Here is a 57,413-nt window from a genome sequence, read left to right on the forward strand (position 1 = left end):
TGGAGAAATATCTCACTACCCCCCGTCACATCGAGGTGCAGGTCTTCGCCGACAGCCACGGCAATTGCGTCTATCTCCACGAGCGCGACTGCTCCATCCAGCGCCGCCATCAGAAGGTGGTGGAGGAGGCCCCCGCCCCCGGCATGACGCCGGAGCGTCGTGCGGCCATGGGCAAGGCGGCGGTGGATGCCGCCAAGGCCGTGGGCTATCGCGGCGCCGGCACGGTGGAGTTCATCGCCGAGGGCGAGCATTTCTACTTCATGGAGATGAACACCCGCCTCCAGGTGGAGCATCCGGTGACGGAGGCCATCACCGGGCAGGACCTCGTGCAATGGCAGCTCCGCGTCGCGCAGGGCGAGACCCTGCCGCTGACGCAGGAGGAGATCCCGCTTGAGGGCCACGCCATCGAGGTGCGGCTCTATGCGGAAGACCCGGAGCGGGACTTCCTGCCCCAGGTCGGCCGGCTGGACCATCTTCAGCTGCCGTCCCACCTCGACCACACGCGGGTGGATACCGGCGTGCGGGCGGGCGATACGGTCTCCATCCATTATGACCCGATGATCGCCAAGATCATCGTCTCCGGCGCTGACCGCCTCGAGGCAGTGCGGCGGCTGGAGGCGGCGCTGGCCGCCACCGAGGTCGTCGGGCTCGCCACCAACCGGGTGTTCCTGAAAGCCATCGCCGCCCATCCCGCCTTCGCGGCGGCGGAGCTGGACACCAATTTCATCGCCCGCCATCAGGACGTGCTGCTCCCCGGCCCGGCACCGGTGGACGACACCGTGCTCGCGCTCGCCGCCCTCTTCATCCTGAAGGAGGAGGCGCGCCAGTCCGCCGAGACGGTGGATGCCGCCGATCCCTGGTCGCCCTGGGGCCTCGCGCCCGGCTGGCGGCTCAACCGCGACGCCCATGTGGACCTGACCTTTGCGGACAGGGAACGCCGCATCGACATCCGCGCCCATTTCCGCCCCCACGGCTTTGTCCTCGCTTTGCCGGGCGGCGACGTGGCGGTGGAGGGCGATGCGGAGGCGGATGGCAGCCTGCGCGTGCGGCTCGATGGAGTGGCGCTGTCGGCGCGAGTGATCCGCACCGGCAACCGCCTCACCGTGTTCGTGCGCGGCGGAGAATATGCGGTGGACTTCATCGACCCGCGCCTCGCCTCGCAGGCCGCCACCGGTACTGCCGGCCGGCTCGTCGCGCCCATGCCCGGCACCATCATCCGCATCGCGGTGGAGGAAGGGCAGGAGGTGACCAAGGGCGCCGCCCTCGTCGTTGTGGAAGCCATGAAGATGGAGCATACCGTCGCCGCGCCCCGCGACGGCAAGGTCAAGGCGCTGAAATTCGCCGTCGGCGACCTCGTGGACGAGGGCGCCGAGCTTCTGGTTCTGGAGGACGCCTGATGGCCCGCCCCGCATCCGTCCGTATCGTCGAGGTCGGCCCCCGCGACGGGCTCCAGAACGAGCCCGGCATCGTGCCCCTCGACGCCAAGGTGGCGCTCATCGACGCCCTGGCCGACGCCGGGCTGAGGATGATCGAGGCCGGCTCGTTCGTCTCGCCCAAGTGGGTGCCGCAGATGGCCGACACCGCCGAGGTGCTGGGCTCCATCGATCGCCGGCCCGGCGTGCGCTACACCGTTCTGGCGCCAAACCTGAAGGGGCTGGAGCTGGCGCTCGCCTGCGGCATCGAGGAGGTGGCGGTGTTTACCGCGGCCTCGGAGGCGTTCACGCAGAAGAATATCAACTGCACCATCGCCGAGAGCCTGGAGCGCTTCACCCCGCTCATCGATCTCGCCCGCGCCCGCGGCGTCGCGGTGCGCGGCTATGTGAGCTGCGCGCTGGGCTGCCCGTATCAGGGCGAGGTGCCGGTGGCGAAGGTGGTGGAGGTGTCGGAAGCCCTCACCGCCATGGGCTGCTACGAGGTGTCGGTGAGCGACACCATCGGCGTCGGTACTCCGGACAAGGCGCAGGCGGTGACCGGGGCTGTCGCCGACCGCATCGGGCTGGAGCGCACCGCCATCCATTTCCACGACACCTACGGGCAGGCGCTGGCCAATGTGCTGGCCTGTCTCGACATCGGCGTGTCGTCCGTGGATTCGGCGGTGGCCGGGCTCGGTGGCTGTCCCTATGCCAAGGGGGCGTCGGGCAATCTCGCCACCGAGGATCTGGTCTACATGCTGAATGGCCTCGGCATCGAGACCGGCGTTGATCTCGATCGCCTCGCGGCGGCCGGGCGGGCCATCACCGCGGCGCTCGGCCGAGCGCCGGCTTCCAAGGTGGCGCAAGCGCTGGCTGCGACATGTGCGTGAGGCCGTGTGCGTTAGGCCCTGCTGAAGCGGGGCCGGTGGCGTTGGTTCCCCTTATCCCGTAACCTTAATGGCAGTTGAAGGGGCGGCTCCGTTGCCTTGGCCAGATGCAGCCCCTAACTGTCGAAGGTAAATCCGGCGCAGGGTCTGCCGGTCAGTCCGGGGTCGCGCTCATGTCTGCGTCGAGTGCCGCTTTGACCGTTTCAGGCCGCACCGTGCGGCGCCTCGCGGTGATGTCCGCGCTCGCCGTTCTCGCCGCCCCCATCGCCGCGACCCCTGCGGCTGCGCAGGAGCTGACGCGCCTCTATGCGCCGAAGCCGCCCACCGGCTCGGCCTATGTGCGGGTGGTGGACCTTTCCGCGAGCGGCGCACCCATCGGCATCGGGACGGCGCCGGCCGCGCCCATCCCCGCCGGCGACACCGCCACCATCTACCGCATCGTGAAGGGCGGCGCGCCGCTTTCGGTCAGCCTTGCCGGCAGGCCGGCCGAAGGGAGCATCATGCCGGCGGCCGATGCCTTCTCCACCGTCATCGTGCCGGCCTCGGGGCCCGCAGTGGTCATCACCGATCCCACCGAGGGCCGTAACGATCTGAAGGCGCAGCTGCGCGTCTACAATCTGGTGCCCGGCTGCGCCGCGAGCGTGACGGTGGCGGACGGCGGCCCCGTCGTGTTCGAGGGCGTCGCCACCAACGACACCCGCCAGCGCGCCATCAACCCCATCGAGGCGGTGCTGGCCGCCACCTGCGGCGCCGCGGTGTCGCAGCCGCTGAAGCTGCCGCCGCTCAAGGCCGGCGACCACTACAGCCTGTTCCTGCTGCCCGGCGCGAACGGGCCGAAGCTCGCCGGCCAGCGCGACGAGACCGAGCCCTATCGCGGTCCGGGCAACTGATCCGGCCCCATGGTCTTCGCCTCCGACAGCTTCCTGTTCCTGTTCCTGCCGGTCTTCCTCATCGTCTATGCGCTGACGCCGGGCCTCGCGCGCAACGTCGTCATCCTCGCCTTTTCCTGGCTGTTCTATGCCTGGTGGCGCGCGGACTTCCTCCCCCTCATCGTCTCCATCGCCATCTGGTCGTGGGCGACCGGGCTTTGGATTTCCCGCGCGGAGGGGAGGGCCCGGGGATGGGCGCTGTTCATCGGCATCGTCTGGCCGCTCGCGTCCCTCGTCTGGTTCAAGTACGCCAACATGCTGGTGCATTCGGCCGAGGTGCTCACCGCCTCGGTCTGGGGCTGGCCGGACGTGCTTTTGCCCATCGGGCTTTCGTTCTTTGTCTTCGGGGCCATCTCCTATTCCACGGACGTGTTCCGCGGGACGGTGAAGGCCGAGCCCTCGTTCGTGAACTATGCCACCTACCAGTCCATGTTCGGCCACCTCGTGGCCGGCCCGGTGGTGCGCTACGAATGGGTGGCGCAGCGCCTGAAGGAGCGCACCTTCCACCGGGCCGAGTTCATGTTCGGCGTCGAGCGCTTCATGCTCGGCTTCGCCCAGAAGGTGCTGATCGCCGATACGCTCGCTCCCATGGTGGATGCGGGCTATGCCATCGCCCATCCCACCACGGTGGACGTGCTGCTGGCCGTTACCGGCTACACGCTCCAGCTCTATTTCGATTTCTCCGGCTACAGCGCCATGGCCATCGGCCTCGGCCTCATGGTGGGCCTTAAGTTCCCGGAGAATTTCGACAATCCCTATCTCTCCACCTCGCTGGCGGAGTTCTGGCGGCGCTGGCACATCTCGCTGTCGAGCTGGCTGCGGGACTATCTCTATATCCCGCTCGGCGGCAATCGCGGGTCCACGGGCCGCGTGTCCGCGAACCTTCTCATCACCATGGGGCTCGGGGGCCTGTGGCATGGGGCCAGCTGGACCTTTCTCATCTGGGGCCTGTGGCACGGCTTCGGTCTCATGGTGGGGCGCGTGTGGAAGAATCTCGGCCTGCCGGGGACCGGCGCATGGCTCGGCCACGTCCTCACGCTCGCCTTCGTCATGGTCGGCTGGGCATTGTTCCGGGCGCAGAGCTGGGCCGAGGCGGGGGTGATCTTCTCCGGCCTGACCGGGAGCAACGGCGTCGCGCTGAGCCCGTCCATGGGCGCGGCCATCCGCCCGGTGGAAATCGCGACTCTCGTACTCGGCATCGGCCTGATCTACCTGCCGAAGCTTCTACGCATCGATCCGTCCGCGCCCAATCCCGGCCACTGGCTCAGGGCCTGGGCGGCGCTGCCTCTGTTCCTGTTCGCCGTGCTGGTGCTGCAGGGCCGGATGGTGGTGCCCTTCCTCTATTTCCAGTTCTGAGGGGGGACGATGCCGCATCTCGCCCGCGCCCTCGCGACCCTCGCCTTCCTGGCGCTGATGCTGACCGGCCTCGGCTTCGTCGCCGTGCATCTCAGGGGTGAGGAGGCGCGCACCGCGCTCGCGGCAGCGGCGACCCGCGAGAATGTGCTGGATGGCCGCTTCACCGCCGTGCTCGACAAGCAGATCACCGCCGCCTTGCCCCAGCTGACAGGGCTTGAGGATGTGGTCTCCGGCCTCGCCTACAAGGTGCTGGGGGATGCCGGCGATCTCGTGCGCGCCGGCTGCCCCGGCTGGCTGTTCTACCGCGAGGAGCTGATCGAGACGCGGGGCGCACGAGCCAATTTCGAAACCCGGCTGAAGATCGCGGCGAAGATCCGGGATGCGTTCGCGGCGCGAAACCTCGCCCTCGTGGTGCTCCCCGTTCCGGACAAGGCGTTGCTGGCGGCGGAGCATCTGTGCGGCGCCCCCGTCTCCGGCGAGGCGCGCTGGCGGTCGCAGGCGTGGTGGGCGCAGAGCGGTGCGCTCGGGCTCGATCAGGTGGAGATCGCGCCCGGCTTTCCCGGCGCGGACGGCTTCCTGCGCACGGACACCCATTGGAACGTCGCCGGCGCCAAGCTCGCCGCCGGGCGGGTAGGGGATGCGGTGCGCAGGCGCATCGGTCCGGGCACGCAGAAGATCACCCTTTCGCAAAGCCCACCCAAGGCGCGCGTGGGCGACCTCATGCGTCTCGCGGGGCTGGAGCGCACGTACAGCTGGTCCGGCCCGCAGCCGGACGAGGAGCCGGAAGTGTCAGCCGCCATCGCCCGCACCGGCGGGTTGCTGGACGACGTGCCGGGACCGCAGGTGGTGCTCGCCGGCTCCTCCTTCTCCCGAAATTCCGGCTTCCTCGAATATCTTCAGGCCGCCTCCGGCACCGAGGTCGCGCAGAGGAGCCGCGACGGCTCCGGCTTTGCCGGCCAGCTTCTCGAACTTCTGATGGACGAGCCGCAGATTCTGGCTGAAACCCGCCTCGTGGTGTGGGAATTCCCCATGCGAGCCCTCACCCGGCCGCTGACGGATGTCGAGCGCCGCTTTCTGGGAGATGCGAAATGATGAAGGTCGCCGGCGCTGGACGCGCATTCACCCGCCGCGGCTTCCTGGCGACGAGCATGCTGGGCGGCCTGCTGGCGGCGGGCATCGCCGGCCTGTCCACCCCAGCGGCGGCGCAGAACAGCGGTATCATTTCCGGCAAGGACGGCTGGCTGTTTCCGGGCTGGGAGAGCATCTCCGTCCTCGACCGCTCGGGCATTACCGCCAACGTCATGCTGATGCAGGAGACGAAGGCGGCGCTTGCCGCCCGCAACGTGACGCTGATGGTCATGGTGGTTCCCATGAAGGCGCCCTTCTACAGGGAGAAGCTGCCGGACGGGACGACGCTCTCGGCCGACGTCGCCGGCCAGTATGACTTCATCCTCGACCAGCTGAGGAAGGCTGGCATCGACACGGTGGACCTGCGCCCGGCGATGAAATCGGTGCAGACCGGCAAGCAGACCAGCTTCTACCGCGCCGACTACCATTGGACCGCCTGGGCATCCGAGGCGGCGGCGGACGCGGTGGCGCAGGCCATCAAGGCGAAGGTGGGCAAGCTCGCCGGCAGCCCGCCCGGCGACAAGCTCGGCGAATGGGTCACGCAGCGCCATCTCGGCGATCTTGCCCAGCGCTTTCTCACGCCGGACCAGCAGAAGCAGATTGGACCGGACCTCTACACCGTCCGCACGCCGGCACCGGCCAAGGCCTCGCTGGTGGATTCCGCGCCAGCGCCGGTCCACATCATCGGCAACAGCTTCGTGCAGCCCTATCTCGGGTTTCCGCAGAAGCTCTCCAACGCCCTCGACCGGCCGGTGTCGCTGACCTGGAATCCGGGGAATGTCGGCCCCTGGGCGACCTTCCTGCAATATGTGGGATCTCCGGACTTCGCGAAGAGCCCGCCGCAGGTGCTGCTCTGGCAGTTCAACGAGGGGCCGTTCCACAGCGGCCCGCAGGCGACCGACCAATGGGACGTCCCCTCCATCATGCCCCCCCAGACCTGGCGGGAGCGGATGCTGGCGGCGATCCGCAGATAGGGTTCGGTTAATAAACCCTGCAGAAGTGTTAACGGCGCCCGGAGGCAATCTTCTCGGGCGCCGTTTTTGTTTACGATCGGGTAACGTCTGGGGCGGCGAAGTAAAAAATTCGTTTACGCGGGCGAATATTATCGGGTCTCGTTAAGGTTAACTGTGGTTTAAGTAGTCGGTGCCATGGTGAGGCCATGAGCACCGCGATTCATTTCCGCACCTGCCTTGCCCCCACCCTCGACCGGGATCGGAAGAGGCTTTCGCGCGGCATCGCGCTCAGCCTCGTGCTGGCGACCTCGGCCGCCGCGCTGACGCTCGCGGCGACCCCCGCCGGGGCCCAGACCCAGCCAGCGCCGCAGGCGCAGCAACCGCCGCAGGCCCAGCCGGCGCCCCAGGCCACGCGAACGCCGGAGCTGACGGGGGCGGCGTGGGTGGCGGCTGATCGCGCCTATGCCGCGCAGCGGGAGAAAAGATACGCGGATGTCGTGACCTATGCCCGCGAGGCGCTGAAGCTGCGCCCCGACGTGGCGCGGCTCTGGCTCTTGCTGATGGATGCGCTGGACGCCCAGGGCAAGACTGCCGAGGCGGTGGTGGTGGGCAACGAGGCGATCGCCGCCGGCATCACCGATCAGGCGCTCACGGCCCGTGTCCGCTCCCAGAGCCGCGTGCTGGCGCAGGAACCGTCCGTCGCCGCCAACAAGGCGCTGGAGGCCCAGAACCCGAAGGCCGCCATCGAGCAGGCGCGCAAGGCCATCGCGCTGGTGCCGGACGATCTCAGCTATCGCGTGCTCCTCATCTACACGCTGCTGGCCGACGGCCAGCTGGACGCGGCCGACAAGGCGGCGAGCGAAGCCATCCAGGTCGATCCCCAGTCTTTCCTGCCGCGCACCCTGCGCGGCTATGTCCGCATGCGCCTCGGCAAGGTGGCGGAGGCAGAACAGGATTTCGACGCCGCCCTGAAGGATGAGGTGCTCTCCGGGCCGACCGCCCGCGACGCGCGCGTGGTGATGGCCGACGCCGCCATTGCCGCGAACCACCCCCAGCGGGCGCTCAAGCTTCTGGAATCGGTCGAGCCCGATGCGGCGGTCCAGGCGCGGCTGCGGGTCGCCCGCGCGCAGGAGCGCAACCCGAAGACCGTTCCCGCCAATGCGGCCCAGACCCTGCCGGTGCCGTTCCAGAAGTGCATCGACACGCCCTATGGCCCCTCCTGTAGCCTCATCCCCGCCACCACGCCGCCCGGCGGGGGCGTGAGCGACACGCCCGGCTACGACGCCGCGCTCGAAGCCTTCGGTGCCTATCGCGAGGGCAACGACAATCTGTCCGAGGCCCGCATCCGTGAGGCGCTGAAGGAAAACCCCGGCAATGCCCAGTGGCGCCGGCTGCTGATCGATTCGCTCGATCGCTCGAAGAAGTACAAGGAGCTGGATGTCGTCCTGCGCGAGGCCATCAGCCAAGGCGACAACGATCCGGCCCTGATCGCGCTCCGCGCGGCCAACGACAAGCGCCTCGCCGAGCCCATGGCCGTGCAGGCCATCAAGGACATCGGCCGCGGCAAGGCCGCGAGCGCCGTCACCTCCGCCCGGCAGGCGGTGGAGCGGGCGCCCGACGCCCTCATCTTCCGCATCGTGCTCATCAATGCGCTGATGGCGGCGAACCAGTTCAAGGACGCCGAGACGGCCGCCACCGGCGCGGTCGCGGACAATCCCAACGAGCCGCTGCCGCACATCCTGCGCGCCTGGCTGCTGCAGAAGACCGGCCAGCGCGAGGAAGCGGCGCGGGAATTCGACACCGTTCTCAACAGCAACCTCCTCACCGACCTGGAGGAGCTGAACTACCGGCTGATCGCGGCGAACGCGGCTATGGCGGACGGCAAGCCCGAGGAGGCGCTGAAGGCGCTCGAACCCCTCGACGCGGCCAAGAACAAGGAGGTCGGCGTCCTGCGCAAGCAGGCGGAGGCCCAGGCCAAGGCGCCGAACGCCGCCAAGCCCGCGCTTCAGCAGCCGGCCGTACTGTGCCAGCCGACGAGCTATGGCGTCATCTGCTCGGTGTTCGCCAATCCGCAGATGCAGGCGCCGGGCGTGGCCGGTCTCAATCCGGGCGCGCCGGGCTATGCGGCGGCCACCGCCGCCTATGCCGCATTCGCCCGGAAGGACTACGGGACCGCCATCACCGAGGCGCGCCGCGCGGTGGATGCCGACCCCGGCAATCGCAATTACCAGACGCTGCTGCTCAACGCCTTGTCCTCCGCCGGCCGCTACGGCGAGGCCGAGGCGGTCGCCAGCCGGCTGCTGGCGGCGAGCCCGCGCGATGCCACCCTGCTGGTGCAGCGGGCCAATCTGCGCCTGCAGGCGAAGGATTTCTCCGGAGCCGTCGCCGACTACAAGGCGGCGCTCGGCTCGCCCAACCTGCCGCCGGCCCAGGTGCGCATCGTGCGCCTTGGTCTCGCCGACGCCGCGCTGAACGCCAAGCAGCCGGAGGTCGCCATCTGGGCCCTCCAGCCCTACGCCAACGAGGACAGCTACGAAGTTCAGGCCCGCCTCGGCTTCGCCTCCCTCGCGCTCGAGGACAAGGAGGGCGCGCTCAATGCCTTCACCCGCGCGGCGGCGCGGGCGCGCACGCCGCAGGAGCGCATGGCGATGCTCACCGCCCGCGTCAGCGTGCTCACGCAGCTCGGCCGCAAGGACGAGGCGCGCGCGCTGTTCCAGCAGGCCTACAACAGCGGCGCCCTGCGCGGCATGAAGCCGGTGGACCTCGCGGTTCTGGCCAGCCAGGCGGGAGAGGACGAGCTTGCCTACGAATACTTCTCCGAAGCCAACAGCCGCTGGCGGCTGCGCGGCACCAATTTGATCAATGCCGCCTACAATGCGCGCCGCACCTATCACAACGCCGAGGCGGTCGATTACTTCAAGTCCGCCATCGACGAGGCGCGGGAGGGCAAGCTCCAGCTCGATCCGCAATATCTGTTCGGTCTGAGGCGCGAGGTCGCCGAGCTGACGCGCACCTGGGGCGCCTACGCCTCGGTGAGCTACGGCCCGGTGGGCGTGGCGCCCGGTTCGTTCCTGGTTCCGCAAACGTCCAACGGCGCCAACAACACGCTGGGCGCGGGCGGTGAAATCTACTGGCGCCCCCCCGGCATCGGCTATCGCGACGGTTCGATCTTCGAACTGTTCGTGCGCGGCTTCGGCACGCTCTATTCCGACGCCGGCGGGGCCACGGGCTTCGACACCATCCAGGGCTCGGTGGGTGCGCGCTGGAAGCCCTTCTCGACCGAGAACCTGGTGTTCGAGATTTCCTATCTCTTCCCGGTTGGCCAGTTCTCGCGCAACGACATGCTGCTGCGCACCGCCTATTCGAAGGCGGAGGGCACGGATCTTCGGGTCGACGTGGACAACTGGCGGGCCTGGCAGATCTATGCCGACTACAATTACTTCGTGAGCCAGCCGCAGACGATCGCCACCTTCGAGGGGCGCTATGGCCACGCCTTCCGGATGGACGCGATCTCCGACCATCTGGTGTTGTGGCCCTATCTCGCCATCGGCGGTGGCTACGACACCGGCTATGCGACGCCGTTCGCCATGGGCATCGGCCCGGGTCTCACCGCCCGCTACTGGTTCAATGAGGACGAATACACGGCGCCGCGCTCGTATCTCGACTTCACGCTCCAGTATCGCTTCAAGCTTGCGGGCGACGATCGCGCCCAGGGCATTTTCGCCGGCGCCTTCCTCTCCTACTGAGCCGGAAGACGCAGCAAGGGTGTTGGGAAACAAGGGCTTGCGCCACATCAAGGCGCAAGCTCCCGAGGGGCGGCATGGTCGGGGCATGACCTGCCCCGATACGAACACCCTCCTCGCCCGCTACGGGCAGCCGGTGCCACGCTACACCAGCTACCCCACCGCCCCCCATTTCTCGCCCGAGGTCGATGCCGCGACCTACGCAGGCTGGCTGAAGGCGCTGCGGCCGGACGGAACGGTCTCGGTCTATATCCACGTGCCGTTCTGCGCCGAGCTGTGCCTGTATTGCGGCTGCCAGACCGCCGTGGCACGCAGCCGCACGCCGGTGAAGGCTTATGCCGACCGGCTGGTGGACGAGATCGGCCTCGTCGCCCGCCATCTTCCGGGGCGGATGACGCTTACCCATCTGCATTTCGGCGGCGGCACGCCCACCATGCTGGCGGACGAGGACTTTGCCGCGATTATGCTGGCGCTGCGGGATGTCTTCGCCTTCGCGGACGATGCCGAAATCGCCATCGAGATCGATCCGCGGGTGATGGATGCGGACAAGGTGGCGGTGCTCGCCCGGGAGGGCTTCAACCGCGCCAGCCTCGGCGTGCAGGATTTCGACCCGAAGGTGCAGGAGGCCATCGGCCGTCACCAGTCGCTGGAGGAGACGCAACAGGTCGCGGACGCGCTCCGGGCGGCCGGCATCGGCGCGCTGAACCTCGATCTCATGTATGGACTGCCGCATCAGGATCAGGCCTCCGTGCGCCGCACGGCGGAGGCGGCGCTGGCGCTCGATCCCGACCGCATCGCCGTGTTCGGCTATGCGCATGTGCCGTGGATGAAGAAGCATCAGGCCCTCATCCCCGAACAGGCCCTGCCCGGCGCGGCCGAGCGCCTCGCCCAGGCCGAGCTGGTCGCCGATATCCTGGCGGGGCACGGCTACCGGGCGGTGGGGCTCGACCATTTCGCCAAGGCGGAAGACCCCATGGCGCGGCGCGCGGCCGACGGCTCGCTCAAGCGCAATTTCCAGGGCTACACCACGGATGACGCCCCGGTGCTGATCGGCTTCGGCGCCTCGGCCATCGGCGCGCTGCCGCAAGGCTATGTGCAGAATCTCTCCGCCACGCCCCAGTGGCACAAGGCGGTGGAGGGCGGCGCGCTGCCCATCGCGCGGGGCATCGCGGTGAGCGACGAGGACCGGCTGCGCCGCCATGTCATCGAGCGGCTCATGTGCGACCTCGCCGTCGATCTCGATGCCGCCTGTGGGAGCCTCGGCTTCCCGCCGGACACGTTCGCGCACGAGATGGCGGCGCTGGAGCCCCTGATCGCCGACGGGCTGGCGGTGCGGCGTGGTGGCGTGGTGGAAGTGCCGGAGGCGGCGCGGCCGTTCACCCGGGTGGTGTGCGCCGTGTTCGACGCCCGCCTTTCCGCCAGCCGGGCGGCAGCGCCGGAGAAGAAGCGGCACGCGGCCGCAGTCTAGAGCACGCGCCGATCAGCGTGCAACGCGAGCTGATCGGATAACGCGTTCTCTATCCATAAGTGAGAGGGCGATTCACCGATCAAATTGAATCAATTTGATCGGATCGCGCTCGAGCTGCCGCGTCCCCGGCTGCGATGTCAGCAGACCGGCGCTTCCGGAATCCGACCGACCTCACCTCTTGACGCAAAAGAAAAGGCCCGCCGGGGCCGGTGGGCCGGGAGCGGGCCAAGGGGGAACGCTGCTGATCGGAGAGGATGCAGCGTGCCGGGGGAAGAACTCAGGAGTTCAGGCGCTTCAGGGTCGCGCCATCGCGCAGCACCACCCGGCGCGAGGACGGCAGGGCGATGGCGGAAATCTCTTCCAGATGGGTCAGGGTCCGCGACACGGTCTCGATGGTGAGGCCGAGGAAATCGGCGATGTCCTGCCGCGACATGGGCAGCGTGACTTCGGTCCCGTTCGGACCCTGGCCGGCGCCGGCGCGCTCGGCCATGTCCAGGAGGAAGGTGGCGACCCGTTCCTGGGCGGTCTTGCGGCCCAGGACGAGAAGATGATTCTGCGCGCGGCCAAGCTCGGCGGCGGTCAGCGCCCACAAGGCGTGGGCGAGCTCGGTATCGTCGGAGGCGCGGGAAAAGAGGATCGAGCGCTTGACCCGGACGATCTTGCATTCGCTCACCGCCTCGGCGGAGAAGCGGTGACGGCCGGTCATTTCCCAGCCGAACACGTCGCCGGGCAGGCAGAAAGTCTCGATCTGGCGCCGGCCGTCGCCGAGCAGCTTGCAGATGCGCACCGCGCCGGACAGGACGATGTAGAGGTTTTCGGCCGGCTGATCCTCGCCGAAAATCTCCGCGTTGCGGGCGTAGCTCGCAACCACTCCGAGGCGCGCGACCACTTCGGTGGGGGTTCGCGTGTTAGCCTCCTCGGTCCAGCGATGGGCGGGCCGTGCGGAAGACAGGGGCGCTGCGTAGGACTTGCTGTCATACGTCCGGGACTGGGCGTAGGGCTTGTGGGCGATCGCTGCTGCGGGGCTCGGCATCGGTTGACCCTTCCATCGGTGTTGGGAAAGGGATAACCGGCGGAACGCACGGGAAAAATTCGGATCGAACACTTAAGTCGGTCCCCTTAGGTACTATTACGTAGCGGCCGGAGGTCGCATAAACTGGCCCAAAGAATTCAAGTGGTGGGGGGATGTGCCTTTGACGCGCGGGCGGAAGGAAATGCTTGGCGATGCCGCGCGCGGCGCCGGCGCCGGGCTCGTGGCGCTGCTGCTGTGCCGCGTCGCCGGCCTGCAACCGCTCGGCGGAAACGCGCTCCTGCTCCAGCTCGCGGTCATCATCCTCGTGTCCGGGCGTGGGCTCTTCGCCGGCGGCGCGGCGGTGGCCGTCGCCTTTGCCGGCGGCATCGCGTTGCGCGGTCTTTCCGGCATCGACGCCCGGGTGGACCTCGCGGCACCGGCGCTGTTCCTGGCCGTGGGGCTCGGCATCGCGGTGCTCGGCGAGCGGCTGCGCCGCACCCGCCTCGCTGCCGTCGCGCGCGACCGCGACCTGCTGGCGCGCGAGGCGCACCTCTCTTCCATTCTCGACACCGTGCCGGACGCCATGGTGGTGATCGACGAGCGCGGCATCATGCGCTCCTTCTCCACGGCGGCGGAGCGCCTGTTCGGCTACACCGCGGCCGAGGCGGTGGGGCAGAATGTCTCGGTGCTCATGCCCTCGCCCCATCGCGAAGGGCACGACGGCTACATCACGCGCTATCTGACCACGGGCGAGCGCCGGATCATCGGCATCGGGCGGGTGGTGGTGGGCGAGCGCAAGGACGGCACCACCTTTCCCATGGAGCTGGCGGTGGGCGAGATGCGCTCCACTTCGGAGCGATTCTTCACCGGCTTCATCCGCGACCTGACCGAGCGGCAGCAGACCGAGGCACGCCTGCAGGAGCTTCAGGCCGAGCTTGTGCACATCTCCCGCCTCACGGCCATGGGCGAGATGGCCTCGACGCTGGCCCACGAGCTGAACCAGCCGCTCTCGGCCATCGCCAACTACATCAAGGGCTCGCGTCGCCTTCTCGACAGCGGGACGGTGCAGGTGGAGGTGTTGCAGGGGGCGCTGGAGAAAGCCGGCGAGCAGGCCCTGCGCGCCGGCCAGATCATTCGCCGCCTCCGGGATTTCGTGTCCCGCGGGGAAAGCGAGCGGCGGGTGGAGAGCCTCGCCAAGCTGGTGGAGGAGGCGAGCGCCCTGGCCCTGGTCGGAGCCAAGGAGCATGGTATTCAGGTGCGTTTCCTCTATGATCCCAAGTGCGATCTCGTCCTGGCTGACAAGGTTCAAGTCCAGCAGGTGCTGCTGAACTTGATGCGCAACGCCCTGGAGGCAATGATGGAGACGCCGCGCCGCCAGCTTCTGGTCCGGACCGAGGCGGTAGAGGACGATATGGTGATGGTCAGCGTCTCGGACACCGGGCACGGCATCTCCGCCGAAATGGGGGCGCAGCTGTTCACGCCGTTCGTCACCACCAAGCGGCACGGCATGGGCGTGGGGCTGTCGATTTCCCGCACCATCATCGAGGCGCACGGCGGCCGCATCTGGGCCGAGCCCAATCCCGGCGGCGGCGCCGTATTCCGATTCACCCTCCGCGCCGTGGGCGATGCGGAGGCGGTGCATGATTGAGCAGGAGACAGCGGTGATCCACGTCATCGACGACGACGATGCGGTGCGCGAATCCCTCGCCTTCCTGCTCTCGACCGCCGGCCACGTGGTTCACGAGCACGCATCCGCCCGGCTGTTCGTGGAGGCGGGGCTGCCCGGCGCGGACCCCTCCGCGAGCTGCATCATCACCGACGTGCGCATGCCGGACATGACAGGCATCGATCTGCTTCAGCACCTTAAGGAGAAGGGCTCCAGCGTCCCGGTCATCGTCGTCACCGGCCATGGCGACGTGCCGCTGGCGGTGGAGGCGATGAAGCTTGGCGCCGCCGATTTCCTGGAAAAGCCGTTTGACGACGTGGCCATCCTCGACACGGTGAAATCCGCGCTGGACCGCCGCCAGAAGACCAACCAGCACGACGCCATGCGCGGGCAGGTGGTGGACCGCATCTCCGGCCTTTCCCAGCGCGAGCGGCAGGTGCTGGAATGTCTGGTTGCCGGACAGGCCAACAAGACCATCGCCTACGAGCTTGGGATCAGCCCCCGAACGGTGGAGGTCTACCGCGCCAACGTGATGACCAAGATGAAGGCGCAGAGCCTGTCAGAGCTGGTGCGCATGGCGCTGCTCGCCGGCATCGCGCCGCGTCAGGCGTGATCGGGCTACCGTTCCGCGCGCTCTGGCGAGCTTGGCCCGAATCGTCTTGATCTAGCGCAAGGCCCCTCGACCCCCTCCCAAAGTAGATTGTAACCCGGCGACCACGCGGACCCGCGAGCGGGTCGTGGGAGATGTTTTGGGATGATGGCGTTGGAAGAGCCGCCCGCGTTCGTCGTCCACATCGTCGACGATGACCCGGCGGTCTGCAATTCACTGAAATTCGCCCTGGAAGTGGACGGCTTCAACGTGCAGACCTATGCGCGCTCGGAGGAAGTGCTCGCGGCCGACCTGTCCTGCGGTGGTTGCATGATTGTGGACTACAATCTTCCCGGCATCAACGGCCTCGACCTCCTGCGGGAGCTGGACCGGCGGCACGTTCATCTCCCGGCCTTCCTCATCACCAGCAATCCGGCGCTTCATGTGCGTCGGCGCGCCACCGACCAGGGGGTCGCCATCATCGAGAAGCCGCTCCTTGGCAACCAACTAGCCGAGGCGGTGCGCGACAGCTTCGACCGCTCGCGCCCCTGCTGACGATTTCACCTTTCCCGGACGCTTCGTATTCCCTAGCGTTATCGACGGACAGCGGGCCGGCCTGACTCCGTGCCCGAAGCATCGAGGCCGCCATGACCACGCGCAATCTCGACGCCCTCTTCCACCCCCGCGCCATCGCCCTCGTGGGCGCCAGCAACCGCACCGGCACCGTCGGCGCGCTGGCCGCGCGCAACCTGTTCGAGGCGGGGTTCGAGGGACCGATCCTCTCCGTGAACCCGAAGGAGCGGGCGATCCGCTCTTCGCTCAATTACGCCTCGGTGGCGGACCTGCCGATCCCGGTGGACCTCGCCGTCGTCGCCGCGCCGCCGGACCAGGTGCCGGGGGTGATCTCCCAGCTCGGCGAGAAGGGTTGCCGTGCCGCCGTGGTGCTGCCCGCCGGCTACGGGCCGGGCGAGCAGTTCGAGGGGGCGGAGCAGCGCCAAGCGCTGCTGGATGCGGCGCGCCCGCATCTCTTGCGCATCATCGGGCCCAACGGCCTCGGCTTCATCTCCACCCGCGCCCACATCAACGCCAGCATCGCCCACCTGATGCCGGCCAAGGGCGATGTCGCCTTCGTCAGCCAGTCCGACACCATGACGGCGGCCGTGCTGGACTGGGCGCATGCCCGCGGTATCGGCTTCTCCCATGTGGCGGCGCTGGGCGAGAAGGCGGACGTGGATTTCGGCGACCTGCTCGACTATCTCGCCCTCGACAACACCACTCGCGCGATCCTGCTCTATGTCGAGAGCATCGCCGATGCCCGCAAATTCATGTCGGCCGGGCGCATCGCGGCGCGCGCCAAGCCGGTCATCGTCATCAAGGCCGGGCGCAGCGTGGCCGGGGCGCAGGCTGCCTTGTCCCACACCGGCGTGCTTGCCGGCAGTGATCTCGTGTTCGATGCCGCCCTGCGGCGCGCCGGCATGCTGCGCGTCCACGAGATGCGCGAACTGTTCGAGGCGGTGACGACGCTCTCCGCCGGCATCCGCCTGGCCGGCGAGCGGCTCGCCATCCTCACCAATGGCGGTGGGGCCGGCGTCGTGGCGGTGGATGCGCTGGAGGGCAGCGCCGGCCGGCTCGGCACCCTCCTGCCGGGGACGGTCGAGGCGCTGGACAAAGCCCTGCCGCGCACCTGGTCCCGCTCCAATCCGGTGGATATCCAGGCCGATGCGGACGGGGCGCGCTACGGCGCCGCCCTCAAGGCGCTTCTGGCCGACAAGGGCTCCGACGCGGTGCTGGTGCTGCACGCGCCGAACGCGCTATCCGACAGCAGTGCCGCCGCCGAGGGGGTGATGGCCGTGCTGGAAACGCGCCCCCGTGCCCCCGTGCTCACCTGCTGGCTCGGCGAGAGCGCGGCCGCCAATGCCCGCCGCCGCTTCGCCGGCCGCCGCATCCCGACCTACGACACGCCGGACGAGGCGGTGCGCGCGTTCGGCCATCTGGTGGCCTACCAGCGCAACCAGACCCTTCTCATGGAAACCCCGCCCGCGCGCTCCTTCGACGAGCCGGACCGTCCCGCCGCCCGCCGGCTGGTGGAGGGGGTTCTCGCCGCCGGACGCTCCGCCCTCACCGAGGTGGAGGCGAAGGCAGTGCTCGCCGCCTACGACATCCCGGTGGTGGACACCCGCATCGCCACGACCCCGGAGGAAGCGGGCCGCCTCGCCGCGGAGATCGGCTTCCCGGTGGTGGTGAAGGTGCTGTCGCACGATCTCACGCACAAGTCCGACGTGGGCGGCGTGCGGCTCGACCTGCGCACCTGCGCCGCAGTCGAGGACGCGTGCAGGGCCATCATCGCCTCGGTGGCGGAGAAGCGCCCCGGCGCCCGCATCGCGGGCTTCACGGTGCAGGCGATGATCCGCCGGCCCAATGCCCAGGAGCTGATCGCCGGCATCGGCTATGACGAGACCTTCGGCCCGGTGGTTCTGTTCGGGCAGGGCGGCACGGCGGTGGAGGTCATCGGCGACCGGGCGGTGGCTCTGCCGCCGCTCAATGGTGTGTTGGCGCGCGAGATGATCGAGCGTACCCGCGTGGCCAAGCTGCTCGCCGGCTATCGCGACCATCCCCCGGCGGACATGAACGCGGTCGCCTGTACGCTGGTGAAGGTGGCCGAACTGCTGGCGGACCTGCCGCAGATCGCCGAGCTGGACATCAACCCGCTGCTTGCCGACGAGCACGGGGTCCTCGCCCTCGATGCCCGCATCGTCGTGCATCCGACGCGGGTGGAGGGCACCCGCCGCTTCGCCATCAAGCCCTATCCCTCCGACATGTCGAAGAGGCTGGACCTGACGGACGGTTCGACGGTGGCCCTGCGGCCGATCCGGCCGGAGGACGAGCCGGGCCTCGTGGATGTGGTGCATCGCTCCGATCCGCAGGACGTGCGGATGCGCTTCCTCGGCTCGGTGAAGGACTTCCCGCACCTGATGGCGGCGCGCCTCTCGCAGATCGACTACGACCGCGAGATGGCCTTCGTGGCGCAGGAGGACAATGGGGACATCTGCGGCGTGGTGCGCATCATCGCCGATCCGGACAACGACGCCGCCGAATACGCGATCATGGTTCGGTCGGATTTCAAGGGCAAGGGCCTGGGCTTCCAGCTGATGAGCGAGATTCTCGCCCATGCGCGGAAGCGGGGACTGAGGCAGGTGTTCGGCGACGTGATGCGCGAGAACGGTCCGATGCTGCGCCTCGCCGAGGACCTCGGCTTCAAGGTGACGCCGGGCAGCGAGGATCCCTCCGTGATGCGGGTGGTGCTCAATCTCGACATGCCGTCGGCTGTTGGTGCCAGTGTACCGTTGGAGGTTTGACGGCTGTGACCGTTCCGGCGATATCCCTATTGCCACCCGTTCAGGCAAGGCCCACGATACCGTTGGTTTCCGAATTCGGACAACCGGCGACGTCGAGCGCCGGAAGGGTTCGGGGGAGGAGAAGATGCGCCGGAGGCCGCCCGGCCACCAGTCTGGTGGCAAGGAACGGGAACGCCGTCGCCATGATCTGCATGAGTGAATCGTGAGCGATGCCAATGAAGTAGCGCGAGGGCCCTGGCAATCGGAGTATCTTGCGCTGCATGATCCCGTCACCAGCCTGCCGAACCGCCTTCTCATGATGGAGTTCCTGTCCGGCGCGCTCAGCTCGCCGCAGGAAGGCAGGCGGACGCTTGCCGTGTTCGCGCTCGACATCGACAATTTCCGCCAGCTGAACGACATGTACGGCCTGGCCTCCGGTGATCTGATCCTCGCCGAGACCGCCCGCCGGTTGCGCCGCTGCGTGCGCGACAACGACCTCGTTGCCCGCGTGGGCGCCGACGAGTTCGTGCTGGTGGCCACGGGTCTCGCCGACACGAAGGCTGTGGACGGGCTTCAGCGCCGTCTGCAGGCCGCGCTGAGCGTTCCTGTTGCCCTGCCGTCCGGCGCCGTCGCCTATCCGCAGGCCGACATGGGCATCGCCCTCGCGCCGCTGGATGCGCAGGAACCCGACCGTCTGGTGCACTGCGCCGAGCTTGCTCTCAACCGGGCGAAGGACGAGGGGCCGGGCGCCTGCTGCTATTTCGCCGCCGACATGAACGACGAGATGGCCGGGCGCCGGACGCTGGAAGGCGACCTCCGGCGCGCCATCGTGTCGGACGAGTTCGTGCTGCTGTTCCAGCCGCGCTGCGACGCGCGCACGCTGGAACTGCTGGGCGTCGAGGCCCTGATCCGCTGGGATCATCCCCAGCTCGGCCGGCTCGCGCCGGACGAGTTCGTGCCGATCGCCGAGAAGAGCGGGCTGGTGATTCCGCTCGGCGAATGGGTGCTGCGCAAGGCCTGCGACACCATCTCCCGCCTGCCGGAGCTGAATGTCTCGGTGAACGTCTCGGTGGTGCAGTTCCGCAACGGCGAACTGGTCGGCACCGTGGAATCCGCGCTCCGGGCCACCAGCCTGCCGGCCCACCGGCTGGAGCTGGAGATCACCGAGAGCGTGCTCATCGAGAATACGGACAAGGCCCTCGACATCCTCGAGGGGCTCAAGAAGCTGGGTGTTCGCCTGTCCATGGACGACTTCGGCACCGGCTATTCGTCGCTCGGCTATCTGCGCACCTTCCCCTTCGATGCCCTGAAGATCGATCGCCGTTTCGTCGGCGACCTCGACCAGAGCAAAGGCGCGCTCGCCATCGTGCAGGCCATCCTCGGCCTCGGCCGGGCGCTCGGCATGCAGGTGGTGGCGGAAGGGGTGGAGACGGAGACGCAGCTCGCCGTCCTCAAGGCCGATTCCTGCGACGAGGTGCAGGGCTTCTATCTCGGCCGCCCCATGACCGAGGAGGCGCTGCGCGCCTATATCGCCGAGCGGCGCCTCGCGAGCTGAGGGCTCAAGCTCTTTCCCCGCCGTCGCCGTCCGGCCGTTGCGAACACGCGCAGAACGGCGGGCGAATTCCGGTCAGTCGAGCCATGGCGCCGGTCGATCCAGCGCGATCAGCGCGGCCGGATCGACCCGAGGACGGACGACAGCCGCCTCAGGGCCGCGCACCAGCACTTCGGGCACGAGCGCGCGGGTGTTGTAGGTGCCGGACTGGACGGCGCCATAGGCGCCCGCCGTCATCACCGCGAGGAGGTCGCCAGGCTGCACCTCCGGCAGCGGCCGGTCGAGGGCGAGGAAATCGCCGGTCTCGCACACCGGCCCGACCACGTCGGCCACCACCAGCGCCGCGTCGGCCGCAGGCTCGGTCACGGGCAGGATGTCGTGGTGGGCCTCGTAAAGCGTGGGGCGGATGAGGTCGTTCATGGCAGCGTCCACCACCACGAAGGTCTTGCCCTCGCCCTTCTTCACATAGATCACCCGGGTGACGAGGATGCCCGCGTTGGCCACCAGCATGCGGCCCATCTCGAACACCAGCGGCAGCTTGATGTCGCCGAGCGCCCGGCCCACCACCTCGGCATAGGCGGCGGGGGAGGGGGGGATGGGGTCGGAAGCCGCGTAAGGCACGCCGAGGCCGCCGCCGAGGTCCATGTGGTGCAGCCTGTGGCCGGCGGCCATCAGGTCGCGCGCCAGCTCGGCCAGCAGCGTCACCGCATTCTCGAACGGCGCCATGTCGGTGATCTGGCTGCCGATGTGCATGTCCACGCCGGTGATGGCGAGGCCGGGCAGGCGGGCGGCGTAGTCATACACCTCCCGGGCGCGGGAGATGGGGATGCCGAACTTGGTGGCCGACTTGCCGGTGGAGATCTTCTTGTGGGTCTTCGCGTCCACGTCCGGATTGACGCGGATGGAGACCGGCGCCTTCACGCCCTTCGAGACCGCGACCTGCGACAAGGCGTCAAGCTCCGGCTCGCTCTCCACGTTGAAGCACAGGATGCCGGCATCGAGCGCCTGCGCCATCTCCTCGCGCGTCTTGCCGACGCCGGAGAAGACGATGCGCTGTCCGGGCACGCCGGCGGCGCGCGCGCGCATCAGCTCACCGGCGGAAACGATGTCCGCCCCCGCGCCGAGCCGGCCGAGGGTGGAGATGACCGACTGGTTGGAATTGGCCTTCAGTGCGTAGCACAGCAGCACGTCGCGGCCGGCGAACGCCTCCATGAACACGCGGTAGTGCCGCTCCAGCGTGGCGGTGGCATAGCAATAGAAGGGCGTGCCCACCTCGGCGGCGAGCCGGGTCAGGTCCACGTCCTCGGCATGGAGGCGGCCGTTGCGATAATCGAAATGGTGCATCGGGGCGGCTTGTCGAAGGCTCGTTCCGCGCGCCGGCCGGGGGCGGCGCCGTCAGGCGTGCGCGGGTGGGCGAGGAAGGGTTGCTGTGTGGAAGGGCCGTTCGGCCCGGCCTTCCGGCCTGCGGGTCAGAGCAGGCCGTCGATGAGGAGCGGCTGGTCGGGGCGATCGATGCCCTGCAGCAGCTTCTGGGAGCTGTTGGTGCCGGTGGTCTTCTTCTTCTCCCAGGAGGCGTGCGGAACGGCGCTCTCGTTGAATTCCGCTGCGGTCTTGGGGGCCGTGTAGGAGGTGTTCGCATCGCCCGAAGCCGCTGCCGTGGTGGCCGGCTTCGGCGGGGGGGCGGCGGCATGGGCGCCGGGCGGGGGCTCCAGCGGACCCTTCACCCCGCACGCCGCGAGGGCGAGGGTGCCGCAGAGGGCCATAAGGGTCGCAAGGGATCGCATCTTCGTCCGTGCCATTGGCATCAATGTTGGCGACACTATAGCCCGCGCTGCGGCAAAGGCGAGCCCCCGGCGCAGCGGGGGCTTCCTCCGGCCGGCATCAGGCCGCGTCCGGGGCGGCCCCGAGGCGCTTCAGCCAGCGCCGCGCCTGAGCGCGCACCCGCTGCGGCGCGGTGCCGCCATAGCTGGTGCGGCTGCGCACCGAGCGCACCACGGACAGTACGGAGAACACGTCGCCGGTGATGCGCTTGTCCACCGCCTGCATCTCTTCGAGCGACACCTTGTGCAGCGCAATGCCGCGGTCCGAGGCCAGAGCCACGATGCGTCCCGTGATGTGGTGCGCCTCGCGGAACGGGATGTTCAGCGCCCGCACCAGCCAGTCGGCGAGGTCGGTGGCGGTGGAATAGCCCTGGCCGGCGGCGGCGGCCATGCGCTTCTCGTCGGGCACCATGTCGCGGACCATGCCGGCGGAGGCGGCGATCACCAAGGAGAGGGCGGAGAAGGCATCGAACGCGCCTTCCTTGTCCTCCTGCATGTCCTTGGCATAGGCCAAAGGCAGGCCCTTCATCACCACGAGGATGCCGGTGAGCGCGCCGATAATGCGCCCGGCCTTGGCGCGCACCAGCTCGGCGGCATCGGGGTTGCGCTTCTGCGGCATGATGGACGAGCCGGTAGTGAAGGCATCCGACAGCTTCACCAGCGCGAAGGACGGCGAGGTCCAGATCACCACCTCCTCGGCAAAACGCGAGAGGTGGATGGCGCAGATGGACGCCGCCGAGAGCGTCTCCATCACGAAGTCGCGGTCGGAGACGGCATCGAGCGAATTGGCGGTGGGCCGGTCGAAGCCGAGCGCGGCGGCGGTCGCCTCCCGGTCGATGGGGAAGGAGGTGCCGGCCAGCGCCGCCGAGCCCAGCGGGCATTCATTGAGGCGCTTCCTCGCATCGGCGAGGCGGCTGCGGTCGCGTGCCACCATTTCCACATAGGCCATCAGATGGTGGCCGAAGGTCACCGGCTGGGCGGTCTGCAGATGGGTGAAGCCGGGCATGACGGTCGCGGCGTGTTCAAGCGCCTTCTCCGCCAGCGCGCGCTGGAGGTCGGCCAATTGCGCATCGAGGGCGTCCACCGTGTCGCGCACGTAGAGGCGGAAGTCGGTGGCCACCTGGTCGTTGCGCGAGCGGGCGGTATGGAGGCGCCCCGCCGGGGCGCCGATGAGTTCGGCGAGGCGCGATTCCACGTTCATGTGGATGTCCTCCAGCTCGCGCCGGAAGGAGAACTTGCCCGCCTCGATCTCTGACAGGATCGTGTCTAGACCCTTGGTGATCTTCTGGGCATCTTTCGCCGCCACGATGCCCTGGGCGGCCAGCATGGCCGCGTGCGCCTTGGAACCGGCGATATCCTGCGCATAAAGACGCTGGTCGAAGCCGATGGAGGCGTTGATCTCCTCCATGATGGCGTCGGGGGCAGTGCTGAAGCGCCCGCCCCACATCTTGTTGCTCATGACGGACCCTCCGGTGATGACGAATGCCGACGACAGCCGCGCGACAGACCCTCAGAACACGGCAACCGGCCCCGCGCCGGGCGCGCCGGTGGCGAGGCGCTCTTCCGCGGTGAGGACGATCGGCGTGGTCGCGCTGGCGACGCTCGCAGGCGCCGTGGCCGGCGCGCTCGCCCTATACGGGATGAACCGCCTTCCCGGCAATGCACCGCAGGGCCAGAGCGTCGCGAACGTACCGGCGGCGGCCCCGTCGGCTGGTGCCGCAGACCCCGCCTGCGCCGGAACCGTGGAGCGGGTCCGGGCCTTCGCGCCCCTCGCGAAGGGCGAGCTGGCCGCGCTGGCGCTGGCCACCGAGCCGCGCCGCCTGCCGCCCCTCACCTTCGCCGATGCTTCCGGCAAGCCGGTGACGCTGGCCGACTTCAAGGGCCGCGTGGTGCTACTCAATCTCTGGGCCACCTGGTGCGTGCCCTGCCGCAAGGAGATGCCGGCTCTCGACCATCTGGAGAAGCGCCTCGGCGGGCCTGACTTCGCCGTGGTGGCGGTCAATCTGGATACGCGCGACCCCGACAAGCCGAAGGCCTTCCTCTCAGAGATCGGCGTCAACAGCCTCGCTTTCTATGCCGATCCCGCCACCAAGACATTCCAGGCCCTGCGCGGGGTGGGGCGCGGCTTCGGCCTGCCCACCACCCTCCTGATCGACCGCAACGGCTGCGAGATGGCCTATCTCGCCGGCCCGGCGGAATGGGGCGGTGCCGATGCCGAGGCGCTGGTGAAAGCCGCCATCGGGGCCGGCCGCGCCGATGCCGGTGCCGCCCGATAGGCTGGAGCGGGGGCGGATTAGGATACCTATTTCCGGGCGCCCGGCCATTCCCAATCTGCTAAAATATCGACCCGCTTAAATCTCTTGCAACCTTCGGGCGGCACAGTAGCGCTGCAACCTGAGGGATGGGGAATCTCCGTGCGGGCGGCCCTCGGGTGCCGTGGTGCCGTTTACCTTCCTTTCACTCATGTTTCATTTGCGCGCCCGGAGCTGGTATATCTTGCTCTTGACAGCGTGTGCCTACACGCGAAGTCAAGATCGAATCATTGGTACAACCTTTGAAAATATTATCGATTTTCGGAACACGGCCCGAAGCGATCAAGATGGCGCCCCTGGTTCAGGCTTTGAACCGGGAACCGGCCGTGCAGTCGCTCGTCTGTGTGACCGGACAGCACCGGGAGATGCTGGACCAGGTTTTGCGCCTTTTCGACCTCTCGCCCGACTTCGATCTTGGCCTTATGTCTCACAATCAGGGGTTGAATGATCTGGCCGGTGGAGCGCTGACCGCCATCGACCGCGTGCTCGATGAGGTCAGGCCCGACCGCGTGCTCGTCCACGGGGACACGACGACCGCCATGGCCGCCGCACTCGCCGCCTTCCACCGGCGCATTCCGGTGGGACATGTGGAGGCGGGCCTGCGCACCTATCACCTCGGCCAGCCGTTCCCCGAGGAGATGAACCGCCGCATCGTCGATCTGTGCAGCGACCTCCTGTTCGCGCCCACCCCCGGCTCCCGCGACAACCTCCTGTCGGAGCAACTGGAGGGGCAGGTGTTCGTCACCGGAAACACGGTGATCGACGCCCTGCAGGCGATTCAGCACCGCCTCGACGCCGATCCCGGCCTGCGTGCCGCCCTCGACGCCGATTTGCCGCTGCTCGATCCGCGCCATCGCATCCTGCTTGTGACGGGGCACCGGCGGGAGAATTTCGGCGAGGGCTTCCGCACCATCTGCGAGGCCCTGGACCAGATCGCCGACCGCGGCGACGTGGAAATTATCTATCCCGTCCACCTCAATCCCAACGTCAAGGGTCCGGTGACGGCGGCGCTTGCCGGCCGGCCCAACGTGCATCTCGTGCCGCCGCTCGACTATTTGCCGTTCCAGCGGCTGATGCAGCGCAGCCATCTCGTGCTCACCGATTCCGGTGGCGTGCAGGAGGAGGCGCCCGCGCTGGGCAAGCCCGTCCTCGTCATGCGCGAGGTGACGGAACGCCCGGAGGCGGTCCATGCCGGCACGGTCCAGCTCGTCGGCACGGGACGCGCCGACATCGTCAACGCGGTGACCCGTCTTCTCGACGACCCGGCGGCCTATGCGGCCTATGCCGGGCGCATCAATCCCTACGGCGACGGGCATGCCTGCCGCCGGATCGTGGACTGCATCTGCGGGCGGCCGGTGCAGGAATTTTCCCCTCTGCCCTTCCCGCCTGCCGCGTCCGCCCCTCGGCGCCCCGCCGGCCTCGACGCCCTGCTCGTGAGAGACTGACATGCGACACGTTCCCTCCCTCATCGCCCGTGGCGGGGCCGCCCGGGGCCGCGCCGCGCGGCGGATTCCGACATTCGCCGCCGCGCTCGTATTGCCGGTGACCCTGCTTGCGGCCTGGCCGGCCGCGGCCCAGTCGCGCACGCCGGCACCCGTCGTCGCGCAGGCGCCTGCCGCGCAGATGCCGATCGTGCCGCAGCCGGTCCCGGCCTATGTGCCGCCGATGGATCCGATCCTCTCGGCGATCCAGGAGCGGGCGGCCGACAGCCGCGTCACACGGTCCGTCACCCTCGGAGACCTGGGCATCGAGGGACCCGTCGTGCTGCAGGGCATGGACGCCCGCCGCGACATCTATCTGCCCGTGCCCGCCGGCGTTGCGCTCGAAAATGCCTCGATCGCGGTCGACGGCGAGTATCTGCGCGGCGACGGCGGCCGCACCACCATGGTGCTCTCGGTGGACGGCACGCCGGTCTACTCGCGGCGCCTGGAAGGCGACACCGGCAGCGCCAGCGCCACGGTGGCGGTGGACAACCGGCCGCGCGACACCGGCTTCGTGCGCTTCGGCACCGCCTGGTCGTCGGTGATCGGCGAGGCGCTCTGCGCCGACGAGCGCGGCATCGGCAACGTGCTGAAGCTGCGTCCCTCCACCCGCTTCACCTACAGCTTTGACGCCGGGCAGGTGCGCACCCTCGCCACCGCCTGGAGTGGCATGCCCGGCTCGGGCGCGCTTCTGGTGGCCGGCGGCACCCTGTCCAAGGACACCTACGACACCGCCTGGCGCCTCGGCCTCGCGCTCGAAACCGCCGGCAAGCGCCTGGTGGTGAAGACGCTGCCTTCCATCGGCGACGAGGTGGACCTTTCCAATCTCGACGTGCCGGCGTCGCTGCGCGCCGTCGCCCCCTTCTCCAGCTTCGTCGGCGTCAGGAGCTACCGCATCCGCGACGCGTCCGAACTCGGCGCTCTGCTGGTTCTGCCCGGCTCGCCGCTCGGCGCGGACGTGGCGGTGGCGGACGTGGCCCTTCTCTCGGGCATCCGTGGTGCCCTCGACGCCCTCGGCGCGCGCCTGGGGACGGCCTCCGCCGCCTTCACCGAATGGCGTGGCAAGTCGGCGAGCCTCGGCTCCGCGACCATCGCTCCCGATGAGGTGAGCCTGCAGTTCCTCGCCGGACGTCCGATCATCGCGGTCGGCGGCGCCGCGGGCGGCAAGGCCACCCAGCTGTTCGACGGCTTCTGGCGGACCTCGCTGACCTCCGGCTCGGTCATGATCCGGGCCGTGGACGCGGGCGCCGACCGGCCCTCCTCCGTGCTGCTCAACACCCTCGGCCCGACCGAAGGCAATCTCGACGTTCTCGCCCGCGGCGACTGGGTGGTGACGTTCGATCTCGCCGCGGCCACCGGTGGCCGCAGCCTGCCGAGCCGCCTCAATCTCGATGTCGCGGCCGCGCCCGGCGCCTCCACCTCGGAGCCGGTGGCGGCGGTCTTCCTCAACGACGTGCTTCTGGCGGCCAAGCGGCTCGATGCCAACGGCCACCCCGAGCACATCTCCGCCGCCGTCCCGCCCTACGCGCTGGCCGCCCGCAACGTCCTGCGCGTGACCTTCCAGCGCCAGCCGGTGAGCGACCGCTGCCGCGAGACGCCCCAGGCCTTCCCGGTCTCGGTGCTGCCCACCAGCCATTTCGAGCTGGGCGGCGCCGCTCCGAGCGGCGACTTCCTGGGCGTGATCTCGGCCATGGCCGCGGGCGGCAAGCTGCTTGTGCCGGACTCCTATCTCGCCACCGCCAAGGCGAGCCTTCCGCGCGTGGTGCGCGCCGCCGCGGCGGCCGGCATGCCCGCAGGCACGAGCACCTTCGAGGTGGCCTCCCTCGGCACCCCGTTCCGCGCCACCGGCGGCTTCCTCGCCCTCGATGTGCCGGTCCAGGGCGTGACGGCGAAGGCCAAGGTGGACGGCGACCGTCTCATCGTCGGCACCGACGAGCGGGCCCGCCTGCTCGACATCACCGGCCTCAGGAACGTGGCCCTGGTGCAGGCGGTCCGCGGCGACGATGCCCGCGGCATCCTGTGGCAGAGCATCGGGCCGGTGGCGATGACGCCCGCCAAGCCGGTGCGCCTGTCGAAGGGTGACGTGGCCCTTGTGGGTGTCGACGGCACGCTGACCGAACTCACCGCCTCGGGCGCCGCGCCCGGCACCGTCCGTGTCGCCGACACCGACGGCCCGGCCGGCACCCTTCAGCGCCTGTGGCAGAACTCGTCGGACTGGGGCCTGCCGCTCGGCATCGGCGCCGCCGCCCTGTTCTTCCTGCTGCTGATCCGCGCCTCGCAGGTGCGGCGCCGCGGCAACTGACCGGATCGGGACCGCCCCCATGGCACTCTATTGGCCCTTTCTCCTGGCCGATTACATCCGCTTCGTCGAATACGTGGCGGCCGTGGTGGCGGTCATCATCCTGATCTCGTCCATCGACGATCTGTTGGTCGATGCCTGGTACTGGGGGCGGCGGATCTACCGCCGCTTCGTCATCGAGCCGTTCATCCGCCCGCTCACGCCGGCCGCGCTCTACCAGAAGGACGAGCAGCCGCTGGCCATCATGATTCCCGCCTGGCTCGAATCCCCCGTGATCGCGGCCATGATCGAGAACATGGTGAGCGTGCTGGACTACCGGCGTTACGTGATCTTCGTCGGCACCTATCCCAACGACCCGGAGACCATCGCCGAGGTCGAGCGCATGCGCCGGCGCTACAAGCAGCTGGTGCGGGTGGAGACGCGCAATCCCGGCCCCACCAACAAGGCGGACTGCCTCAACACCGTCGTGCGCGCCATCTTCCAGCACGAGCAGATGACCGGCGTGGAGTTCGCCGGGCTGGTGCTGCACGACGCCGAGGACGTGCTCCATCCGCTCGAACTGCGCTATTTCAGCTATCTCCTGCCGCGCAAGGATCTCATCCAGGTGCCGGTGCTCTCGCTGGAGCGCCACTGGTCGGAGCTGGTGGCCGGCATCTACATGGACGAATTCGCCGAATGGCACGCCAAGGACCTCGTGGTCCGCGAGAGCGTCGCCGGCTCGGTCCCGTCCGCGGGCGTGGGCACCTGCTTCTCGCGCCGGGCGATGCTGCATCTCCTCTCCGACGGCACGGGCGAGGTGTTCAACACCGCGAGCCTGACCGAGGACTACGACATCAGCGCCCGCCTCGCCGCGGCGCACATGCAGTCCATCATCGCCCGCCTGCCGGTGGAATACATCGTCAGGCGCGAGAGCCTGTTCGGCTTCGGCAAGGAGAAGGAAATCCTGCTCTCCATGCCATTGTGCGTGCGCGAGTTCTTTCCCGACACCTTCCGCACCTCCTACCGCCAGAAGGCGCGCTGGGCGCTGGGCATCGCCTTCCAGGGCTGGCGCTCCATGGGCTGGCGCGGCAACTGGGCGACCAAATACTTCCTGTTCCGTGACCGCAAGGGCATCGTCACCTCCCTCGTGGCGGTGCTGGCCTATGTGGTCGCGGCGCACTTCCTCATCTTCATGGGCGCGGAGAAGCTCGACCTGCTGCCCGCCCGCTATCCTTCGATTTTCGCCACCGAGACCTGGCTGCTGGCGGTGCTGACGGGCAACGCCATCGCCTTCGCGCTGCGGCTGGCGCAACGCTACTATTTCGTCGCCAAGGTCTATGGCTGGGAACAGGGCCTGATGTCCGTCCCCCGCGTGGTGATGGCGAACTTCGTCAATTTCGCCGCCACCATCCGCGCCTGGAAGCTGTTCCTGGGCCATACCTTCTTCGGCCGCCGGATCGTCTGGGACAAGACCGCCCACGACTTCCCCGATGCGCGGGAGCTGGGCCAGCAGCGCCAGCGGCTTGGCGAGCTTCTGCTTACCTGGCAGGCGGTGCTGCCGGAGCATGTGGAGGAGGCGCTGGCCCTGCAGGCCGAGCGGCAGCAGCCGCTGGGGCGCATCCTCGTGTCGCGCGGGTGGCTCGACGAGGAGACGCTGGCGGAGGCCATGGCCTTCCAGTCCAACCTGCCGCGCACCGTGGTCACCGAGCAGATGGTGCGGCAGTTCAACGATCTCCTGCCCATCGACCTGATGGTGCGGCGTCGCGTGCTGCCCATCGGACGCGATCCGGGCGGGCGCCTCATCGTGGCGGTGCCCTCGCCGCTGGGCGACAAGGCGCTGGAGGAGCTGCGCCGCGCCATCGGCGACGAGCCGCTCCAGCGCATCGCCCGCGAGAGCGAGATCAACGACGGCCTGCGCCTGCTGCGCGGGGCCGGCACCGGCAACGTGGACGGCCAGAAGTCGCCGCCGCTGCTGGGCGACCTGCTGCTGGAAAAGGGGCTGATGCGGCGCGAGGCGTTCGAGGCGGCCATGGAGAACTACCGCCCGGACGAGGATGGCCGCATCGGCGAGTATCTCGTGCGCTGTGGCGTTGTGACGGAAGACGCCCTGCGCGCCACGATCCGCGAGCAGGAGCGCCGCGTCGCCGCGTCGCTGGCGCCGGTATGATCCATCCGGCCCGCTGCCGGGCGGCCTCTGGCCGGGCGACTTTTGCTTCCGCGCAACGCGGATGGCGGGCCGCGCCGGGATGGACGCCATGGCGCGTCTGAGCCGGCGCGCGGCCCTCGGGCTCGGCGCCGCCGTGGCGGGAGCGGGCCTGGTCGGCGTCGACCTTGCCCTCGTTGCACGCGACCATCGTCCCGAAGGCCTCATCGACGGGGTGGTCTGGCAGATCCACGGGGGCGCGCTCGATCCCCGCGGCGACTGGGACTTCATTGGCGCCCGGAGCCTGCTTCTGCAATGGCTGGTGGCCGATGGCACCTCATTCGTGCCGCTGCCGGAGCTCGGCCTGAAGCTCATCCCCGACGCGCCCAACTGGAAGCGGATCGTCCGCGAGCCCTGGGCAAGCCGAATCATCGCGGGCCTCGCCGGCGATTTCTCCGAGCCCAAGGCGCGGGCCAATGTGGTGGAGCTCGGAGCCCTCTCGGCCAAGGTGGCGCGGCAGAAGCTGCCGTTCCGGCCGGCCGGCTTCTATTTCCCGGTGGAGGCTGACCCCACCTGGAAAGACGTTTCGCGCATGCGCGAGGCCCTCGCCCCCATTCCGCGCCCGCTCTGGGTGAGCTGCTACGACAATTCCAACGTTGGCCCCGAGGCACTGGCGGACTGGATCGATCTGTGGCTGCCGCGTGACGTGGGCCTGTTCTTTCAGGACGGGTGCGGCGTCTACACCCGCACGCCGGAAGCGGCCCGCAGCTATGCGGAGGTTCTTTCCCGCCGCCTTGGGCCGCGTCGCTTCAAGCTGATCGCCGAAGCCTTCCGTCCCGCCGGCACCGGCACATTCCGGGCCGCCACGGCGGCGGAGCTGCTGCCGCAGCTGAAGGCCTATGCGGGTTTCGACGTGTTCGTCTTCGACGGTCCCCATTACGTGGACCGCCTCATCGTTCAGCAGCTGATGGCGGGCTGACGGCGAGGCGCGACCCGCGCGGCGCCTGAGCAGAGCCCCCCAGAGCCCGCGCGGCGCCTCAGCGAAACCGCCTAGAAGCCCGCGCGGCGCTTGAGCGAAGCCCCGCAAAAGCCCGCGTGGCGCTTGAGCGGAGCCGCTAAAAACCTCGGCTCAGTGCCGGAAGTGGCGCACGCCGGTGAAGACCATGGCGAGGCCGGCCTCGTCGGCGGCGGCGATCACCTCGGCGTCACGCATGGACCCGCCCGGCTGGATCACCGCCGTGGCGCCCGCCTCCACCGCCGCCAGCAGGCCGTCGGCGAAGGGGAAGAAGGCGTCCGAGGCGACCACCGAGCCCTTGGTGAGCGGCACCGAAAGGCCCGCCGCCTCGGCCGCGTCCAGCGCCTTGCGGGCGGCGATGCGGGCACTGTCCACCCGGCTCATCTGGCCGGCGCCGATGCCCACGGTGGCGAGGTCCTTGGCATAGATGATGGTGTTGGACTTCACATGCTTCGCCACGCGGAAGGCGAAGCGCATGTCGGTCAGCTCCTGTTCGGTGGGCTCGCGCTTGGTCACGACCTTCAGCTCCAGATCGTCGGCGCTGGCATTGTCACGGCCCTGCACGAGAAGGCCGCCGGCCACGGTCTTCACCGTGAGGCCGGGCGCGCGCGGGTCGGGCAGGCCGCCAGTGAGGAGCAGGCGCAAATTCTTCTTGGCGGCTACCACGGCGATGGCCTCCTCGGTGGCGTCGGGGGCGACGATCACCTCGGTGAAGATCTCCACCATGGCCCGGGCGGCGTCGGCATCCAGCGTCCGGTTGACGGCGATGATGCCGCCGAAGGCCGACACCGGATCGCAGGCGAGCGCCTTGGCATAGGCGGCGGCGAGGTCCGCGCCCTCGGCCACGCCGCAGGGATTGGCGTGCTTCACGATCACCACCGCCGCCGTGCGGGCGGGGTGGAACTCGGCCACCGCCTCGAAGGCGGCGTCGGTGTCGTTGATATTGTTGTAGGAGAGCTGCTTGCCCTGCACCTGACGGGCGGTGGCGACGCCGGGACGGATCTCGTCGGAGGCATAGAAGGCGGCCGACTGGTGCGGGTTCTCGCCGTAGCGCAGCGCCTCGATGAGCTTGCCGCCGAAGGCGCGGAAGGCGGGGGCCTCCTCCTTCAGCTCGCGAGCGAACCAGTTGGAGATGGCCGCGTCATAGGCGGCGGTGCGGGCATAGGCCTTCTGCGCCAGCTTGCGGCGCAAGGCGAGGGTGGTGCCGCCATGCTCGGCGATCTCGTTGAGCACCGCCTCATAGTCCACGGCCTCCACCACCACGGCCACGTCGTTGTGGTTCTTGGCGGCGCCGCGGATCATGGAGGGGCCGCCGATGTCGATGTTCTCGATGGTCTCCTCGAAATCCGCCTTGCGGGCGACGGTCGCCTCGAACGGATAGAGGTTCACCACCACGAGATCGATGGGGGCGATGGCGTGCTCGGCGAGGGACGCCTGATGGCCGGCATCGGCGCGGATGGCGAGGATGCCGCCGTGGACCTTGGGATGCAGGGTCTTCACCCGCCCGTCCATCATCTCCGGGAAGCCGGTGAGTTCGCTCACGTCCTTCACCGGCAGGCCGGCGTCGGCGATGGCCTTGGCGGTGCCGCCGGTGGAGACCAGCTCCACGCCGTGGGCGACGAGCCTGGTCGCGAACGGCACCAACCCCGTCTTGTCGGACACCGAGAGGAGGGCGCGGGTCACGGGACGGATGTCGGCGGTCATCGATTGGCTCCGGGAATAGATTGCCGCTCGCCTAGCAGGAAAGCCGCCCGCTCGCCAGCCGCGCGGGCCGTTGTGCGCGCATGGCCGGTATCGGCGGGCGGCATGCGCGGCCGGAAGGGGTGCGGCCGTGCGCATTTCCTGTCGATGCGCGGCTCCGGCGCGCTGACAGGCGCGGCCCCGCCCGATACCGTGCGGCCATGCGCCCGACCGCCACCAAGACCGCTGCAAAGCCCGCCTCCGAAGAGACGCCCGCGGACGAGGCCCCCGCGCCCGCCAAGCCCGCGCCCGCGAAGGCGGACGAGACGCGGGTTACGCCCATGATGGCGCAATACATGGAGATCAAGGCGGCGAACCCGGACAGCCTCCTGTTCTACCGCATGGGGGACTTCTACGAGCTGTTCTTCGGAGATGCGGAGCAGGCCTCGCAGGCGCTGGGCATCGTGCTCACCAAGCGCGGCAAGCATCTGGGCGAGGACATCCCCATGTGCGGGGTGCCCATCGACCGGGCGGAGGAATATCTGCACAAGCTCATCGCCCTCGGCTTCCGCGTCGCCGTGTGCGAGCAGCTGGAAGACCCAGCCGAGGCGAAGAAGCGCGGCGGCAAATCGGTGGTGCGGCGCGACGTCACCCGCCTCGTCACCCCCGGCACGATCACCGAGGACTCGCTGCTCGACGCCCGCCGCGAGAACGTGCTGGCCGCGCTGGCGCGGGTGCGGGCCGGCTCGGCGGCGGAGGACTTCGCCTATGCGATCGCCTTCACCGACATGTCCACCGGTGCCTTCCGGGTTGCGGGGACAACGCGCGCCGCGCTTTCGGGCGATCTCGCGCGGGTGGACCCGGCGGAACTGCTGGTCTCCGACGCGCTCATGGACGACGCCGAGCTGCGCGCCATGCTGCGGGACCTGCCGGCGGTGACGCCGCTGCCCCGCCAGTCCTTCGACGGGGCCGGGGCGGAGAAAAGGCTCGCGGACTTCTATGGGGTGGCGGCGCTCGACGCCTTCGGCGCCTTCTCCCGCGCGGAGCTGATCGCGGCGGCGGCGGTGGTCGCCTATGTGGACCGTACCCAACTCGGCGCCAAGCCCCTCCTCGCCCGCCCGGTGCGGGAGGCGGAGGGCGGCATCATGGCCATCGATGCCGGCACCCGCGCCAATCTGGAACTGGTGCGCACCACGTCCGGCGACCGGCGCGGCTCGCTGCTTGCCGCCGTGGACCGCACGGTGACGGCGGCCGGCGCGCGGCTTCTCGCCCGCCGCATCGCCGAGCCATTGACCGACCTCGACGCCATCCGCGCCCGGCACGACGGAGTAGGGCATCTGTGCGAGGACGGCACCTTGCGCCGCGCGCTCCGGGAGGCGCTCGCCCGCGCCCCCGACATGGCCCGCGCCGTCACCCGCCTCGCCTTGCAGCGTGGTGGCCCGCGCGATCTCGCGGCGGTGCGCGACGGCCTCGACGGCGCGCTCTCCATCGCCCGCCTCATCGGTGCCGATGCGCCGGACGATCTTGCCCGCGCTGCCCGCGCCCTCTCCCATGCGCCCCATGCGGTGGCGCTGGACCTCGCTTCGGCCTTGGCGGACAACCTGCCCGTCCACCGCCGCGACGGCGGCTTCGTGCGTGAGGGCTGCGACGGCGAGCTCGACGCCACCCGCGCCCTGCGCGACGAGAGCCGCCGCGTCGTCGCCGCGCTGGAGCGCCGCTATGTGGAGGAGACGGGCGTCCGCGCCCTCAAGATCCGGCACAATGCGGTGCTTGGCTATTATGTCGAGGTATCCCAGCAGAATGCGGACCGCCTGCGCGAGCCGCCGCACGATGGCGTCTTCGTCCATCGCCAGACCATGGCGGGGGCCATGCGCTTCTCGTCCGTGGAGCTGGGCGATCTGGAAAGCCGCATCTCCAGCGCCGGGGAACGGGCGCTGGCGCTGGAGCAGGCCATCTTCGAGCGCCTGTCCGCCGCCGTGGTGGCCGAGACGGAGGCCATCCGTGCCGCCGCCAATGCGCTGGCCGAACTGGATGTGGCCTCGGGCCTTGCGGAACTCGCGGCCACCGAGGCCCACGTGCGCCCGCACATGGAGGAGGGCGTCGCCTTCGCCATCGTCGGCGGCCGCCACCCGGTGGTGGAGCAGGCGTTGGCCAAAGATGGCGGCCCCTTCGTGCCCAACGATTGCGACCTCTCCCCGCCGGAGGGGGACAGGGACGGCCGCATCGTCCTCGTCACCGGGCCGAACATGGCGGGTAAATCCACCTTCCTCAGGCAGAACGCGCTGATCGCGGTGCTGGCGCAGGCCGGGGCCTTCGTGCCGGCCCGCTGCGCCCGCATCGGCGTGGTGGACCGGCTGTTCTCCCGCGTCGGCGCGGCGGACGATCTGGCGCGCGGGCGCTCCACCTTCATGGTCGAGATGGTGGAGACCGCCGCCATCCTCAATCAGGCGACGCCGCGCTCCCTCGTCATTCTCGACGAGATCGGCCGCGGCACGGCCACCTTCGACGGTATGTCCATCGCCTGGGCGAGCCTTGAGCATCTCCACGAGGTGAACCGCTGCCGGGCGCTGTTCGCCACCCATTTCCACGAGCTGACCGCGCTCTCCCAGCGCTGCCGTCGCCTCTCCAACGCCACCGTGAAGGTGACGGAATGGCACGGCGACGTGATCTTCTTGCACGAGGTGGTGCCGGGGGCGGCAGATCGCTCCTACGGCATCCAGGTGGCGAAGCTCGCGGGCCTGCCGGAAGCCGTCATCACGCGGGCCAAGGCGGTGCTGGCGGAACTGGAGGCGGCGGAGCGCGCCTCGCCGGCGCAGAAGCTGATCGACGACCTGCCGCTGTTCGCGGCGCGCCCGAAGCCGGCCGAGAAAGCGGCACAGGCCGATCCCGCCGCCGAGGCCGTGCTCGGCGCGCTCGATGATCTCGATCCCGACGCGCTCAGCCCGCGCGAGGCGCTGGACGCGCTCTATCGGCTGAAGGGTCTGCGGCGCGACCACTAGGGTCGCGGGGTCGCACCCCTGCCTGCCGTCACCCTCAGTTGCTGCTGCCGTCTGACTGGCCTGGGGCGGCCTGCGGACGCTGGAGCAATTCGCCCCAGGCGGAGAAGGCGTCGTTGAATGCCTGCTCGCCGGCCACACCCTTCTCGAAGGCGAGCGCGGCCTTCTTGTTGTTGGTGTAGGTGACGACCACGTCGAGCCAGGGATAAGCCTGAAGCAAAGCGACGTTGCGCTGCCGGTCGGCCGCCTTTTCCGAAAGGCCCACGAGGAACAGGGTCGGGTTGACCCGCACCGCGAGGCCGGCCAGCGGCGTGCCGAGCGACTGCTGGTTCGGTTTGGAGCGCACCTGATCCACATTGGCGATGCCGCCGAAGGGGAAGTCGTCCGGCAGCTTGAAGCCGATCTCGATGGTGTGGGAGGCGGGCAGTGTCTGGTCGGTGTTGCGCCGGAGCACGAAGGTCATGGCGATCTTGCGCTCGGGAATCGTGAGGTCGCCGCGCAGGCCGATATCGGGCGGCAGGCCCGGCCCGGCGTTCACGGTTTCCGTGCGCCAGGTGATGGTGCCCTCGAAGGTCTGCGGCTGGGCGCTGCCGGGCGATTCCTCGATCAGCACGGCGCGGGCGCTGCCCGAGGCGGTGCCGGGGCGCGGGGTCGGCGCGCGACGCGCGGCATCGCTGGAGGTCCGGGTCATCCGGTCGGCGGACTTCGCCTGATCGGACGGCGCGGTGCTGGACGCGGCGGGCGCCGCCGCTTGCGGCTCTCCTTCGCTGCCGCCCAAGAAGCGGTCGCGATTGACGACGGCGAAAGCGATGCCGCCCAGCACCACCAGCGCGAGGATCGCAATCAGAACGAACTTCTTCCAGGAGGCGCCGCCTTCCGAGTTCCCGCGACGGCCGCCGTTGGCGGCGGCGCCGCGGCTGCGGACCTCGCCGCGGCGGAGCGGTGGACGGCGATCGCCTTCGGTCTCGTCTTCGCTGCGCTGGCGGGGCGGCAGGCGGCGGTCGGGCCGGGCCGGCGGCTCGGCGGGTGCGCGGCCGTCCGGATCTGCGGCGGATGGGGCAGCCGGGCGCGCGGGCTCCTCGATGGGGGCGGCCGGGGGCTTGGGTGGCTCGAACCGGGCCGGGGGCGGCGGGGGAGCAGCCTCCTCGTCCTCGAACACCTCGTCATCGTCTTCGGGCTCGGGCGTATTGTCCTGCTGGGCGAATTCCGCCTCTACCCGTCGGATTGCCTCCTCGAGGCCCATGCGCTCGCGGGTGATCTCGCCTTCGGGCAGCGGCGGGTCCACCCCGCGCAGCTGGCGCATCAAGGCAGTGCGGGCACGATCATAGACGGCGCGCCGGCTCTCCCCAGTCTTCTGGGGCAGGCTGGAGATCGCGCGGACCAGGAGGGGATAGTAGTCAGCCATCGGAGCGGTGATGTTCCCCTTGAGCCGTCAGATCGGCATTATGCCTGAAACGGGTTGTGAACAAGGATCGTGTCGTCGCGTTCCGGGCTGGTCGACAGCACCGCCACCGGACAACCGATCAGCTCTTCCACGCGCCGCACGTATTTCACCGCCTCGGCCGGCAGGTCGGCCCACGAGCGGGCGCCGGCGGTGGAATCCTGCCAGCCTTCCATGGTCTCGTAGATGGGCTCGGCCCGGGCCTGCGCGCCGCTTTCCGCCGGCAGATAGTCGATTTCCTTACCGTCAACCTTGTAGCCGACGCAAACTTTCAACTCGTTAAAGCCGTCGAGCACGTCGAGCTTGGTCAAGGCGATGCCGTGGATGCCGCAGGTGCGCACCGTCTGGCGCACCAGCACCGCATCGAACCAGCCGCAGCGACGGGCGCGGCCGGTGACGACGCCGAACTCGCGGCCCTTGGTGCCCAGCGTCTTGCCAACTTCGTCGAGCAGCTCGGTGGGGAAGGGGCCTTCGCCCACGCGGGTGGTGTAGGCCTTGGTGATGCCCAGAACATAATCGAGCGCGCCCGGCCCGATGCCGGTGCCGCTCGCCGCCGAGCCGGCGACGGTGTTGGACGAGGTGACGTAAGGATAGGTGCCGTGGTCGATGTCGAGCAGCGCGCCCTGCGCCCCCTCGAACAGGATCTTCTTCCCGTCGCGGCGCGCCTTGTCCAGCAGTTCCCACACCCGGTCCATGAAGGGCAGGACCTTGGGCGCCAGCGCCATCAGCTCGGAGACCAGCGCGACGCCGTCCACCTCTTCCATGCCGAGACCGCGGCGGATGAGGTTGTGATGGGTGAGGAGACGGTCGACCTTGGCCGGCAGGGTCGCCGGGTCGGTCAGGTCCACGAGGCGGATGGCGCGGCGGCCGACCTTGTCCTCATAGGCGGGGCCGATGCCGCGCTTGGTGGTGCCGATGCGCGCGCCCTCGGCGGTCGCGCTTTCGCGCAGGGCGTCGAGCTCGCGGTGCAGCGGCAGGATGAGCGGGACGGTCTCGGCGATGCGCAGCCGGTCGGGGCCGATCTCGACGCCCTGGGCGGCGAGGCGCGCCAGCTCGTCCACCAGCGCCTGCGGGTCGAGCACGACACCGTTGCCGATGACCGACAGCTTGCCCGGACGCACAACGCCGGACGGCAGCAGGGACAGTTTATAGGTGACGCCGCCGACGACCAGCGTATGGCCGGCATTGTGGCCGCCCTGGAAGCGGACGACCACGTCCGCCTGCTCGGAGAGCCAATCGACGATCTTGCCCTTGCCTTCGTCGCCCCACTGAGAGCCGACCACGACCACATTGGCCACGCGGTGGTGCCTCCTAACCCGGCGCCGGCGGTTCGGACCACGCCCGCGCGCACAAAGGAAAGCCCCGGCTCAAGTCCGGGGCGTTACGCAAGCGTCTTACGGGATCGGGGCTTGCGAGGCAAGGTTTGCGGGGCGGACCGCGTTCGCGAGACGGTAGCAATGGGCGGCATCGTGGCAAGGCGCGCCGGGGAGACCCTTTGGAGCGTTGGCGGGCGGCCCCGGTTCGTGCTCTACCTTCCCCGATGAAGACTCCCCGCAGCGCTCCCGCTCCGTCCCGCCGCCCCGGCGGCAGCCCCAAGCCCGTTGCCGCCACCCCCGGCCTGTCCGCCCGCGTCGTCGCCGTCGATGCGCTGGAAGCCTTGCTGCGGCAGGGCGCCGCGCTCGAAGAGGCGCTGGACGGCCCGGCACTGGAGCCGCGCGACCGGGCACTCGCCTACCGCATCGTCGCCACTGCCCTGCGGCGCCTCGGCACGCTGCGTACGGTGCTCGGCAAGCTGATGGAGCGCGGCTTCCCCAAGTCGGCGCCGCGGCTGGAATCGATCCTGCTGGCGGGGGCGACGCAGATCCTGTTCATGGACGTGCCGAGCCATGCGGCGGTCGGCCTCAGCGTGGACCTTGCCCGCGCCGATCGCTCCACCGTGGGCTTCGCCGGCCTCGTCAACGCCGTGCTGCGCCGTGTGGCGCGGGAGGGCGAGGCGTTGATGGCCGGGGTGGATCCCGATTTCGCCGACACGCCCGACTGGCTGCGCCAACGCTGGATCAAGGCCTATGGGGCCGAGACCGCGCGCGCCATGGCCGCCATGCATCGGGTGGAGCCGCCCCTCGACATCACCGTGAAGGCCGATCCGGCCGACTGGGCGCAGAAGCTCTCCGGCGAGGTGCTGCCTACCGGCACCGTGCGCATTCTCCAGGCCGGACCGGTGCGCGCGCTTCCCGGATTCGCGGAAGGCGCGTGGTGGGTGCAGGATGCCGCCGCCGCGCTCCCCGCCCGGCTCCTCGGCAAAGTCCAGGGGCTGAAGGTGGCGGACCTGTGCGCCGCCCCTGGCGGCAAGACGGCGCAGCTCGTCGCCGCGGGCGCTGAGGTGACGGCGGTGGACCGCTCCGGCGCCCGCCTCACCCGGCTCAGGGACAATCTGGCGCGGCTCGGCCTCTCCGCGACCGTGGTGGAGGGCGATGCCGCGACCTTCGCCGGAGGGCCGTTCGATGCGGTGCTGCTCGATGCACCCTGCTCGGCCACCGGCACCCTGCGCCGGCATCCGGACATCGCGGTGTCCAAGCGCCCGGCCGATATCCCCACCCTCGCCACCCTGCAGGCGCGGCTGCTCGACCACGCCATCGACCTCGTGAAGCCCGGCGGCCTCGTCGTCTATTCCACCTGCTCGCTGGAGCCGGAGGAGGGCGAGGCGCAGGTCGAACGCCTCCTGGCCGCCCGCAGCGACGTCGAGCGGGCACCGCTTGGCGCCGAAGAGGTGGATGGCCTCGATTTGTTCATAACTCCTCAAGGGGATGTGCGCACTCTTCCAAGTCAGTGGATGCGGGGGGAGGCGGAGCGGTCGGGTCTCGACGGCTTCTTTGCCGCCCGTCTGCGGCGCAAGGGATGACCTGAGGCGCCGTCAGCCGCCCTCTAGGTCACGAGGCTGGTGAAGACAGGCGCATGGGTATCTGGAATGGATCGGCGGGCCCCCTTCAGGCCGTGGCCAGAAATCTGTTCGGCACGCTGGCCGGGAAGAGCCACGCGCAGCCGACGGGAGGCGCCGTGAGCCGAGGCGGGCTTAAAGAGCGCACCCAACTGGCGACCCTCCTGGTGGAGCTGTGGTCGCAGACGGTGCTTGCGCGCATCGGCGGCCGCGCGGTGCCGCTCGGCTACGTGCCGGTGCCGGTGCCCGAACGCCTCCTGATCGCCCCGCAGGACCTGAGGACCGGCGACGCCACCGTCGCCAGCGAGATCTATTCCGGCCGCTTCGCTTTCGCCGGCAAGGTGATGGCGCTGGATGGACGCACCGCGTTCGAGCTGGTGCCGCCCTCGGTGGAATGGGCCGAAGCGCTGCACGGGTTCGGGTGGCTGCGGCACCTGAAAGCCGCCAACACCACCATCGCCCGGGCCAATGCCCGCGCCCTTGTCGGTGACTTCATCCGCGATCCCGGCAAGGCCAAGGCGGTGGCGGCGCGTCCGGACGTGGCGGCGCGGCGCATCATCTCCTGGCTCACCCAGGCGACCTTCCTGCTGCAGGACGCCGACCACGATTTCTACCGCCGCTTCATGCGCTCGCTGGCCAAGCAGGTGCGCCAGCTGCGCCGGATGGCCAGCGATGCGCCGGACGGCTATCCCCGCCTCATCTCCATCGTCGCGCTGGTGTTCGCCGGGCTGTGCATGTCCGACCAGCCGCGCCTCCTCAAGGCGGCGCAGAAGCGCCTCGGCGAGGAGCTGGACCGGCAGATCCTGCCCGATGGCGGGCCGCTTACCCGCAATCCCGGCATGCTCATCGAGCTGCTGCTGGATCTTCTCCCATTGCGCCAGGCCTTCACCGCCCGCAACCAGCAGGCTCCGGCCGCGCTGATGAATGCGGTGGACCGCATGATGCCCATGCTGCGCTTCTTCCGGCATGGCGACGGCGCCTTCGCGCATTTCCACGGCATGGGCCACACGGCGGCGGACCAGCTCGCCACCATCCTCGCCTTCGACGACGCGCGCGGTGCGCCGGTGGCGAACGCGCCCTATTCCGGCTACCAGCGGCTCGATGCCCGCTCGCTGATGCTGATCGCCGACACCGGCCCGCCGCCGCCCGCCGTGGCGAGCTGGGAGGCGCACGCGAGCTGCCTCGCCTTCGAATTCTCCTCGGCCCGCCAGCGCATCGTCATCAATTGCGGCGTGCCGGAGGTGCATCGGGAGATGTGGCGGCAGGTGGCGCGCTCCACCGCGGCGCATTCCACCGCGGTGATCGCCGACACGTCGTCCTGCCGCTTCCTGCAGGGCGGCTCCATGACGCGCATCTTCGGCGCGCCCATCGTGGCCGGCCCGAAGCATGTGGAGGTGCAGCGCGGCACGCGGAACAACGCGCTTTTGCTGCGCGCCAGCCATGACGGCTATGCCGAGGCCTTCAACCTTCTGCACCAGCGCTCATGGCGGCTGGCGCTGGAGGGCAACCGGCTCGACGGCGAGGACATCTTCAAGCCGGCGGGGGAGGGCGGCGCGCTGCCGGCGGAGACCTTCGCCATCCGATTCCATTTGCACCCGTCCGTGACCGTGGAGCGGCTGGACGATCCCCATACCGCCTTGCTCAGCCTGCCCAACGGCGAGGCCTGGGCCTTTGCCGCGCCGCATCTGCCCCTCGTGGTGGAGGAAAGCGTGGACCTCGCCGCCAGCGGCGGGCCGCGTCGCACATCCCAGCTCGTGCTCACCGGAGAGGTAGCGCGCACGCCGCGCGTCATCTGGACCTTCGTGCGCACCCGGGAAGCCCAGAGCGTGCCTTCCGCACGGCCGGGCCGGGGCTGACGCTCCGGACGCGCGCCTTCAGCTTAGCCCCACGGTCCCCGACGCGGCTGCGCCGGGGCCGAACGGGGCGCTGTGAAGCCGCCGCCGCCCATCCGCTGCGACAGGTCGCGCAAAGCGGCGATGCGGTTCTCCACTGCCGGATGCGTGGAGAAGAGATTGTCCATCCGTGCCCCCGACAGCGGGTTGATGATGAACATGTGGGCAGTTGCGGGGTTCGCTTCTGCCTCATAGTTCGGCACCTGATGGCTCGCTCCGGAGATCTTGGCCAGGGCCGAGGCGAGGGCCATGGGCCGCCCCAGTATCTCCGCACCGCCCCGGTCGGCCTCGTATTCGCGGGAGCGGGAGATGGCCATCTGCACCAGCATGGCGGCCATCGGGGCCAGGATGACCATCAGGATTGTGCCGATGAAGCCGAACGGGTTGTTGTTCTCCCGGTTTCCGCCGCCGAACAGCAGGCCGAAGTTCGCGAGCATGGAGATGGCGCCGGCAATGGTCGCCGTGATGGTCATGGTGAGGGTGTCGTAATGCTTGATGTGCGCCAGTTCATGCGCCATCACGCCCGCCACCTCTTCGGGGGTCAGCGTTTCCAGCAGGCCGGTGGTGGCGGCGACCGCGGCGTTCTGCGGATTGCGGCCGGTGGCAAAGGCATTGGGCTGGGGGTTGTCCATGATGAACACCCGCGGCATGGGCAGGTCCGCCCGCTGCGCCAGCTCGCGCACCATGCCGACGAACTCGGGCGCGGTGCGCTCATCCACCTCCCGCGCGCCGTACATGCGCAGGACCATCTTGTCGGCGTTCCAGTAGCTGAACAGGTTCATGCCTGCCGCCACGACGAACGCGATCATCATGCCGCCGCGCCCGCCTATTGCGAAGCCGACGGCCATGAACAGGGCGGTCATGCCTGCGAGCAGGATCGCCGTCTTCAGGTGATTCATCCATCCCTCCCGGTGCCGCGCACAGGACGCGGACCTTGATCTAGAGGATGGGAAGCCACCTCGCCCCGTTCAAGGGCCGATATGCCGTTGCGTCATCCGGGGCCGTCGTGTCGTGGGCTGCGTGTCGGAGGGCTGCCGTGTGGGTCAGATGTCCCGCATGAGGCGGTCGGCGGCCACGCACTTCCATCGGCCGATCTGCCACTGGGGGTGACTCTCGCTCCACTGCGCAATGGCCTGCTGGGAGGACATCATGCATGTCATGGGCGCGCTCGCTTCCAGGGAGAAGCTCAGCTTCTCTTCCCGGCACGTCGCCGGAGCGCTGATGAGGCAGGCGTAAAGAACAATGAACATGACCAGGGTTCCCGAGTTCGGCGCTGCGCGTGCCACCCCCTGCTTCCGTCCCGCTGCGACAAACCTTCGCTTGCCTTCGACGCTGTACTGCCCGGCAGGCTGCCTTCTCGTGGGCCATCTGTGCAAAAAATAAGAAGCAAGCAGAGTGCCAACAGGAATGTTCGGCAAGCCTTGGCGAGAAGATTGGTATTAAACAACCGCAATACTTCCCACCGCCTTATGCCAATACATCCCTCCTCTCCGGGCCTCCTGTTGAGGCCGCTGGGGCAGGTCGCATGCCGGTCCCTCGCGCCGCTGACAGGCCGATCCGCGAGCCCTTTGCCGGCGCATTTTTCACGCTGCGGCGCGGCATGGATTCGCGATCGCGGCGGCTTGCGGGCGAGCCTCCGCGCGGCTAGGCTCCGCGCGCTATCTGGTGAACCGGTTCGGCCTTCCGCGCCGAGCGCTGACAACAAGGGTAGGCGGCATAGGACCGCCGTCCGGAAATGTCTTCGGGGGCGGTCATCCCTAGTCGATCTACGAGGGAGGACAGAAGGTGGCTAAGATTAGCAAGGTTCTGGTTGGTGAGGCGCTCGTCGGGGACGGCAACGAGGTGGCCCACATCGACCTCATCATCGGTCCGCGCGGCAGCGCGGCCGAGACGGCGTTCGTCACCAGCCTGACGAACAACAAGGATGGCTTCACGTCCCTCCTCGCGGTGCTCGCGCCGAACCTGCCCTGCAAGCCCAACACCGTGATGTTCAACAAGGTGACCATCAAGGACGCCCGCCAGGCCGTCCAGATGTTCGGCCCCGCCCAGTACGGCGTCGCCAAGGCGGTGCAGGACTCGGTGGCGGAAGGCGTCATCCCGGTCGAGGAAGCCGACGACCTCTTCATCTGCGTCGGCGTGTTCATCCACTGGGAGGCGGCGGACGACGCCAAGATCCAGCAGTACAACTACGAGGCGACCAAGCTCTCCATCGCGCGCGCCGTGGCCGGTACCCCCACCGCCCAGGAAGCGACCGACAAGCGCAACGAAGCCAAGCACCCCTTCGCGGCCTAGAGCGGAAACCACCCTGGACAGAGCGGCGACCCTCCGCCCATGCCGAAGGGTCTGCTCCAGCGGTTGGCCGCCATCTTTCTGCGATAGAGGCCAAAAGAACGACGACCGGCGGTGCTCCCGCCGGTCGTTTTCGTTTGAGGTCGCTCTTGTGAAAGCCGTCGTCAGGGCGACTGGCGCAGGAAGAGGCCGAAGGCGCGGGGGCCGTCGCCCACTTCGAGGGTGGAGACCACCTTCAGCGTCTGCGTGTCGATGACGCTCATGGTGTTGTCGAACCAGTTCACCACATAGACCGCGCGCCCGTCCTGCGCGGCAGCGATGCCCTCCGGATATTCGCCCACGGAGATTGTGGCGCGCGGCGCGCGCGTCGCGGTGTCGAACACGCTCACCGTTCCCCCATACTGGTTGGTGACGAAGGCGAGGGGGCCGGCCAGCGCCAGCGCATAGGGCCTGTTGCCCACCTTCACCGTGCCGATCACCCGGCGCGCGGCGACATCGATGATGCTCACGTCGTCCGAGCCCACATTGGCCGTGTAGGCCGTGCGGCCGTCCTCGGACAGCGTGATGCCGAAGGGGCGGGTGCCGACCTTCACCACGGCGACGCGCTCCAGCGTCGCGGCATCGATGATGGAGACCTGATCGTCGTCGCGGTCGGCGCTGAGCACGAGGGCGCCGTCGGGCGTTACCGCCACGCCGGAGGGAGAGGCGCCGGTCCGGGCGACACGCAGGTCGTCAGGCTTGTCCGGATCGACCACCACGAGGCGCGCCGCATACCAGTCCGCCACATAGACCGGCTTGCCGGAGGGCGCGACCGCGACGCCCAGCGGGCCGCCGCCGACAGGGATGCGCTTCTCGACCTTGCGGGTCGCGGCATCGATCACCGAAAGGGCCTTGCCCTCGGGGCTGGTGACGAAGGCACGGCGTCCGTCCCGCGACACGGCGATTCCGGCCGGCTCGCCGGGGACCGGAATGCGCGCGACGAGTTTGGGCGGGGCGGCGGCACCATCCAGCGCCACCACCGCAACCTCATTGCCGGGCTGATTGGTGATGAAGGCCTCCGCCGCGGTCGAAGGCCGGGGCGAGACGAGCAGCGCGGCCGCCGCGGCGAGGATCGCCGCAGCCGCCGCGCGCCGGTTGAAGGCCATCAGGAACCCTTTTCGACCTTGGCCTTGAGGGCGTCCAGCCCGCCGCGATAGACGGCGGTCACGGCGGCGATGGCGGCTTCGTCGCTCAGTTCCGGGGGCGGGTCGTTATTGGGGTAGCCGCGATAGAAGGCGCCGCGCCATTCCACCTTGGTGTGGGTGGCATCGACCGGGATGACGGCGATGGTGGACGAATAGTTGGTCACCGGCAGCACTTTCACGTCCACTGCATTGATGCGGTAGGCGTAGCTCTTCTGCTCCGGCTCATACTTCACCAGCACCTCGTCGATGGTGCCGCCGCCCTTGAGGGTGAGCAGGCGCGTGGCATCCACGGCGTTGCCGCCCTTGCCCTCGTTCTTCTCGACGGCCGGGTGCCAGCTCATGTCCTGGAAATTGCCGATGACGGCCCACACCTTGTCGGCCGGCGCGTTGATCTCGACGCTCTCGGTGATCTTCTTGCGGGTGGGGCCGTGGGCATCGGCGGCGAGCGGAACCATCGCCATCGCAAGGGCCGCAGCGGCGGCAATCATCTGCCTCATGAACAATTTCCTCCAACAGTGTCTTGTCGTTCCGTCGGGCCTTGGGGCCGCGTCATTGGGACAGGTCCGGCAGGCCGGGGGCGAAGATGCGGTTCTTCACCAGATAGCGCACGCCGCGGGTCCAGGATTCGTCCGTGTTGCCACGAATGTCCACCACGCCGACGCGCACTGCCTTCGCGCTGCCGTCCACGCCCTTGAGGTCCACCTCCTTCACCTGCAGCTCGATGGACAGGATGAGGTTGGACACCTTGCGCACCACGCCCATCACCTCGAACCGCGCGCCGGCGGCGGCGGCGATCTCGTTCTCGCAGGCATTGCACTTGAAGAAGGGGGATGCCTCCTCGATGCGCGCGGCGAAGGGCGCGAGATCGACGGGCGTGAGCTGTCCGGTTTCCACGACGAGGCGCTCCAGCTCGGCATTGATGAGCTTGAGCCGGGCGGCCTGTTCGGCGCGGATGCTGTCGCGCTGGTCCGCCGTATCATCAAATAATTCAAAGCCGAAGATCGCAACGGGAGCAGGCGCAGCAATACTGCGGCCGGTCACGCCGAAAAATGTTGCGCTTGCGAGAAGCAGGACAAAGACGAAACGGGCGCCGGACATCATCGGGAACCTTTGGTAGGTCGAAGGGTGTCACAGCCTCCCCGCGGCTGGCAAGGAGAGATCATCTTATTGTTTTCTTATGTCTATTCGGTTGCCGTTTTTGGCTGATGATGGCTACATCTTCCCCTTGTGACGACCCGGATCGACTGAGCCCCGATTGCCCATGCGCCTTCCCATGAGCCTTCCCCGGCGCCGCGACTGGATGCGTCCGGGTGGGTCCCGCCGTCTCCTCGCCGCCGCCTGCGCCGCGATGCTATGCGCGGGCATTCTCGGCATGGGCGGTCCGGTGTCGGCGCAGCCGGCCGTGGCGCCCCCTCCGGATGCCACGCCGGCTCCGATGGAGCTGCGGCTCGGCCTTCTCACCCGCGAGGTGCCCCCGCCGCCGCTCTACGATCTTCTGGCGGTGCCGGCAGACGATGCGGTGTCGGGCGCGGAGCTGGCCATCAAGGACAACAACACGACCGGCCAGTTCACCGGCCAGAGCTATGCGCTGGAGCCGGTTACGCTGGCCGAGGACGAGGATGCGGGCGCCGCCGCGCGCAAGCTCGCGGACGGCGGCATCAAGCTTCTCATCGTCAACCTGCCGGCGGCGGACCTCCTCAAGGTGGACGACGCGGTGAAGGGCAGGGGCGTCACCTTGTTCAACATCGCAGCCACCGACGATGCGCTGCGCGCCGAACAGTGCCGGGCCGACATCTTCCACGTCGCGCCGAGCCGGGCGATGCTGGCGGATGCGCTGATGCAGTTCCTGGCCATGAAGCGCTGGAGCAAGCTGTTCCTCATCGTCGGGCCGAACCCCGGCGACCAGCTCTATGCCGATGCGCTGCGCAAATCGGCGAAGAAGTTCGGGCTCAAGATCGTCGCCGACAAGCCGTGGACCTTCGGTCCCCTCGGCCGCGACCGTTCCGACAGCATCACCCGCTCCGACGCCCTCGTGTTCAGCCGGGGCGTGGACGCCGACGTGCTCGTCGTGGCGGACGAGGCCAACGATTTCGGCAATTACATTCCCTACCGCACCTTCGAGCCCCGCCTGGTGGCGGGTACGCAGGGCCTCACTGCCGGCACCTGGCATCCGGCGCAGGATGCGTGGGGTTCCGCCCAATTGCAGAACCGCTTCCTGCGCGCCACCAACCGCCCCATGCGGGCGAGCGATTATCAGGCATGGCTCGCCGTGCGCATGGTGGGCGAGGCCGCGACCCGCGCCAAGACCACGGACCCGGTGGCACTCGCGAAGTTCATGCGCTCGCCTGACTTCAATCTCGCCGCCTTCAAGGGCGTGCCGGTCAGCGTGCGGCCATGGGACCAGCAGGTGCGCCAGCCGCTCCTCATCGCCCAGCCCCTCGGCATCGTCTCGGTGGCCCCGGAGGAGGGCTTCCTGCACCAGCGCACCCCGCTCGACACCCTCGGGGTGGACGAGCGGGAATCCAAATGCCGGCTGAAGTGAGAGCCCGGCCCAAAAGCGCGGCAGGCGCGCCAATTCTGGAGGAAGCCCGATGATCCCGACCGTCCCGCGCCGCCTCGTTGCCCTTCTCGCCGGCGCCGCCGCGCTGACGGCGGCGGATGTGGCCTCGGCCTATACGGTCTACGTCTCCAACGAGCGCGGCAATTCCATCACCGTCATCGATTCCACCACGCTGGAAGCCAAGCAGACGGTGAAGATCGGCCGCCGGCCGCGCGGCATCACCATGAGCCCGGACGGGAAGGTGCTCTTCCTGTGCGCCAGCGACGACCACGCGGTGCTGGCCATCGATCCCGCGACGCTCAAGGTCACGCGCAAGCTGAAGTCCGGTCCCGATCCGGAACTCTTCGCCCTGCATCCCTCGGGCAATCCGCTCTACATCGCCAATGAGGACGACAACCAGGTCACCGTGCTCGATGTGGAGCAGAACAAGGTGGTGGCGCAGGTACCCGTAGGCACCGAGCCGGAAGGCATGGCGGTGAGCCCGGACGGGGCGACGCTGGTCGCCACGTCCGAAACCACCAGCATGGCGCATTTCATCGACACCAAAACCAACAAGATCATCGCCAACGTACTGGTGGACGCGCGGCCGCGCTTCGCCGAATTCTCCAAGGATGGCAAGCGCCTGTGGGTCTCGGCCGAGATCGGCGGCACGGTGTCCGTGATCGATCCCGAAACGCGCAAGATCATCCACAAGGTCACGTTCCAGATCCCCGGCGTGTCCAAGGAGGCGATCCAGCCCGTGGGCGTGCGCCTGACCCGGGATGGCAAGACCGCCTTCGTCGCGCTGGGCCCGGCGAACCGCGTGGCGGTGGTGAATGCCGAGACCTTCGAGGTGCAGAAATATCTCCTCGTGGGGCAGCGCGTGTGGCAGCTCGCCTTCACCCCGGACGAGAAGCTGCTCTTCACCACCAACGGCAATTCCAACGACGTGTCGGTGATCGACGTTCAGGATCTCAAGGTGGTGAAGTCCATCAAGGTCGGCGGCGCGCCGTGGGGCGTGGTGGTCTCGCCGCAATGAACGATGGCGCGCAGGTTGCGGCACAGGCTGCGGCTCTGGAGATCGAGGCGGTGAGCCACGCCTTCGGCGCCCGCCGCGCGCTGGATGGCGTCTCGCTCACCGTTCCAGCCGGCCGCTTCGTCGCGCTGCTGGGGCCGAACGGCGCCGGCAAGACCACTCTGTTCTCGCTGGCGACGCGGCTCTATGCGACGCGCGAGGGCCGGGTGCGCATCTTCGGCCATGACCTTTCCCGCGCGCCCTCCGCCGCGCTGGCGGAGCTGGGCGTGGTGTTCCAGAGCCGCACCCTCGATCTCGATCTGTCGGTGCGGCAGAACCTTGCCTATCACGGCGCCCTGCACGGCATGGCGGGACGGGAGGTGAAGGCCCGCATCGCCGAACTGCTGGCGCTGGTGGGCCTCGCCGACCGCATCGACGACAAGGTGCGAACCCTCTCGGGCGGCCAGTCGCGGCGGGTGGAGATCGCCCGCGCGCTCATCCACCGCCCCCGCCTGCTGCTGCTGGACGAGGCGACGGTGGGGCTCGATCTGCCGTCGCGCACGGCCATCGTCGAGATCGTGCGCCGCCTCGTGGACGAAGAACATCTCGCGGTGCTGTGGGCGACCCACATCTTCGACGAGGTGCGGGGCGACGATCTCATCTATGTGCTCGACAAGGGCCGCATCATCGCCCACGGCACCGCGCGCGAGGTAACCGGCGCGCATCTGCGGCCGACGGAGGCGCGCGCGCCCGAAGGCCCGACGGCGGCTTTGGAGGCCGCCTTCCGGGCCATGACGGCGGCACGGGCGGAGGACGCGGCATGAGCGAGGCTGCGCTTGAAAAAGCGCCGGCCGCGCCGGCCCGCCACCTTGGCCCCTCCGGCTATCTGGTGTGCATGTCCGGCATCGTCGGCCGCGAGCTGACGCGCTTCGTGCAGCAGAAGGAGCGCTTCCTCTCGGCGCTGGTGCGGCCGCTGGTGTGGCTCTTCATCTTCGCCGCCGGCTTCCGCTCGACGCTCGGCGTCTCGATCATCCCGCCCTACGAGACCTACGTGCTCTACGAGGTCTATGTGACGCCGGGCCTCGCGGTGATGATCCAGCTGTTCAACGGCATGCAGTCGTCCCTCTCCATGGTCTACGACCGGGAGGTGGGCTCCATGCGGGTGCTGCTGACGAGCCCGTTCCCGCGCTGGTATCTGCTGCTTTGCAAGCTGGTGGCCGGGGTCAGCGTGTCGCTGGCGCAGGTCTATGTCTTCCTCGCCATCGCCCGGCTGTGGGAGGTGGACATCCCGCCCATGGGCTATCTCACCGCGCTGCCCGCCTTCATCCTCACCGGGCTGATGCTGGGATCCATCGGCCTCGTCATCTCCTCGCTGATCCGGCAGCTGGAAAACTTCGCGAGCGTGATGAACTTCGTGATCTTCCCGATGTTCTTCGCCTCGTCCGCGCTCTACCCGCTGTGGCGCATTCGCGATGCCAGCGAGACGCTCTACATCGTCTGCCTCATCAACCCCTTCACCCATGCCGTGGAGCTGGTGCGCAACGCGCTCTACGGCGTGTTCGAGCCGCAGGCCTTCGCGGTCGTCGCCGGCACCACCATCGTCTTCTTCGCCCTCGCCGTCGTCGCCTACGATCCGGGCCGCGGCATCATGGGGCGGCGGGGCGGACCAAAAGGAGAAGCCGCGTGATCCGTTCGCTTGCCGCCGCATCGGCCACGGCTCTGCTTTTTTCGGCCGTGGCCTTGTTCTGCGCCGCGCCGCTCGCCGCCCAGCCGAAGGCCGACCCCGACTGGCCCTGCCCGCAGCGCAAGACGCCGGAGATCGACCTCGCGCAGGTGTGGAACGGGCCGGATCCCGCCTCCGTCGGCAAATGGACGGACGATCAGGACGCCGCCGCCCTCGCGGTCAAGCTCTCCTCCCGCCGCACGCCGGCCAAGGAATTCGCGCCTTTGCTGGACGGCTTCGTGAAGGAGGCCGGCGCCGAGGCCGACAAGGGGCTGCTCCGGGTGATGGCGGGGGTCTACGAGATCATCAACGACCAGCGCACCAAGCTCATGCACGGCATCGAGCGCTATGCGCGCGGGCAGCAGCGTCTCGCCGACCGCATCCGCGACGAGGCGGACGAGCTGAGCAAGGTGCGCAGCTCCATCACCGCGCCGGAGACACCCGAGAGCCGCAAGCTCGACGAGCAGCTCCACTGGGACACCCGCATCTTCGACGAGCGCGCCAAGTCGCTCACCTATGTCTGCGAAACGCCCGTCCTGCTGGAGCAGCGGGCCTTCGACATCGGCCAGCAGATCCAGGCGCGGCTGAAGGTGAAGGGCTGAGAGGTAAGCGCGGCGGGCGCGACGGCGCGCCGGCTACTCCAGCCCCTCCACATGCCCGATGAAGGGCAGTTGCCGGAAGGCGTGGGCGACATCCATGCCGTAGCCCACCACGAACAGGTCCGGGCAGGTGAAGCCGACGAAATCGGCCTCGATCTGCACCGCCCTTTTTCCCGGCTTCTCCAGAAGCACGCACACCAGCACCCGCCGCGCGCCGCGCGCCATCAGCAGGTCCTTGGCGAAGGCGAGGGTGCGGCCGGATTCCAGAATGTCGTCGATGAGCAGCACGTCGCGGTCGCGCACGTCGCTCTCCACGTCCTTCAGGATCTCCACCTGGCCGGAGGAGATGGTCGCCTCGCGATAGGACGAGAGGTGCATGAACTCCACTTCCGGGGCGAGGCCGGACGTGTGCATGGCGCGCAGCAGGTCGGCGGCGAAGATGAAGGAGCCTTTCAGGACCGCCACCGCGAGCAGCCGCTCCGGCGCAAACGCGGCGATCTCAACCGCCAGCGCATGGTTGCGCGCGGCGATGCGGTTCTCGTCATAAAGGACGCTGACGTTCGGCAGGTTCATGATCCCTCTTCGCCAGAGCGCGAACATGGCCATCGCGGCCGCGGGCGCCCTCCCGAGATAGCCCCCGTGCCCGGCGCGCGCAATGCGGGACAGCCCTTCCGTCCGCGCGGGGCGCCCGTGCCGCGCCCCCCGTGGCGACGCCTGCCGCTTCGTTTATGGTGTGGTGGGGCGCCACGGCGCGATTCGGGTGAAGGGTTGGGGCGTGGTCCGGTTCGAGAACGTCGGCCTCAGGTACGGCATGGGTCCGGAAGTGCTGAAGGATGTGTCCTTCGGCATCGAGCCCAATTCGTTCCAGTTCCTGACCGGCCCGTCGGGAGCCGGCAAGACGACGCTCATGCGCCTGCTGTTCCTTCAGCTGAAGCCGACGCGCGGGCTCATCACTCTGTTCGGGCGGGACGTGTCGTCGCTTGATCCCGACGAGGTGGCCGTGCTGCGGCGACGCATCGGCATCGTCTTCCAGGATTTCCGCCTTCTCGACCACCTCACCACCTACGAGAACGTCTCGCTGCCGCTGCGGGTGCTCGGCAAGGAGGAGGCGAGCTATCGCGGCGAGGTGACGGAGCTTCTGAGCTGGGTCGGCCTCGGCGACCGGATGCACGTTCTGCCGCCGGTGCTCTCGGGCGGCGAGAAGCAGCGCGCCGCCATCGCCCGCGCCCTCATCGGGCGGCCGGAATTCCTGCTCGCGGACGAGCCCACGGGCAATGTGGACCCTACCCTCGCGCGCCGCCTGCTCCGCCTGTTCATCGAACTCAACAAGTCCGGCACGTCGGTGCTTCTGGCGACCCATGACATCGCGCTCATGGACCAGTACGACGCCCGCCGCCTCGTGATCGCCGACGGCCGCCTCTATGTCTACGACTGACGCCGGCGCCCAGCCGCAGAACCCGCAGCCCAAGAAGCCGCCGGCCGAGGGGGGCGAGGCGCCGCGTGCCAAGGCACGGGCGCTGGCCTCCATCGTGCCGTCCTCGACCATCGCCGGGCGGGCGCTGGTGGCGGTGGTGGCCATCATGACCTTCCTTGCCGGCCTCACCATCGGCACGGCGGTGGCGGTGCGGGCGACTGCCAGCCAGTGGCGCTCCGACGTGACGCAGGAAGTCACCATCCAGATCCGGGCCGGCGAGAAGCAGGCGACCGACGCCCAGGTGCAGGCCGCCGCCGACATCGCCCGCAAGACCCCGGGCATCGCCGACGTGCACATCCTCACCCCGGAGGAGACCTCCCGGCTGCTGGAGCCGTGGCTCGGCTCCGGTCTCGACCTCGGCGACCTGCCGGTGCCGCGGGTGATGGTGGTGCGCCTCGATGGCGCGAGCCCGCCCGATCTCGCCCGGCTCAAGCGCACGCTGACCGACCGCATCCCCACCGCCACGCTCGACGATCACCGCGGCTGGTCGCGCCGGCTCGTGGCGGTCACGGACGGGGTGATGCTGGTGGCGGTGGTGCTTCTCGTGCTGGTGGGGCTCGCGACCGTTCTTTCGGTGGTCTTCGCCACCCGCGCGGCGGTGGCCACCAACCGTTCGGTGGTGGAGGTGCTGCATTTCGTCGGCGCGCGCGACGGTTTCATTGCCGCGCAGTTCCAGCGCCACTTTCTGAAGATCGGTGCGGAAGGCGGCCTCATCGGAGGCCTTTCGGCGGCGGCAGTGTTCGGGGCGCTGGCCGCGCTCCCGCGCCTCGGCCTTGGTGGCGATCCGGAACTGCCGACCGTGCTGGGCTGGCTCAATCCGGGCTATCTGGGATTCTTCGGCATCGCCGTGTCGGTGGCGATCGTGGCGCTGGCGACGGCGCTCACCTCGCGCGTCACCGTTTACCGCACGTTGAGGACGATCACATGATCGGCCGTGCGGCGATCGATGTGGCGGTGGCCGGGGGTGCGTCACCTCGCCTCTGCCGCATTCCGGCGCCATCCTCGGCTGCATGACCATGTCGAGCACCGAGCGCAGGACGCAGGCGCGGATCGGTCCCGGGCAATCCGATACCGGCGCTGCCAGAAGCGGAGCCAGCAAAGGCGCGACCGGCACCCCGGTGCCGCGCCGAGGCCTCATGCGCCGGCTCTTTATTGGCATGCTGGCGCTGGGCGGGCTCGGGGCAGTCGTCGGCGGCATCGGCTTCATCGCCTTCACCACCCAGATCGCGGGGCACGAGCCTGCGGGGGTCAAGCCGGCCGATGCCATCGTCGTGCTCACCGGCGGCCCCTCGCGCATCGTCGATGCCGTCTCCCTTTTGAACGAGGGGCTGGGTCAGCGCCTGCTCATCACCGGCGTCAACAAGTCCATCTCATCGGAGGAGATGCGCCGCGCCCTGCCCGATGGCGAGCGGCTGATGGATTGCTGCATCGATCTCGGCCACAAGGCGCTGAACACGCGGGGCAATGCCCTGGAGGCGGCCGAATGGACCCGCGAACGGCGGTTCCGGTCGCTGGTGGTGGTGACCTCCTCCTGGCACATGCCGCGCGCCATGATGGAATTGTCGCGCGCCCTTCCCGATGTGGAACTGGTGGCCTATCCCGTCGTCACCAGCCGCACGGAGCCGGAGAACTGGTGGAGCGATACCGGAACGCTGAAGCTGCTGGTGAAGGAGTATTTGAAGTACATCATGGCCACGGTGAAGATCCGCCCCGCCAAGGCCGTGGCCGGCCCTCAGGCCGAAACCGCGCCGTCGGCCGGCGGGTCTTCCGCGCCGCACTGATCATGCGCTCCCGGCCGCCCGGCCGCGGGGCAGGGAGACCACCTTGACCTTCCTGCGTTCGCTCGTCTTCCAGATCGCCTTCTATCTGGTGACGATCCTCTACATGCTGGCCTTCCTGCCCGCGCTGCCGTTCCTGTCGCGCAGAGGACTGTGGCGCACCGGCGTGATGTGGTGGGTGGCCACCATCATGTTCCTGCTGCGGGTCATCGTGGGCACGCGGGCCGAGATCAGGGGCGTCGAGAACATTCCGGACGGCCCGCTCCTCCTCGCGTCCAAGCATCAATCGGCGTGGGAGACGCTGGCGCTGCTGCCGCTGTTCTCGGACCCGGCCTTCATCCTGAAGCGCGAGCTGATGTCGATCCCCGTCTTCGGCTGGTTCGCGGCGCGGGCGCGGATGATCCCGGTGGACCGCAAGGGCGGCTCGTCCGCCATGAAGGCGATGACGCGACGAGCGCAGGCCGACATGGCCGAGGGCCGGCAGATCCTCATCTTCCCGGAAGGTACGCGACGCCCAGCCGGGGCACCGCCGGACTACAAGTTCGGCGTGGCGCATCTTTATTCCAGCCTCGGTGTGCCTTGCCTGCCCATCGCACTCAATTCTGGCCTCTACTGGCCGAGGCGATCCATCCTCAAGCGGCCCGGCACCATCCTCGTGGAGATCCTGCCGGCGCTTCCGCCGGGCCTGCCGCGCCGGCAATTCATGGAGCGACTTCAGGCCGACATCGAGGGCGCCAGCGACCGCCTGCTCGCCGAGGGACTGGCCGAACTCGGACCCCGCGCGCCGGCCCATCTGAGGGGTCGCGAGACGGTCCAATCTTCCCCGTTGTCCACCCCTGTGGAAAACTCTTGATCGAGTGCCGGAGATCGTTCTAGTTTCGTTCTCATGAACGCAACTGATTCGCTCCTTGTCCCCCTTGTGGACGCCGGTGGCCTGAACGGCCTCAAGCACGACGCCCTCGGCGCGCGCTACCGTTTCTGGCGCGACGAAGACGGCGTGCGCCATGTGTTTTCGGTCTATCGGCCGGACGCCGCCCCCGACTATCCGGACGCCCTCGCGGTGGTTTCGCGGCGCACGCCCGCGGGCTCCATCGCCATGTGGGCCGGTCCCGCCAGCAACGCCCGCACGGCGGCGCTGCGCATGCGCGGCGATGAAATCCACATCCATGTGTTCGGCGAGGAGAACGCTCCGGCGCTGCGCCGTCTCATGCAGCGCACCGAGGCGTCGTCCGCGCTGCCCCGCCCGGTGGCACAGGTGCTCTGCCTGCCCGCGCGCCGCCACGCGGCCTGAGGCGGAGGCTCAGGGTGAGCCTTCTCCCTCGGCATCGTCCGGCAACACCGGTGGCAGGGCATGGCTCGCCGTCAGGTGCTGCGTGAGATAGCTGAGGCCGGGATCGCGGATGCCGAGGCTTTCCAGCGCCTTCACCGTCGCCACCACATAGTCCGTGTTCGGCCCCGACTTGCCGTGGGAGCGGCGCACCAGAGCGAGCTGGTCGTCCAGGGTCAGGCCGCGCGCATATTGGGGATGGGCGCGGTTGACCAGATAGGCCACGGCCGCCGCGTCGCGTCCAGATCCGTCCAGCAGCCGCACGCGCCGCATCACCTCGCGATAGACGCCGGAAATCTGCTCGCGCTCGGTGAGATAGGCGTGGGTCTGCGGCCAGTCCGCGGCCGCTACCCGATAAGCGATGCCCCTGCACGAGCCGCCGAGGTCGAGGCCGAGCACGAGCCCCGGCTTCTCCGGCGTGCCACGATGATGGAAGGAATAGACGCACAGGGTGCGGTGCGCGCCAACGAGCCGCGCCTCGCAGCGCTCGACGAAGGCGAAGCCCGGATTCCACATCAGCGAGCCATAGGCGAACACCCACACATCGCCCTTGATGCTCGCGGGCGATGCCCCGGGCGTGACCGATTGCCCCGCCCCCGCCGGCGCCCCGCCATCTCCGTTCGCCGACCGCTCGTCCGCCATGGGCCTGCCACACCTTCCCGGCGTTGACAGAAACGCCGGACCGTCGCCTAACAGCCGGCAAGGACCATCGCAAGCCGCGGGCGACCGTGGCCAGCCGCAAGGATGTCCATGACCGCGCCCACTCCGTCCGCCCCCGTAGCACCGTCTCCCGAAACGCCCGCCAGCCGGCCGAAGCCGTGGCTGGTCATCGTGCCCCTCCTGCTGGTGGTGGTCGCCGCCATCGTCTGGAGCGGCCTGTGGTTCTATGCGGCGGGCCGCGCCGAGCGGGAGATCGACGCCTGGATCGGGCGCGAGGCGAAGCTCGGGCGCATCTGGTCCTGCACCGACCGCCATCTCGCCGGCTTCCCCTTCCGCTTCGAGCTGCGCTGCCTGTCGCCGAAGCTTGAGACGCGGGGCGGCGACGCCATGCGCTTCACCGCCGCCTCGGCCGAGGCGGTCGCGCAGGTGTGGGCGCCCAATCACATCGTCGCCGAGTTCGCCGGCCCGGCGCGGGTGGAGGATCTCAATACCGGACAATCCTATGTCGCCGTGTGGTCCCTGCTGCAGATGAGCGGCGTGGGCGATCTTTCCGGCCGGCCGGAGCGCTTCTCGCTGCAGGCGCACGACCTGAAATTGGAGCAGCCGGCTGCGACCGGGACGCAGCCGGTGGCGCTGCTGTCCGCCCATCTGTTCGAGTTCCATGCCCGCCGCGCGGCGGGCAAGGACGGCAAGCCGGATGGCGTCGACTATGCTTCCGGCCTCACCGGCGGCGAGAGCGCGCTGCTCAATGGGCTTGGCATGCAGGGGCCCGTGGAGATGGCGCTCCAGGGCACGGTGACGG

General features: G+C 69.1%; 48 protein-coding genes (2 of these 48 only partly in view). 33 read left to right on the plus strand and 15 right to left on the minus strand.

The window, feature by feature from the left end:
• The 8 genes from V5F63_RS00795 to hemN all read left to right on the plus strand — a co-directional run.
• Positions 1-1,397 carry the 3' portion of an acetyl/propionyl/methylcrotonyl-CoA carboxylase subunit alpha gene (locus tag V5F63_RS00795; RefSeq protein ID WP_394101285.1) on the plus strand. 604 nt of this gene lie to the left of the window's left edge, so 1,397 of the gene's 2,001 nt are visible here — the last part of the coding sequence; the start codon falls outside the window, past its left edge; the stop codon is at positions 1,395-1,397.
• The gene (locus tag V5F63_RS00800) at positions 1,397-2,302 is read left to right on the plus strand and encodes a hydroxymethylglutaryl-CoA lyase (protein ID WP_394101286.1); all 906 of its coding nucleotides are present in this window, start codon (positions 1,397-1,399) and stop codon (positions 2,300-2,302) included. The genes V5F63_RS00795 and V5F63_RS00800 overlap by 1 nt, the downstream gene beginning before the upstream one ends.
• A 170-nt stretch (positions 2,303-2,472) precedes the next feature.
• Positions 2,473-3,189 (plus strand): alginate O-acetyltransferase AlgF, encoded by a 717-nt coding sequence (locus V5F63_RS00805; protein ID WP_394101287.1) that lies wholly within the window; start codon positions 2,473-2,475, stop codon positions 3,187-3,189.
• A 9-nt stretch (positions 3,190-3,198) separates the two neighbouring features.
• On the plus strand, positions 3,199-4,584 hold the full coding sequence (locus V5F63_RS00810) for an MBOAT family O-acyltransferase (protein WP_394028384.1): 1,386 nt from the start codon (positions 3,199-3,201) through the stop codon (positions 4,582-4,584).
• Between the two features lie 9 nt (positions 4,585-4,593).
• Complete coding sequence (locus V5F63_RS00815) at positions 4,594-5,676, plus strand: alginate O-acetyltransferase AlgX-related protein (protein ID WP_394101288.1); 1,083 nt, start codon at positions 4,594-4,596, stop codon at positions 5,674-5,676.
• Positions 5,673-6,686, plus strand: coding sequence for an alginate O-acetyltransferase AlgX-related protein (locus V5F63_RS00820; protein ID WP_245327291.1), 1,014 nt, complete (start codon positions 5,673-5,675; stop codon positions 6,684-6,686). The genes V5F63_RS00815 and V5F63_RS00820 overlap by 4 nt, the downstream gene beginning before the upstream one ends.
• A 185-nt stretch (positions 6,687-6,871) precedes the next feature.
• Positions 6,872-10,411, plus strand: a complete 3,540-nt coding sequence (locus V5F63_RS00825; protein ID WP_394101289.1) for a bacteriophage N4 adsorption protein A — start codon at positions 6,872-6,874, stop codon at positions 10,409-10,411.
• An 85-nt stretch (positions 10,412-10,496) separates the two neighbouring features.
• Positions 10,497-11,876 carry an oxygen-independent coproporphyrinogen III oxidase gene (hemN, locus tag V5F63_RS00830; protein WP_394101290.1) on the plus strand — a complete coding sequence of 460 codons (1,380 nt, stop codon included), beginning with the start codon at positions 10,497-10,499 and terminating at the stop codon, positions 11,874-11,876.
• 277 nt (positions 11,877-12,153) lie between these two features.
• Here the strand turns inward: hemN and V5F63_RS00835 are convergent, their stop codons facing one another.
• Positions 12,154-12,909: a helix-turn-helix domain-containing protein gene (locus V5F63_RS00835; RefSeq protein ID WP_209487179.1), complete on the minus strand. Its 756-nt coding sequence runs from the start codon at positions 12,907-12,909 to the stop codon at positions 12,154-12,156.
• A gap of 181 nt (positions 12,910-13,090) precedes the next feature.
• On the opposite strand from V5F63_RS00835, the gene V5F63_RS00840 reads away from it, so the two are divergent.
• The 4 genes from V5F63_RS00840 (at position 13,091) to V5F63_RS00855 (ending at position 18,499) form a co-directional block, all read left to right on the plus strand.
• Positions 13,091-14,536 (plus strand): sensor histidine kinase, encoded by a 1,446-nt coding sequence (locus V5F63_RS00840; protein WP_209487181.1) that lies wholly within the window; start codon positions 13,091-13,093, stop codon positions 14,534-14,536.
• On the plus strand, positions 14,529-15,167 hold the full coding sequence (fixJ, locus tag V5F63_RS00845; protein ID WP_209487183.1) for a response regulator FixJ: 639 nt from the start codon (positions 14,529-14,531) through the stop codon (positions 15,165-15,167). Before V5F63_RS00840 ends, fixJ begins: the two co-directional genes overlap by 8 nt.
• Before the next feature lie 141 nt (positions 15,168-15,308).
• Positions 15,309-15,698, plus strand: coding sequence for a response regulator transcription factor (locus V5F63_RS00850; RefSeq protein ID WP_209487184.1), 390 nt, complete (start codon positions 15,309-15,311; stop codon positions 15,696-15,698).
• 92 nt (positions 15,699-15,790) lie between these two features.
• Positions 15,791-18,499, plus strand: coding sequence for a bifunctional acetate--CoA ligase family protein/GNAT family N-acetyltransferase (locus tag V5F63_RS00855; protein ID WP_394028378.1), 2,709 nt, complete (start codon positions 15,791-15,793; stop codon positions 18,497-18,499).
• A gap of 40 nt (positions 18,500-18,539) precedes the next feature.
• On the opposite strand, the gene V5F63_RS00860 is transcribed toward V5F63_RS00855, so the two are convergent.
• Positions 18,540-18,692, minus strand: coding sequence for a hypothetical protein (locus V5F63_RS00860; RefSeq protein WP_394101291.1), 153 nt, complete (start codon positions 18,690-18,692; stop codon positions 18,540-18,542).
• 9 nt (positions 18,693-18,701) lie between these two features.
• On the opposite strand from V5F63_RS00860, the gene V5F63_RS00865 reads away from it, so the two are divergent.
• On the plus strand, positions 18,702-20,033 hold the full coding sequence (locus V5F63_RS00865; RefSeq protein WP_209487188.1) for a putative bifunctional diguanylate cyclase/phosphodiesterase: 1,332 nt from the start codon (positions 18,702-18,704) through the stop codon (positions 20,031-20,033).
• 72 nt (positions 20,034-20,105) lie between these two features.
• Here V5F63_RS00865 and lysA read toward each other — a convergent pair whose 3' ends face one another.
• From lysA to argH, 3 genes are all read right to left on the minus strand, one after another.
• On the minus strand, positions 20,106-21,374 hold the full coding sequence (lysA, locus tag V5F63_RS00870; protein ID WP_394101292.1) for a diaminopimelate decarboxylase: 1,269 nt from the start codon (positions 21,372-21,374) through the stop codon (positions 20,106-20,108).
• 125 nt (positions 21,375-21,499) lie between these two features.
• Positions 21,500-21,814: an LPS translocon maturation chaperone LptM gene (lptM, locus tag V5F63_RS00875; protein ID WP_394101293.1), complete on the minus strand. Its 315-nt coding sequence runs from the start codon at positions 21,812-21,814 to the stop codon at positions 21,500-21,502.
• 97 nt (positions 21,815-21,911) lie between these two features.
• Positions 21,912-23,309, minus strand: coding sequence for an argininosuccinate lyase (gene argH, locus V5F63_RS00880; RefSeq protein ID WP_394101294.1), 1,398 nt, complete (start codon positions 23,307-23,309; stop codon positions 21,912-21,914).
• 16 nt (positions 23,310-23,325) lie between these two features.
• Between argH and tlpA the strand changes: the two genes are divergently transcribed.
• From tlpA to V5F63_RS00905, 5 genes are all read left to right on the plus strand, one after another.
• Positions 23,326-24,126: a thiol:disulfide interchange protein TlpA gene (gene tlpA / locus V5F63_RS00885; RefSeq protein WP_394101295.1), complete on the plus strand. Its 801-nt coding sequence runs from the start codon at positions 23,326-23,328 to the stop codon at positions 24,124-24,126.
• Positions 24,127-24,404: 278 nt separating this feature from the next.
• On the plus strand, positions 24,405-25,607 hold the full coding sequence (gene wecB / locus V5F63_RS00890; RefSeq protein WP_394101296.1) for a non-hydrolyzing UDP-N-acetylglucosamine 2-epimerase: 1,203 nt from the start codon (positions 24,405-24,407) through the stop codon (positions 25,605-25,607).
• A gap of 1 nt (position 25,608) precedes the next feature.
• Positions 25,609-27,945, plus strand: coding sequence for a hypothetical protein (locus tag V5F63_RS00895; protein WP_394101297.1), 2,337 nt, complete (start codon positions 25,609-25,611; stop codon positions 27,943-27,945).
• Between the two features lie 19 nt (positions 27,946-27,964).
• Positions 27,965-30,088, plus strand: a complete 2,124-nt coding sequence (locus tag V5F63_RS00900; protein WP_394101298.1) for a glycosyl transferase family protein — start codon at positions 27,965-27,967, stop codon at positions 30,086-30,088.
• 88 nt (positions 30,089-30,176) lie between these two features.
• Positions 30,177-31,043: an alpha-amylase family protein gene (locus V5F63_RS00905; protein ID WP_394101299.1), complete on the plus strand. Its 867-nt coding sequence runs from the start codon at positions 30,177-30,179 to the stop codon at positions 31,041-31,043.
• Between the two features lie 150 nt (positions 31,044-31,193).
• Here V5F63_RS00905 and purH read toward each other — a convergent pair whose 3' ends face one another.
• Complete coding sequence (gene purH, locus V5F63_RS00910; RefSeq protein WP_394028370.1) at positions 31,194-32,783, minus strand: bifunctional phosphoribosylaminoimidazolecarboxamide formyltransferase/IMP cyclohydrolase; 1,590 nt, start codon at positions 32,781-32,783, stop codon at positions 31,194-31,196.
• Between the two features lie 197 nt (positions 32,784-32,980).
• On the opposite strand from purH, the gene mutS reads away from it, so the two are divergent.
• On the plus strand, positions 32,981-35,758 hold the full coding sequence (mutS, locus tag V5F63_RS00915; protein ID WP_394101300.1) for a DNA mismatch repair protein MutS: 2,778 nt from the start codon (positions 32,981-32,983) through the stop codon (positions 35,756-35,758).
• 34 nt (positions 35,759-35,792) lie between these two features.
• Here mutS and V5F63_RS00920 read toward each other — a convergent pair whose 3' ends face one another.
• Positions 35,793-37,160, minus strand: coding sequence for a hypothetical protein (locus V5F63_RS00920; protein WP_394028368.1), 1,368 nt, complete (start codon positions 37,158-37,160; stop codon positions 35,793-35,795).
• 38 nt (positions 37,161-37,198) lie between these two features.
• Positions 37,199-38,494 carry an adenylosuccinate synthase gene (locus V5F63_RS00925; protein ID WP_394101301.1) on the minus strand — a complete coding sequence of 432 codons (1,296 nt, stop codon included), beginning with the start codon at positions 38,492-38,494 and terminating at the stop codon, positions 37,199-37,201.
• A 242-nt stretch (positions 38,495-38,736) separates the two neighbouring features.
• Here V5F63_RS00925 and rsmB point away from each other — a divergent pair, with 242 nt between their 5' ends.
• Entirely contained in the window at positions 38,737-40,095 is a 1,359-nt protein-coding gene (gene rsmB, locus V5F63_RS00930) for a 16S rRNA (cytosine(967)-C(5))-methyltransferase RsmB (RefSeq protein ID WP_394101302.1), read from the plus strand.
• Between the two features lie 53 nt (positions 40,096-40,148).
• Positions 40,149-41,987, plus strand: coding sequence for a heparinase II/III family protein (locus V5F63_RS00935; protein WP_394028366.1), 1,839 nt, complete (start codon positions 40,149-40,151; stop codon positions 41,985-41,987).
• A gap of 23 nt (positions 41,988-42,010) precedes the next feature.
• On the opposite strand, the gene htpX is transcribed toward V5F63_RS00935, so the two are convergent.
• On the minus strand, positions 42,011-42,922 hold the full coding sequence (htpX, locus tag V5F63_RS00940; RefSeq protein WP_209487234.1) for a zinc metalloprotease HtpX: 912 nt from the start codon (positions 42,920-42,922) through the stop codon (positions 42,011-42,013).
• 144 nt (positions 42,923-43,066) lie between these two features.
• A complete protein-coding gene (locus V5F63_RS00945; RefSeq protein WP_209487236.1) occupies positions 43,067-43,273 on the minus strand; it encodes a hypothetical protein in 207 nt (68 codons plus the stop codon).
• 535 nt (positions 43,274-43,808) lie between these two features.
• On the opposite strand from V5F63_RS00945, the gene fae reads away from it, so the two are divergent.
• Positions 43,809-44,315 (plus strand): formaldehyde-activating enzyme, encoded by a 507-nt coding sequence (fae, locus tag V5F63_RS00950; RefSeq protein ID WP_209487238.1) that lies wholly within the window; start codon positions 43,809-43,811, stop codon positions 44,313-44,315.
• A gap of 161 nt (positions 44,316-44,476) precedes the next feature.
• On the opposite strand, the gene V5F63_RS00955 is transcribed toward fae, so the two are convergent.
• Genes V5F63_RS00955 through V5F63_RS00965 form a run of 3 tightly spaced genes read right to left on the minus strand, consistent with a single transcriptional unit; the run spans position 44,477 to position 46,537 of the window.
• A complete protein-coding gene (locus V5F63_RS00955) occupies positions 44,477-45,457 on the minus strand; it encodes a YVTN family beta-propeller repeat protein (RefSeq protein ID WP_394101303.1) in 981 nt (326 codons plus the stop codon).
• Positions 45,457-45,993 (minus strand): SRPBCC family protein, encoded by a 537-nt coding sequence (locus tag V5F63_RS00960; RefSeq protein ID WP_209487242.1) that lies wholly within the window; start codon positions 45,991-45,993, stop codon positions 45,457-45,459. The genes V5F63_RS00955 and V5F63_RS00960 overlap by 1 nt, the downstream gene beginning before the upstream one ends.
• 52 nt (positions 45,994-46,045) lie before the next feature.
• Positions 46,046-46,537, minus strand: a complete 492-nt coding sequence (locus V5F63_RS00965; RefSeq protein ID WP_209487243.1) for a DUF3280 domain-containing protein — start codon at positions 46,535-46,537, stop codon at positions 46,046-46,048.
• A gap of 232 nt (positions 46,538-46,769) precedes the next feature.
• On the opposite strand from V5F63_RS00965, the gene pedA1 reads away from it, so the two are divergent.
• From pedA1 to V5F63_RS00990, 5 genes are read left to right on the plus strand one after another with little or no spacing between them, the layout of a single operon-like run.
• The gene (pedA1, locus tag V5F63_RS00970; protein WP_394101304.1) at positions 46,770-48,038 is read left to right on the plus strand and encodes a lanthanide ABC transporter ABC transporter substrate-binding protein PedA1; all 1,269 of its coding nucleotides are present in this window, start codon (positions 46,770-46,772) and stop codon (positions 48,036-48,038) included.
• Between the two features lie 49 nt (positions 48,039-48,087).
• Positions 48,088-49,074: a YVTN family beta-propeller repeat protein gene (locus V5F63_RS00975; protein WP_394101305.1), complete on the plus strand. Its 987-nt coding sequence runs from the start codon at positions 48,088-48,090 to the stop codon at positions 49,072-49,074.
• Positions 49,071-49,874, plus strand: a complete 804-nt coding sequence (pedB, locus tag V5F63_RS00980) for a lanthanide ABC transporter ATP-binding protein PedB/LutE (RefSeq protein ID WP_394101306.1) — start codon at positions 49,071-49,073, stop codon at positions 49,872-49,874. Before V5F63_RS00975 ends, pedB begins: the two co-directional genes overlap by 4 nt.
• Entirely contained in the window at positions 49,871-50,737 is an 867-nt protein-coding gene (pedC, locus tag V5F63_RS00985; protein WP_394101307.1) for a lanthanide ABC transporter permease protein PedC, read from the plus strand. The genes pedB and pedC overlap by 4 nt, the downstream gene beginning before the upstream one ends.
• Positions 50,734-51,375 carry a hypothetical protein gene (locus V5F63_RS00990; RefSeq protein ID WP_394101308.1) on the plus strand — a complete coding sequence of 214 codons (642 nt, stop codon included), beginning with the start codon at positions 50,734-50,736 and terminating at the stop codon, positions 51,373-51,375. The genes pedC and V5F63_RS00990 overlap by 4 nt, the downstream gene beginning before the upstream one ends.
• 33 nt (positions 51,376-51,408) lie before the next feature.
• On the opposite strand, the gene hpt is transcribed toward V5F63_RS00990, so the two are convergent.
• Positions 51,409-51,945: a hypoxanthine phosphoribosyltransferase gene (gene hpt, locus V5F63_RS00995; protein ID WP_209487257.1), complete on the minus strand. Its 537-nt coding sequence runs from the start codon at positions 51,943-51,945 to the stop codon at positions 51,409-51,411.
• Positions 51,946-52,147: 202 nt separating this feature from the next.
• On the opposite strand from hpt, the gene ftsE reads away from it, so the two are divergent.
• From ftsE to V5F63_RS01020, 5 genes are all read left to right on the plus strand, one after another.
• Positions 52,148-52,807 (plus strand): cell division ATP-binding protein FtsE, encoded by a 660-nt coding sequence (ftsE, locus tag V5F63_RS01000; protein ID WP_024276652.1) that lies wholly within the window; start codon positions 52,148-52,150, stop codon positions 52,805-52,807.
• A complete protein-coding gene (locus V5F63_RS01005; RefSeq protein WP_209487259.1) occupies positions 52,794-53,774 on the plus strand; it encodes a cell division protein FtsX in 981 nt (326 codons plus the stop codon). Before ftsE ends, V5F63_RS01005 begins: the two co-directional genes overlap by 14 nt.
• A gap of 208 nt (positions 53,775-53,982) precedes the next feature.
• Positions 53,983-54,627, plus strand: coding sequence for a YdcF family protein (locus V5F63_RS01010; protein ID WP_209487261.1), 645 nt, complete (start codon positions 53,983-53,985; stop codon positions 54,625-54,627).
• 43 nt (positions 54,628-54,670) lie between these two features.
• A complete protein-coding gene (locus V5F63_RS01015) occupies positions 54,671-55,477 on the plus strand; it encodes a lysophospholipid acyltransferase family protein (protein WP_394101309.1) in 807 nt (268 codons plus the stop codon).
• Positions 55,478-55,510: 33 nt separating this feature from the next.
• Positions 55,511-55,915: a hypothetical protein gene (locus tag V5F63_RS01020; protein WP_394101310.1), complete on the plus strand. Its 405-nt coding sequence runs from the start codon at positions 55,511-55,513 to the stop codon at positions 55,913-55,915.
• Between the two features lie 9 nt (positions 55,916-55,924).
• On the opposite strand, the gene V5F63_RS01025 is transcribed toward V5F63_RS01020, so the two are convergent.
• Positions 55,925-56,593: a gamma-glutamylcyclotransferase gene (locus V5F63_RS01025; RefSeq protein ID WP_209487271.1), complete on the minus strand. Its 669-nt coding sequence runs from the start codon at positions 56,591-56,593 to the stop codon at positions 55,925-55,927.
• Positions 56,594-56,701: 108 nt separating this feature from the next.
• Between V5F63_RS01025 and V5F63_RS01030 the strand changes: the two genes are divergently transcribed.
• On the plus strand, positions 56,702-57,413 hold the 5' portion of the coding sequence (locus tag V5F63_RS01030; protein ID WP_394101311.1) for a DUF2125 domain-containing protein. The gene runs 383 nt beyond the window's last position; only the first 712 of its 1,095 coding nucleotides appear in the window; its start codon is at positions 56,702-56,704; the stop codon falls past the right edge of the window.

It is taken from the genome of Xanthobacter wiegelii, from assembly GCF_043193855.2.
Lineage (GTDB): Bacteria > Pseudomonadota > Alphaproteobacteria > Rhizobiales > Xanthobacteraceae > Xanthobacter > Xanthobacter flavus_A.

Coding starts and splice junctions, on each gene's coding strand:
- V5F63_RS00800 (WP_394101286.1), top strand. CDS start 1,397: ATGGCCCGCCCCGCATCCGTCCGTATCGTCGAGGTCGGCCCCCGCGAC.
- V5F63_RS00805 (WP_394101287.1), top strand. CDS start 2,473: ATGTCTGCGTCGAGTGCCGCTTTGACCGTTTCAGGCCGCACCGTGCGG.
- V5F63_RS00810 (WP_394028384.1), top strand. CDS start 3,199: ATGGTCTTCGCCTCCGACAGCTTCCTGTTCCTGTTCCTGCCGGTCTTC.
- V5F63_RS00815 (WP_394101288.1), top strand. CDS start 4,594: ATGCCGCATCTCGCCCGCGCCCTCGCGACCCTCGCCTTCCTGGCGCTG.
- V5F63_RS00820 (WP_245327291.1), top strand. CDS start 5,673: ATGATGAAGGTCGCCGGCGCTGGACGCGCATTCACCCGCCGCGGCTTC.
- V5F63_RS00825 (WP_394101289.1), top strand. CDS start 6,872: ATGAGCACCGCGATTCATTTCCGCACCTGCCTTGCCCCCACCCTCGAC.
- hemN (WP_394101290.1), top strand. CDS start 10,497: ATGACCTGCCCCGATACGAACACCCTCCTCGCCCGCTACGGGCAGCCG.
- V5F63_RS00835 (WP_209487179.1), bottom strand. CDS start 12,909: ATGCCGAGCCCCGCAGCAGCGATCGCCCACAAGCCCTACGCCCAGTCC.
- V5F63_RS00840 (WP_209487181.1), top strand. CDS start 13,091: ATGCTTGGCGATGCCGCGCGCGGCGCCGGCGCCGGGCTCGTGGCGCTG.
- fixJ (WP_209487183.1), top strand. CDS start 14,529: ATGATTGAGCAGGAGACAGCGGTGATCCACGTCATCGACGACGACGAT.
- V5F63_RS00850 (WP_209487184.1), top strand. CDS start 15,309: ATGATGGCGTTGGAAGAGCCGCCCGCGTTCGTCGTCCACATCGTCGAC.
- V5F63_RS00855 (WP_394028378.1), top strand. CDS start 15,791: ATGACCACGCGCAATCTCGACGCCCTCTTCCACCCCCGCGCCATCGCC.
- V5F63_RS00860 (WP_394101291.1), bottom strand. CDS start 18,692: ATGCAGATCATGGCGACGGCGTTCCCGTTCCTTGCCACCAGACTGGTG.
- lysA (WP_394101292.1), bottom strand. CDS start 21,374: ATGCACCATTTCGATTATCGCAACGGCCGCCTCCATGCCGAGGACGTG.
- lptM (WP_394101293.1), bottom strand. CDS start 21,814: ATGCGATCCCTTGCGACCCTTATGGCCCTCTGCGGCACCCTCGCCCTC.
- argH (WP_394101294.1), bottom strand. CDS start 23,309: ATGAGCAACAAGATGTGGGGCGGGCGCTTCAGCACTGCCCCCGACGCC.
- tlpA (WP_394101295.1), top strand. CDS start 23,326: ATGACGAATGCCGACGACAGCCGCGCGACAGACCCTCAGAACACGGCA.
- V5F63_RS00895 (WP_394101297.1), top strand. CDS start 25,609: ATGCGACACGTTCCCTCCCTCATCGCCCGTGGCGGGGCCGCCCGGGGC.
- V5F63_RS00900 (WP_394101298.1), top strand. CDS start 27,965: ATGGCACTCTATTGGCCCTTTCTCCTGGCCGATTACATCCGCTTCGTC.
- V5F63_RS00905 (WP_394101299.1), top strand. CDS start 30,177: ATGGCGCGTCTGAGCCGGCGCGCGGCCCTCGGGCTCGGCGCCGCCGTG.
- purH (WP_394028370.1), bottom strand. CDS start 32,783: ATGACCGCCGACATCCGTCCCGTGACCCGCGCCCTCCTCTCGGTGTCC.
- mutS (WP_394101300.1), top strand. CDS start 32,981: ATGCGCCCGACCGCCACCAAGACCGCTGCAAAGCCCGCCTCCGAAGAG.
- V5F63_RS00920 (WP_394028368.1), bottom strand. CDS start 37,160: ATGGCTGACTACTATCCCCTCCTGGTCCGCGCGATCTCCAGCCTGCCC.
- rsmB (WP_394101302.1), top strand. CDS start 38,737: ATGAAGACTCCCCGCAGCGCTCCCGCTCCGTCCCGCCGCCCCGGCGGC.
- V5F63_RS00935 (WP_394028366.1), top strand. CDS start 40,149: ATGGGTATCTGGAATGGATCGGCGGGCCCCCTTCAGGCCGTGGCCAGA.
- htpX (WP_209487234.1), bottom strand. CDS start 42,922: ATGAATCACCTGAAGACGGCGATCCTGCTCGCAGGCATGACCGCCCTG.
- V5F63_RS00945 (WP_209487236.1), bottom strand. CDS start 43,273: ATGTTCATTGTTCTTTACGCCTGCCTCATCAGCGCTCCGGCGACGTGC.
- V5F63_RS00955 (WP_394101303.1), bottom strand. CDS start 45,457: ATGGCCTTCAACCGGCGCGCGGCGGCTGCGGCGATCCTCGCCGCGGCG.
- V5F63_RS00960 (WP_209487242.1), bottom strand. CDS start 45,993: ATGAGGCAGATGATTGCCGCCGCTGCGGCCCTTGCGATGGCGATGGTT.
- pedA1 (WP_394101304.1), top strand. CDS start 46,770: ATGAGCCTTCCCCGGCGCCGCGACTGGATGCGTCCGGGTGGGTCCCGC.
- V5F63_RS00975 (WP_394101305.1), top strand. CDS start 48,088: ATGATCCCGACCGTCCCGCGCCGCCTCGTTGCCCTTCTCGCCGGCGCC.
- pedB (WP_394101306.1), top strand. CDS start 49,071: ATGAACGATGGCGCGCAGGTTGCGGCACAGGCTGCGGCTCTGGAGATC.
- pedC (WP_394101307.1), top strand. CDS start 49,871: ATGAGCGAGGCTGCGCTTGAAAAAGCGCCGGCCGCGCCGGCCCGCCAC.
- hpt (WP_209487257.1), bottom strand. CDS start 51,945: ATGAACCTGCCGAACGTCAGCGTCCTTTATGACGAGAACCGCATCGCC.
- V5F63_RS01005 (WP_209487259.1), top strand. CDS start 52,794: ATGTCTACGACTGACGCCGGCGCCCAGCCGCAGAACCCGCAGCCCAAG.
- V5F63_RS01010 (WP_209487261.1), top strand. CDS start 53,983: ATGCGCCGGCTCTTTATTGGCATGCTGGCGCTGGGCGGGCTCGGGGCA.
- V5F63_RS01020 (WP_394101310.1), top strand. CDS start 55,511: ATGAACGCAACTGATTCGCTCCTTGTCCCCCTTGTGGACGCCGGTGGC.
- V5F63_RS01025 (WP_209487271.1), bottom strand. CDS start 56,593: ATGGCGGACGAGCGGTCGGCGAACGGAGATGGCGGGGCGCCGGCGGGG.